47 protein-coding genes (2 of these 47 running past the window's edge) are annotated in these 57,671 nt (G+C 45.5%); 37 read left to right on the forward strand and 10 right to left on the reverse strand.

Translation table 11 applies throughout. The annotated features are described in order from the left end of the window. A protein-coding gene (locus ESB13_RS04205) for a beta-glucosidase family protein (RefSeq protein ID WP_129001770.1) crosses the window boundary here: on the forward strand, positions 1–1,802 show its 3' portion. The gene continues 394 nt to the left of window position 1, outside the view; 1,802 of the gene's 2,196 nt are visible here — the last part of the coding sequence; its start codon lies beyond the left edge, outside the window; its stop codon occupies positions 1,800–1,802. Positions 1,803–1,933: 131 nt separating this feature from the next. On the opposite strand, the gene ESB13_RS04210 is transcribed toward ESB13_RS04205, so the two are convergent. Further along, positions 1,934–3,133, reverse strand: coding sequence for a GTP-binding protein (locus ESB13_RS04210; protein ID WP_129001771.1), 1,200 nt, complete (start codon positions 3,131–3,133; stop codon positions 1,934–1,936). A 166-nt stretch (positions 3,134–3,299) separates the two neighbouring features. Beyond that, complete coding sequence (locus ESB13_RS04215) at positions 3,300–3,683, reverse strand: MerC domain-containing protein (protein WP_129001772.1); 384 nt, start codon at positions 3,681–3,683, stop codon at positions 3,300–3,302. Between the two features lie 160 nt (positions 3,684–3,843). Here ESB13_RS04215 and ESB13_RS04220 point away from each other — a divergent pair, with 160 nt between their 5' ends. The 8 genes from ESB13_RS04220 (at position 3,844) to ESB13_RS04255 (ending at position 11,216) form a co-directional block, all read left to right on the forward strand. Then, positions 3,844–4,461 (forward strand): ABC transporter ATP-binding protein, encoded by a 618-nt coding sequence (locus tag ESB13_RS04220; protein WP_129001773.1) that lies wholly within the window; start codon positions 3,844–3,846, stop codon positions 4,459–4,461. Further along, positions 4,458–5,648: an ABC transporter permease gene (locus tag ESB13_RS04225; RefSeq protein WP_129001774.1), complete on the forward strand. Its 1,191-nt coding sequence runs from the start codon at positions 4,458–4,460 to the stop codon at positions 5,646–5,648. Before ESB13_RS04220 ends, ESB13_RS04225 begins: the two co-directional genes overlap by 4 nt. Next, complete coding sequence (locus tag ESB13_RS04230; RefSeq protein ID WP_129001775.1) at positions 5,638–6,102, forward strand: DUF3299 domain-containing protein; 465 nt, start codon at positions 5,638–5,640, stop codon at positions 6,100–6,102. Before ESB13_RS04225 ends, ESB13_RS04230 begins: the two co-directional genes overlap by 11 nt. A gap of 206 nt (positions 6,103–6,308) precedes the next feature. Beyond that, entirely contained in the window at positions 6,309–7,505 is a 1,197-nt protein-coding gene (locus ESB13_RS04235) for a PQQ-dependent sugar dehydrogenase (RefSeq protein WP_129001776.1), read from the forward strand. A 27-nt stretch (positions 7,506–7,532) separates the two neighbouring features. Next, positions 7,533–7,943 (forward strand): c-type cytochrome, encoded by a 411-nt coding sequence (locus ESB13_RS04240; protein ID WP_129001777.1) that lies wholly within the window; start codon positions 7,533–7,535, stop codon positions 7,941–7,943. Between the two features lie 127 nt (positions 7,944–8,070). Beyond that, on the forward strand, positions 8,071–8,634 hold the full coding sequence (locus ESB13_RS04245; RefSeq protein WP_129001778.1) for a TetR/AcrR family transcriptional regulator: 564 nt from the start codon (positions 8,071–8,073) through the stop codon (positions 8,632–8,634). A gap of 52 nt (positions 8,635–8,686) precedes the next feature. Further along, a complete protein-coding gene (gene fabF / locus ESB13_RS04250; RefSeq protein ID WP_129001779.1) occupies positions 8,687–9,925 on the forward strand; it encodes a beta-ketoacyl-ACP synthase II in 1,239 nt (412 codons plus the stop codon). A 112-nt stretch (positions 9,926–10,037) separates the two neighbouring features. Further along, positions 10,038–11,216 carry a metallophosphoesterase gene (locus ESB13_RS04255; RefSeq protein ID WP_129001780.1) on the forward strand — a complete coding sequence of 393 codons (1,179 nt, stop codon included), beginning with the start codon at positions 10,038–10,040 and terminating at the stop codon, positions 11,214–11,216. 30 nt (positions 11,217–11,246) lie between these two features. Here the strand turns inward: ESB13_RS04255 and ESB13_RS04260 are convergent, their stop codons facing one another. After that, positions 11,247–12,038: a mechanosensitive ion channel family protein gene (locus tag ESB13_RS04260; RefSeq protein WP_220399544.1), complete on the reverse strand. Its 792-nt coding sequence runs from the start codon at positions 12,036–12,038 to the stop codon at positions 11,247–11,249. Between the two features lie 148 nt (positions 12,039–12,186). Here ESB13_RS04260 and gap point away from each other — a divergent pair, with 148 nt between their 5' ends. Beyond that, positions 12,187–13,185: a type I glyceraldehyde-3-phosphate dehydrogenase gene (gene gap, locus ESB13_RS04265; protein WP_129001781.1), complete on the forward strand. Its 999-nt coding sequence runs from the start codon at positions 12,187–12,189 to the stop codon at positions 13,183–13,185. Between the two features lie 191 nt (positions 13,186–13,376). Here gap and ESB13_RS04270 read toward each other — a convergent pair whose 3' ends face one another. Both ESB13_RS04270 and ESB13_RS04275 read right to left on the reverse strand, forming a co-directional pair. After that, a complete protein-coding gene (locus tag ESB13_RS04270) occupies positions 13,377–14,357 on the reverse strand; it encodes a GlxA family transcriptional regulator (RefSeq protein WP_129001782.1) in 981 nt (326 codons plus the stop codon). Positions 14,358–14,401: 44 nt separating this feature from the next. Then, positions 14,402–15,694 carry a Na+/H+ antiporter gene (locus ESB13_RS04275; RefSeq protein ID WP_129001783.1) on the reverse strand — a complete coding sequence of 431 codons (1,293 nt, stop codon included), beginning with the start codon at positions 15,692–15,694 and terminating at the stop codon, positions 14,402–14,404. Positions 15,695–15,874: 180 nt separating this feature from the next. Here ESB13_RS04275 and ESB13_RS04280 point away from each other — a divergent pair, with 180 nt between their 5' ends. Beyond that, entirely contained in the window at positions 15,875–16,567 is a 693-nt protein-coding gene (locus tag ESB13_RS04280; RefSeq protein ID WP_129001784.1) for a hypothetical protein, read from the forward strand. A 151-nt stretch (positions 16,568–16,718) separates the two neighbouring features. Here the strand turns inward: ESB13_RS04280 and ESB13_RS04285 are convergent, their stop codons facing one another. Beyond that, the gene (locus ESB13_RS04285; protein WP_129001785.1) at positions 16,719–17,282 is read right to left on the reverse strand and encodes a hypothetical protein; all 564 of its coding nucleotides are present in this window, start codon (positions 17,280–17,282) and stop codon (positions 16,719–16,721) included. Positions 17,283–17,548: 266 nt separating this feature from the next. Here ESB13_RS04285 and ESB13_RS04290 point away from each other — a divergent pair, with 266 nt between their 5' ends. Further along, a complete protein-coding gene (locus ESB13_RS04290) occupies positions 17,549–18,313 on the forward strand; it encodes a S1/P1 nuclease (RefSeq protein WP_129001786.1) in 765 nt (254 codons plus the stop codon). Positions 18,314–18,415: 102 nt separating this feature from the next. Here ESB13_RS04290 and ESB13_RS04295 read toward each other — a convergent pair whose 3' ends face one another. Together ESB13_RS04295 and ESB13_RS04300 are read right to left on the reverse strand one after the other, a co-directional pair. Then, a complete protein-coding gene (locus ESB13_RS04295) occupies positions 18,416–18,949 on the reverse strand; it encodes a YciE/YciF ferroxidase family protein (protein ID WP_129001787.1) in 534 nt (177 codons plus the stop codon). Between the two features lie 30 nt (positions 18,950–18,979). Then, positions 18,980–19,219 (reverse strand): hypothetical protein, encoded by a 240-nt coding sequence (locus ESB13_RS04300; protein ID WP_129001788.1) that lies wholly within the window; start codon positions 19,217–19,219, stop codon positions 18,980–18,982. A 274-nt stretch (positions 19,220–19,493) separates the two neighbouring features. On the opposite strand from ESB13_RS04300, the gene ESB13_RS04305 reads away from it, so the two are divergent. The 23 genes from ESB13_RS04305 to ESB13_RS04415 all read left to right on the forward strand — a co-directional run bounded on the left by ESB13_RS04305 (position 19,494) and on the right by ESB13_RS04415 (position 53,123). Further along, the gene (locus ESB13_RS04305) at positions 19,494–20,270 is read left to right on the forward strand and encodes an Fpg/Nei family DNA glycosylase (RefSeq protein ID WP_129001789.1); all 777 of its coding nucleotides are present in this window, start codon (positions 19,494–19,496) and stop codon (positions 20,268–20,270) included. 88 nt (positions 20,271–20,358) lie between these two features. Next, positions 20,359–20,967: an RNA polymerase sigma factor gene (locus tag ESB13_RS04310; RefSeq protein ID WP_129001790.1), complete on the forward strand. Its 609-nt coding sequence runs from the start codon at positions 20,359–20,361 to the stop codon at positions 20,965–20,967. A 20-nt stretch (positions 20,968–20,987) separates the two neighbouring features. Next, positions 20,988–22,076, forward strand: a complete 1,089-nt coding sequence (locus ESB13_RS04315; RefSeq protein WP_129001791.1) for a FecR family protein — start codon at positions 20,988–20,990, stop codon at positions 22,074–22,076. Positions 22,077–22,236: 160 nt separating this feature from the next. Further along, on the forward strand, positions 22,237–24,783 hold the full coding sequence (locus ESB13_RS04320; protein WP_129001792.1) for a SusC/RagA family TonB-linked outer membrane protein: 2,547 nt from the start codon (positions 22,237–22,239) through the stop codon (positions 24,781–24,783). 4 nt (positions 24,784–24,787) lie between these two features. Continuing rightward, positions 24,788–29,275 carry a TonB-dependent receptor plug domain-containing protein gene (locus tag ESB13_RS04325; protein ID WP_129001793.1) on the forward strand — a complete coding sequence of 1,496 codons (4,488 nt, stop codon included), beginning with the start codon at positions 24,788–24,790 and terminating at the stop codon, positions 29,273–29,275. A gap of 347 nt (positions 29,276–29,622) precedes the next feature. Then, a complete protein-coding gene (locus ESB13_RS04330) occupies positions 29,623–30,699 on the forward strand; it encodes a saccharopine dehydrogenase family protein (protein WP_129001794.1) in 1,077 nt (358 codons plus the stop codon). Between the two features lie 10 nt (positions 30,700–30,709). Next, positions 30,710–31,615 carry a DUF1338 domain-containing protein gene (locus tag ESB13_RS04335; RefSeq protein WP_129001795.1) on the forward strand — a complete coding sequence of 302 codons (906 nt, stop codon included), beginning with the start codon at positions 30,710–30,712 and terminating at the stop codon, positions 31,613–31,615. 10 nt (positions 31,616–31,625) lie between these two features. Beyond that, positions 31,626–33,158 carry an L-piperidine-6-carboxylate dehydrogenase gene (gene amaB / locus ESB13_RS04340; protein ID WP_129001796.1) on the forward strand — a complete coding sequence of 511 codons (1,533 nt, stop codon included), beginning with the start codon at positions 31,626–31,628 and terminating at the stop codon, positions 33,156–33,158. 127 nt (positions 33,159–33,285) lie between these two features. After that, entirely contained in the window at positions 33,286–33,933 is a 648-nt protein-coding gene (locus ESB13_RS04345) for an RNA polymerase sigma factor (RefSeq protein ID WP_164974089.1), read from the forward strand. A 13-nt stretch (positions 33,934–33,946) separates the two neighbouring features. Beyond that, positions 33,947–34,987 carry a FecR family protein gene (locus ESB13_RS04350; protein WP_129001798.1) on the forward strand — a complete coding sequence of 347 codons (1,041 nt, stop codon included), beginning with the start codon at positions 33,947–33,949 and terminating at the stop codon, positions 34,985–34,987. A gap of 91 nt (positions 34,988–35,078) precedes the next feature. Further along, positions 35,079–38,018 carry a TonB-dependent receptor domain-containing protein gene (locus ESB13_RS04355; protein ID WP_129001799.1) on the forward strand — a complete coding sequence of 980 codons (2,940 nt, stop codon included), beginning with the start codon at positions 35,079–35,081 and terminating at the stop codon, positions 38,016–38,018. Positions 38,019–38,040: 22 nt separating this feature from the next. Continuing rightward, positions 38,041–39,477: a RagB/SusD family nutrient uptake outer membrane protein gene (locus ESB13_RS04360; protein ID WP_129001800.1), complete on the forward strand. Its 1,437-nt coding sequence runs from the start codon at positions 38,041–38,043 to the stop codon at positions 39,475–39,477. A 21-nt stretch (positions 39,478–39,498) separates the two neighbouring features. Further along, complete coding sequence (locus ESB13_RS04365; protein WP_129001801.1) at positions 39,499–40,191, forward strand: HD domain-containing protein; 693 nt, start codon at positions 39,499–39,501, stop codon at positions 40,189–40,191. Between the two features lie 23 nt (positions 40,192–40,214). Then, positions 40,215–41,543, forward strand: a complete 1,329-nt coding sequence (locus ESB13_RS04370; protein ID WP_129001802.1) for an alkaline phosphatase family protein — start codon at positions 40,215–40,217, stop codon at positions 41,541–41,543. A gap of 372 nt (positions 41,544–41,915) precedes the next feature. Further along, positions 41,916–43,643: an O-antigen ligase family protein gene (locus ESB13_RS04375; protein WP_129001803.1), complete on the forward strand. Its 1,728-nt coding sequence runs from the start codon at positions 41,916–41,918 to the stop codon at positions 43,641–43,643. Positions 43,644–43,649: 6 nt separating this feature from the next. Beyond that, complete coding sequence (locus ESB13_RS04380) at positions 43,650–45,137, forward strand: hypothetical protein (protein WP_129001804.1); 1,488 nt, start codon at positions 43,650–43,652, stop codon at positions 45,135–45,137. A 29-nt stretch (positions 45,138–45,166) separates the two neighbouring features. Beyond that, positions 45,167–46,543, forward strand: a complete 1,377-nt coding sequence (locus tag ESB13_RS04385; protein WP_129001805.1) for a T9SS type A sorting domain-containing protein — start codon at positions 45,167–45,169, stop codon at positions 46,541–46,543. Between the two features lie 37 nt (positions 46,544–46,580). Continuing rightward, on the forward strand, positions 46,581–49,097 hold the full coding sequence (locus tag ESB13_RS04390) for a hypothetical protein (RefSeq protein ID WP_129001806.1): 2,517 nt from the start codon (positions 46,581–46,583) through the stop codon (positions 49,095–49,097). Between the two features lie 8 nt (positions 49,098–49,105). After that, positions 49,106–49,867, forward strand: a complete 762-nt coding sequence (locus tag ESB13_RS04395; RefSeq protein WP_129001807.1) for an immunity 49 family protein — start codon at positions 49,106–49,108, stop codon at positions 49,865–49,867. A gap of 124 nt (positions 49,868–49,991) precedes the next feature. Further along, on the forward strand, positions 49,992–50,726 hold the full coding sequence (locus ESB13_RS04400; RefSeq protein WP_129001808.1) for a hypothetical protein: 735 nt from the start codon (positions 49,992–49,994) through the stop codon (positions 50,724–50,726). A gap of 9 nt (positions 50,727–50,735) precedes the next feature. Next, entirely contained in the window at positions 50,736–51,497 is a 762-nt protein-coding gene (locus ESB13_RS04405; RefSeq protein WP_129001809.1) for an Imm49 family immunity protein, read from the forward strand. A gap of 347 nt (positions 51,498–51,844) precedes the next feature. Next, positions 51,845–52,354 (forward strand): hypothetical protein, encoded by a 510-nt coding sequence (locus tag ESB13_RS04410; RefSeq protein WP_129001810.1) that lies wholly within the window; start codon positions 51,845–51,847, stop codon positions 52,352–52,354. Continuing rightward, positions 52,341–53,123 (forward strand): immunity 49 family protein, encoded by a 783-nt coding sequence (locus ESB13_RS04415; RefSeq protein ID WP_129001811.1) that lies wholly within the window; start codon positions 52,341–52,343, stop codon positions 53,121–53,123. The genes ESB13_RS04410 and ESB13_RS04415 overlap by 14 nt, the downstream gene beginning before the upstream one ends. A gap of 78 nt (positions 53,124–53,201) precedes the next feature. Here the strand turns inward: ESB13_RS04415 and ESB13_RS04420 are convergent, their stop codons facing one another. Continuing rightward, positions 53,202–54,092 carry a right-handed parallel beta-helix repeat-containing protein gene (locus ESB13_RS04420; protein WP_129001812.1) on the reverse strand — a complete coding sequence of 297 codons (891 nt, stop codon included), beginning with the start codon at positions 54,090–54,092 and terminating at the stop codon, positions 53,202–53,204. A gap of 379 nt (positions 54,093–54,471) precedes the next feature. Further along, the gene (locus ESB13_RS04425; RefSeq protein ID WP_129001813.1) at positions 54,472–55,839 is read right to left on the reverse strand and encodes an aminopeptidase P family protein; all 1,368 of its coding nucleotides are present in this window, start codon (positions 55,837–55,839) and stop codon (positions 54,472–54,474) included. 180 nt (positions 55,840–56,019) lie between these two features. Between ESB13_RS04425 and ESB13_RS04430 the strand changes: the two genes are divergently transcribed. Beyond that, positions 56,020–57,120, forward strand: a complete 1,101-nt coding sequence (locus ESB13_RS04430) for a DNA alkylation repair protein (RefSeq protein ID WP_129001814.1) — start codon at positions 56,020–56,022, stop codon at positions 57,118–57,120. 35 nt (positions 57,121–57,155) lie between these two features. Continuing rightward, on the forward strand, positions 57,156–57,671 hold the beginning of the coding sequence (locus tag ESB13_RS04435; RefSeq protein ID WP_129001815.1) for a GAF domain-containing protein. It continues 1,824 nt past the right edge of the window; 516 of the gene's 2,340 nt are visible here — the first part of the coding sequence; the start codon lies at positions 57,156–57,158; its stop codon lies off the right edge, out of view.

Consider the following 57,671-nt stretch of genomic DNA (forward strand, 5'->3'; position numbering starts at 1 on the left):
ATAAAAACGTATTGCTGGGCCCCGGTGTTAATATTTACCGCATTCCTTTAAATGGAAGGAACTTCGAATACCTGGGAGAAGATCCTTTGCTGAGTTCCCGCATGGTAGTGCCTTATATCCAGGGCGTTCAGTCCATTGGTGTAGCCGCCTGCGTGAAACATTATGCATTGAACAACCAGGAAGAATGGCGCGGACATATCAACGTAAACGTAAGCGATCAGGCACTTCATGAGATCTATCTGCCTGCCTTCAAAGCCGCAGTCCGGGAAGGTAAAGTATGGTCGCTGATGGGAGCATACAATCAATACAAAGAAGAACATTGCTGCCACAACGGTATCCTGCTAAACAAGATCCTGAAAGAACAATGGAAGTTCGATGGCGTTGTCATCAGCGACTGGGGAGGTGTGCATAATACAGACCAGGCCGTGAAAAATGGCCTCGACCTCGAAATGGGCACCTATACCAACGGCCTGACAACAGAAGCAAATTTCCCGTACTCCGAATACTACCTGGCCCGTCCTTTCCTCACGGGGGTGCAGGATGGTAAATATGATATAGAACTGCTCAACGACAAAGCACGCCGCATCCTGCGTCTGATCTTCCGTACCACCATGAGTGCAGATAGACCTTATGGCAGTTTTGTAACGCCCGAACACAGTGAAGTTGCCCGTAACATCGCTCAGGAAGGTATCGTACTCCTAAAGAACAATACCAGGTTCTTCCCCGTACCGGTAGGTAAGTATAAAAAGATTGCTGTGATCGGGGAAAATGCAACGCGTAGCCTGGTAGTAGGCGGCGGATCATCTTCTCTGAAAGTAGCATATGAAATATCTCCCTTACAGGGACTGATAAATAAATATGGTAAACAACAAATAGACTATAGCCGGGGATACGCTTCAGGCCCCGCAGTATACGGCCGCGAAGAACCTTCAAAATTAAATCCGGATTCGCTGTTGGCCACTGCCATAGCGGTTGCCCGTAATGCCGATATCGTTCTCTTCATAGGCGGACTAAATAAAAATCATTTTCAGGACTGTGAAGGCGGAGACCGCCAGTCTTTTGGCTTGCCCTTTGGCCAGGATAAGCTCATTGATGCTTTGATAAAAGCAAATAAGAATACTGCTGTCATCCTGCTTAGCGGAAATGCAGTGGCAATGCCCTGGGAAGCCAGGGTCCCCGCCATCATACAGGGATGGTATCTGGGCTCCGAAGCCGGCAACGCATTGGCCGATGTTATTTCAGGCGAGGTAAACCCTTCAGGAAAATTACCCTTTTCATTCCCCAAAAGCCTGGAAGACAATGCGGCATATTCATTCGGCAAACTTTCCTATCCCGGAGACAGTATCAACCAATACTATAAAGAAGGTATCCTCGTTGGATACCGCTGGTTCGATACAAAAAAGATCACACCACAATACGCCTTTGGCTTCGGCTTGTCTTACACAACCTTTGAATTAGGTGATCTTGCTGCAAACAAGAACACATATACGAAGAGTGACAGCATCCTCGTAAAGTTCACCGTAAAGAATACCGGCAATGCAGCAGGAGCGGAGGTGGCACAATTATACGTGAGCGACCCGGTTTGTTCCGTCTTACGTCCTGCTAAAGAGCTGAAGGCTTTCGAAAAAGTATTCCTGGAACCCGGCGAAACTAAAACTGTCAGTTTGAAACTGACAGTCGCAGATCTGGCATTTTTTGATGAAAGAATAAATGACTGGAACGTAGAACCAGGCGAGTTCTCCTTGAAACTGGGCAACTCTTCAGGAAATATCTCGCAAAGCGTTACCATCAACGTAAAATAGCCCGTTCCTTTTCCGATACCCGTCTGCCGTCCGGTAACACGGAACGGCAGACGGGTATTTAACCAATAGCATAGCTTTCCACACATCCGCCACTGGCAGCAAAAAACCTCCCGGATTACATCGTCATTGTTCTACCAAACAGGAAAGCCATCCTTAAACCGGTGTCCTTTTTCCATTAATGCCACCTCGTCCGCATTACATAAACAGCCTTCCAGTTCAACAAGTAGCTTTGCTTTTTCAAGATCCTGGCCTATGATAACAAGTTCATTCATACGGTCTCCAAACCTCTTATCCCACTTGGCCTCTATAGTTTCCCGGTTCTCAACAAACCAACTGTAACGAGCCCTGTCCTGCGCAGGTATACTTACCCACCATACCCCTGCTTTTTCAGCACGTAAACTCCCGCCGGCCTGGCTGAAATTAAGAGCATCCGAAGGACGCGAAGCCAGCCAGAACATGCCTTTACTCCTGATAACATTGGTATGCCAGCCCGTATTAAGATAATGCCAGAACCTTTCAGGGTGAAACGGCCGCCGGCTGCGGAAAACAAAACTGCCGATACCATATTCCTCCGTCTCAGGAGTATGATAAGCTTTATTCAACTCCTCTATCCAGCCCGCACTTTGACTCGTGGTCTCAAAATCAAATAGGCCGGTATGAAGTATGTCATGCAGCGATACTTTGCCAAACGAGCTTTCTACTATTCTTGCCGCTGAATTTAACTTATGGATCATTGCCTTTAACATCCCCAGCTGATCCTGTTTCACCAGGTCGGTCTTGTTTAAAACGATAACATTGGCAAATTCTATCTGGTCTGTCAGTAAGTTCACTAGCGTACGGTAATCGCCCGGAATCGCTGTAACGCCGCGTTCCTGCAGGTTCTCGATGCTGCTGAAGTCTTTGATGAAATTGAAACAATCCACCACCGTCACCAGCGTATCTAACCTGCTGATCCTGGTCAGATCAATACCTTTGCCTTCATCCTGGTAAGTAAAGGTCTGTGCTATCGGTAACGGCTCACTGATCCCCGAACTTTCAATAAGCAGGTAATCAAACCTGTTCTCCAACGCAAGCTTCTCCACCTCTGCCAGCAGGTCTTCTCTTAACGTACAGCAGATGCACCCATTACTCATCTCCACCAGCTTTTCTTCAGTCCGGTGTAACGTGTTTTCATTTCGTACCAGTTGTGCATCGATGTTTACTTCACTCATATCGTTAACGATAACTGCTACGCGAAGCCCTTCTTTGTTATGTAATACATGGTTTAATAAGGTGGTTTTACCGGCCCCCAGAAAGCCGCTTAATACCGTTACAGGTAATTTGTTGATCATATAGGTGGTTATTGGTTTGAATGAGTAGGACGCGCAAAGCGGGTAGCTCCCGGCTGAAAAACGGGATCTGTAACAGGGTTCTTTTTCTTAGAACAGGCACACGGAGAGCTAAGCCCTGTACAGATAAACAGCAGGATGATAACAAGTAATAATGCGTTGCGTGAGCTTAACAGCATCGTTTGCATTTCCTGCGGTTACGAAGATGCGCTGCAACAAGAGCGATAGCCCCCGTTAACTTGAATGCCATTTCGGTAGCTTCCCGCTCTGCCAGGTTGCCGGCCGTTAATGCCGCTATCCCCGCAAGGAACAATAGGATGACCAGCTTACTCCTGTGAAAATGATAATACCCCCTGTAAATGGCCCAGCCGCCCAATAATGCTGAAATGGCGATGGTAACTATTTCTAAGGCCGTGTTCTCCAATAGCTCAATCCCCAGTAACGGCAAAGTGCCAAATAGTAAGGGCAATAAAATACAATGCACCGTACAGGCAAGAGAAGCGCCGATACTTATTTTATCCCATATCGGTTTATACACGTTTGCGTTCATCATACTATAGTTTAATCATTAGAAAATCAGGAAAGCATTAGAAGAGAGCCGGCAAAGTTGTTGTCTATTATTTGCAACGCAATTGCAAAACTATTACATTTGCAATATTGTTGCAAATGATAAGGGCATTTATTTTTTCATGCTCCCGTAAAAAAAGTTCATTATGCTAAGTACGCGTGCGTTATCTTATAGCTACGATGGGATACGGCATTTACATTATCCGGACCTGGATGCAGCGGCAGGTGAAACGCTGCTCGTCACGGGAATGTCGGGCTCTGGCAAGTCTACCTTGCTGCATTTGTTGGGCTCCCTGTTGTCTCCTTCGTCCGGAACGATATGGCTGAACGGAACCGAACTAACAGCACTGAAAGCCGCAAAAGCAGACCGGTTCAGAAAGGAAAACATTGGCATTGTTTTTCAGAAGGCTCATTTTATAAAAGCACTTTCTGTAAAAGATAACTTAAGGCTGGCCGCTCATGGCAGTAACGGGAACGATGCAAACCGGTTGATGCAGGAACTGGGAATAGCAGATCTGAAACATCGTGCACCAGCTACTTTAAGCCAGGGAGAACAGCAGCGCGCAGCCGTTGCACGTGCTTTGATAAACAGGCCTTCACTCTTGCTTGCCGATGAACCTACCAGCAACCTCGACGACCATAATGCTGCCCAGGTGATCCGCCTGCTGCAACAGCAGGCGCTGGCTGTTGCAGCAGCCCTCGTAATTGTAACACACGACTTTCGTTTAAAGCAGATCATTTCAAAATCCATTCATCTCTCATGATTCCCAGGCTCATCATACGAAACTTGCTTTATACGCCGCTTTCAACCCTCCTAAGCTTTGTGCTGTTATTATTTGGAGTAGGTATTATTTCAGTCCTGCTGAACTTAAATGAACAACTGGAACAAAAGTTCTCCGGCAGCCTGGCAAACATAGATATGGTCATAGGCGCCAAAGGAAGTCCCCTGCAACTGGTGTTATCAGCTGTCTATCACGCCGATGCCCCTACAGGTAACATCAAAGCTGCTGAAGTAGAAAAGGTGCTGAATAACCCTATGATTGAAAAAGCTGTTCCACTGGCATACGGCGATACGTATCAGGGTTTTAGTATTACGGGATCCGACAGTGGTTATATCAGCTTATACAATGGCAGGCTGAAGAAAGGCAGGCTATTCCGGCGAAAACTCGAAGCCGTACTGGGCAGTAATGTGGCGGCCGTCTCCGGCCTCGACGTCGATAGCACCTTCGCCGGAACGCATGGGCAAGGCGGTCACGTGCACGAAGATCAATTGTATACAGTAACCGGTATACTGCAGCCTACAGGAACTGTTTTAGACAATGTTGTAATTACAGATCTTGCTACCGTAAGAGCCATTCATGAACACGCCCACGAACACCATCGAGATCATCACGAAGAACAGGAAGAGGAAATCACAGCCGTACTGTTGAAATTCCGCAGCCCCATGGGCATTATGGTATTACCCAGGCTCATAAATGAAACCACTCAAATGCAGGCGGTATCTCCGTCACTCGAAATAAACCGGCTGATGAACCTGGTAGGAGTAGGGGTAGTAGTACTGCAATACGTGGCCGCGGCTATCATCGCAATGGCAGCATTGAGTGTATTTGTGGCCCTGCTAAACCGCCTGAAAGATCGCCGCTATGAAATAGCCATCATGCGAAGCCTGGGCTATAGCCGATGGCAGCTCTTTAGCATGCTGCTTGCGGAAGGATGGTTACTGGCGCTGGCAGGATTTGCAGGCGGACTGCTGTTAAGCAGGCTGGGCCTGTTGCTCCTGGATGCTTATACCGCCGGTGAATATCATTTCAATTGGCAGCTGTTCCGGTTCTCCACCGGCGAAGCCTCGCTGCTTCTGGCAGTGTCACTTGTTGGGATCATTGCCTCCCTCATTCCTGCGATAACTGCTTTCAGAATGGATCTCTCAAAAACATTGTCCCATGAATCATAGATCAATGAAACTACGCTTCTTATCTCTTACTGCCTGTATGTTACTCTCCTTCATCCAGGTGTCAGCCCCAGTTTACATCAACTGGAATGTATTGCAGGACGTTGAGTTCGAAGATAAATTTGTTAAAGAAGTGAATGGCCCGATGCTGTTTCCGAAATTTACGACAAGAATGAAAGCGTTAAACGGCAAACTCGTTACAGTACAGGGTTATGTGGTACCATTCGATCCTTCAGGCGCTAAAGTAGCGCTATCGGCAAATCCTTATGCCGCTTGTTTCTTTTGTGGTAAAGCAGGCCCCGCTTCCGTACTTACAGTTAACCTGAAAGAACCAAATAAAAAGTTTAAAACAGATCAATACCGGAGCTTCACAGGAAAACTGCGGTTGAACGACAGCGACATAAAAGAGTTCTACTATATCATAGACGACGCCGTAATGAGCGCCGTCCGCAAATAACACCGCTTCTTTTAAACGCCCCGTAATAACTCTGAAAGTTGGCAAATTGGTGAACAGCTGGTCCATTATATATTGCCCGTAACCGGGAACATTAAGCAGCTTCCCGGGGTAATCACCTGATTTTTTTACAAGTTCACAGATTTTCAGCAAAAACTGGTTCCAGTATTCCCAATTATTCAGAACTTAGGCTTATAACACACATATGTATGAGTAAGGCGAAATCCGTTCTTTTGAATGGAATCTTTTTCTGCCTGGCAGCTTCTGGTTTGAAAGCCCAGGAATCAGTAGAAACAAAGAGTCCTAATTCCGATTATAAACCCGCATTTCAGGGACAAACACGCATTAACGCGGTAAGCACAAAAACACCATATAAGTTTGAGGTACTGACGTCTTCATTACAAAGCCCCTGGGGAATCACCCAATTGCCGGATGGCCGCTTCCTTATTACCGAAAAACGCGGCAATATGAGAATTGTAACCGCAGCAGGTGTAATAGGCGAAGCTATAGCAGGTGTTCCACAGGTGAATAGCGGCGGCCAAGGCGGCCTCATGGGCATTTGCCTCGATCCTCATTTTGCAGAAAACAGAATGGTGTACTGGGCTTTCTCTGAAAAAACAGCCACAGGCAACCAAACTGCTGTGGCCAAAGGAAAGCTCTCTGCCGATGAAAAAAGCCTGGAAGGAGTAACTGTCATTTTCCGCGCAACGCCAGCCTTTGGCAGTGTATTGCATTATGGCGGCCGGGTGATGTTTTCAAAAGAAGGTTACCTGTTGGTAACAACAGGCGAACGCTCCGACCTGGTTAGCCGTCCGCAGGCGCAACAACTTAACTCCGCATTGGGTAAGGTTATCCGCATCACTGCCGATGGTAAGCCTGCCCCCGGCAACCCTTTCGCAAACAACCAAAACGCCAGGCCCGAAATATATTCCTATGGTCACCGTAATGTACAAGGTATTGCTATTCACCCCGCTACCGGCGATATATGGGAAACCGAATTTGGCCCGAGAGGCGGCGACGAACTGAACCGCATCGAAGCTGGGAAAGATTATGGATGGCCGGCAATAACCTATGGCATTGAATACCGCGGCACAAAAGTAGGAGAGGGCATTCAGCAAAAGCAAGGAATGGAGCAACCGGTTTATTATTGGGATCCGGTGATCTCTCCCAGTGGTATTACATTCTACAGTGGTAAAGACATGCCGGAATGGAACAACAACCTGTTTATAGCCTGCCTCAGCGGTATGCATATCTGCCGCCTGGTGATCGAAAACAATAAGGTGGTAGGTGAAGAAAGATTGCTCTCCGAAGAATACCAGCGCTTCAGGGATCTCAAACAGGGAGCAGACAACGCTTTGTATGCCATTACAGACCAGGGAAGGCTATACAGGATCTCTAAGAAATAAAACGCAGCAGTAAATAATAACATAGGTATGATGCGAAACAGAATTCTGATCCCGGCATTGTTAACAGGTATCTTTTGCTGCTTTACATTCTTTCAGCAGGATGGCCTGTCAGCCAGCATGCAAAGAGGTAAAACCGTCTATAGATCCACCTGCATATCGTGCCACATGCCGGAAGGACAAGGCCTGGAAGGACGGTTCCCGCCACTTGTTCAAACAGGAAGGTTATCCGATAAAAAAAGATTGATCAATATCATTTTTAACGGACTCAAAGGCCCGATCACCATTAAAGGCACTGAATACAACGAAGAAATGATGCCCTTAACGCTAAGCGATCAGGACGCTGCCGATGTCCTGAACTATATCCGGAATAGCTGGGGCAATAAAGCGCCTGCTATCAGTATCAATGACGTTAAAAAGCTGAAAAAGCTGCAACAATAGGGCACCCTGCCCGTTATAAGACAGCTTTGAAAGGAAACGATCAAAGCCGTCTTATGCTCGACAGACCGCTTTCAAAAAGAAAAGTGAAAATAGACAGACCTGTCTGTTTAATGCGTAGCTTTGCTTTATGAAGGACTCGGAAACCAGGACGCGTATCCTGCAAACGGCGAAACGTTTATTCTACGAACAGGGTTATAATAATACCGGCATCAACCAGGTTATTGATGAAGCAGGTATCGCCCGTGCCTCTCTCTATCATCATTTTTCCTCTAAACGCGACCTGCTGACGGCCTATCTCGAAGAAATGAGCGAACAGTTCGTCAAAGAACTGAATGTCCACTTATCGCCATTAAAAGAACCCCGTAAAAGATTACTCGGCTTTTTCGACTACTGGATCGAAAAGCAATACAACACTTCATTTGGAGGTTGTCACGTCGTGAAGATCAGCGCCGAAGCCATTAAAGCAGACCAGGTCCTTTTTCAGCAGGCCGCCACACATAAAGAAAACCTGAAGCAGTTTATTGCAACACAGGTAAACCTGCTGCCGGCCAGGGAATCACAATCCTTGACTAAAGAACTGCTGACAGAAACACTGTTCCTGCTGCTGGAAGGCGCCATCGTTAACGCTACCATCCAGCGAAACAACGAGCCGCTAAAACAAGCCCGTAAGATAGCTGCAAGATTGATTTAATTTTTTTGTCCAATAAATAGACAGACTTGTCTGTTCTGAAAATATAGGTAATATGAAAAGAGTAGTTATAACCGGCCTGGGCGCTTTAACGCCAATAGGGAATGACCTCAGCACTTTCTCCGCTGCATTGATGGCAGGCAAAAGCAGCGCTGCCACCATTACGCGTTTCGATGCATCCCTGTTCAGAACAAGGTTTGCCTGCGAACTGAAAGATTTTGATGTAACAGCTCATCTTAACAAAGCGGATATCAAACGCACCGACCCCTTTACGCAATATGCACTGGTAGCGGCCGCAGAAGCCATTAAAGATTCAGGCTTCAAAGCCATTTCAATGGACCCGTTCGATATAGGCGTTATCTGGGGTACAGGGCAAGGCGGCATGACAACCTTTGAAGAACAGGTTACCGAATATGCACAAGGCAACGGGCAGCCCCGTTTCAGCCCTTTCTTCGTTCCCCGCCTCATACCCAATATGGCATCAGGAATGATCTCCATCTGTCATGGTTTTATGGGTATCAACTACACCACCATATCGGCCTGCGCCACCTCCAATTCCGCCATTATGGATGCCTTTAATTATATCCGCTTGGGCAAGGCTACCATTATCGTAACCGGCGGATCCGAAGCGCCTGTCACGCCGGCATCTATAGGCGGCTTCTGCGCCATGAAAGCAATGTCCGCAAACAACGACAGCCCGGCAACCGCATCCCGTCCCTTCGACGCGGATAGAGATGGCTTTGTCATGGGAGAGGGAGCAGGCGCACTTGTATTGGAAGAATATGAACACGCGGTAAAAAGAGGAGCACATATCTATGCCGAAATAAAAGGCGCTTCCATGACCGCCGATGCTTATCATACTACCGCTACACATCCGGAAGGTATTGGCGCAGCCAAAGCAATGGAACTTGCTTTAAAAGAAGCGCAGCTGAACATAGATCAGGTCGACTATGTCAATATGCACGCCACCTCAACACCTGTTGGCGATCTTTCTGAGATCAGGGCATTACAAAGTGTAACCGGTAATAACAAAATGCCCCTGTTAAGTGCTACCAAATCAATGACCGGTCATTTACTGGGTGCAGCCGGCGCTATAGAAGCCATTGCCTGTATCATGGCTATAACACAACAACTGATACCGCCTACTATCAATACCCAACGGCTCGACCCCGCCATTCCCGCCGGCCTGCCGCTGGTCACAGGTGCAGCCCGGGAATATCCTGTTAAAGTTGCCATGAGCAACACCTTTGGTTTCGGAGGACATAACAGCATTGTAATCTTTGGTAAATTATGATAGTACGATGCCACGGCTAAACTTTTTTGTTAAAGCTTAAATTAACGATGAACGCCCTTGGCATTGTTTTTTATTCACCCGTATTTTAAATATTTACGCATTCTTTATATAAATGGCTAAACGACTCCCTTTGATCATCCTGCTCTGGTTGGGCGCTGATCTTTATTTCTACCAGGCGATACAAACTGTTACTAGTTCAGGTGCATTTGTATGGCTTTATTGGCTCATAGACCTGCTGCTGATAGGTGGCATCGTGAGCGTTATCTTCGTAAAACGTGGTTCGGAACTACAACAGACATTGATCACCTGGCTCATGGGATTAATGTTACTAGCCCTTATTCCACGTTTATTCTCGGTGCCTGTGCTGCTGGCCGAAGACATCATCAGGCTGTTCCGCAGCTTCCCGCCAAGAGCGGTTTGGGCCAGTGAGCTAACACTGGGTATCGCCGCAGTGCTGTTCCTGACAGTGTTATTTGGCATCACACGTGGAAGGCATTTCTACCGGGTAAGACGCGAAACCATTTCTTTCCCCGATCTGCCCGAAGCATTCGATGGGTTTACCATCACCCAGATAACGGATGTGCATTCAGGCAGCTTTACCAATGCAGCCGGTGTGCAGAAAGGTCTTGACCTCGTCAACGCACAGCATAGCGATGTTATTCTTTTCACCGGCGACCTTGTCAACCACCAGGCCTCTGAAATGGATAGATGGATTCCTGCTTTCTCCGGCCTGAAAGCGCCGATGGGTAAGTTCTCCGTACTCGGCAACCACGATTACGGTGATTATATTCAGTGGGAAACAACCGAAGCAAGAGACGCCAACCTGGCCCGCCTGAAACAAATTCATGGAGAGATTGGCTTCCGCCTGCTGCTCGATGAAGCTGTTATACTTCAGAAAGGCGGCCAGTCTATTGTGCTGCTGGGCGTAGAAAACTGGGGCAAAGGCGGCTTCCATAAATACGGCGATCTGAAAAAAGCAACTGCAGGTGTACCCGATGACGCTTTTAAGATCCTCATGTCACACGACCCTTCTCATTGGGAAGGGGTAACACTCGGACATCATCAGCACATTCACCTTACGCTTTCAGGACATACACATGGTATGCAGTTTGGCGTTGAGCTTTTCGGCTTTAAGTGGAGCCCTATCAAATATGTTTACAAACAATGGGCAGGCCTTTACCAGCAGGGAAGCCGCTTCTTATATGTCAACCGCGGCTTCGGCTTCCTGGGTCTCAAAGGCCGTATTGGCATGTGGCCCGAAGTAGCAGTGATAACATTGAAGCGTAAATAGGAGACCACTTTGATGGTAGCCGCTGTTTACTCACAACCCTGGCAGTTTTACTCCCTGCTGTTTAAGATGCTCGATGATCTCTTCCTGGAGCTTCAGGCGCACATCATGAAAGCCGTGTGCTTCTATCCAGGCATTGATGATCAGCTTATAACCATCCGGCTCAATAACCGAAACTCCAATCCTCGGAGCCGGATCTTTTTTAACGGCTTCTGTTCTGCCAAGCAGGCTCCTGATAATGCCTTCCGCTTGCTGGAAATCGACAGTAAAGGGAAACTTTAATTCTATATCCAGGCGGCGCTTGCCTTCTGCGCTAAGATTTATGATGAGCTCATTCGACAGTTTGCTGTTGGGTATGATTACTGTCCTGTTATCGTAAGTGGTTAGGGTTGTATAAAACACCCGGATATCTGTTACCGTACCTTCCTGCCCCTGCGCAATGATATTGTCGCCCACCGTATAAGGTTTCATGATCAGTATCAATAGGCCACTCGTGAAATTCTGGAGCGTGCCGCTTAAAGCCAGGCCGGCTGCAACACCTAATGCACCTACCAGGGTGGCAAAAATAGTTAACGGGTAACCAGCTACCTGTATCACGAGTAGAATCAGTAATATTTGCAAAACGCCAAAAACCAGGCTTCTTAAAAACGGCTGTAACGAAGGGTTAAGTGATTTGCGCTGCATACTGCCCGTCATCCTTTTCCGTATAATCCGTATCAGCCATTGACCGATCAGGAATACAACAATCGCCAGGATGAGTTTGGGACCGGTTATGATCAGCCAGTCGTAAAATTTATCCCAGAGCTTATCAACATCTATTTTCATAGGAATATTTTGACGTTTATAGGTAAAAAATTGTGCCAGTTAATACTATTAGCAGGGATTTATAGATTCTACAAATGGCAGCAATTGCCGGAATATTGTCATTTAAGACAACGGCAACGATAGGTAACTTTGATGAAAAATAAAGGTTATGATTAAAGTTGCTATTAACGGATTTGGCCGGATCGGACGTCTGGCTTTCCGTGAAATGATAGGAAATGATCAGTTGGAGATTGTTGCTATTAACGATTTAAGCGCCCCTTCCATGTTAGCCTACCTGCTGAAATATGACTCCATCCAGGGACAATTCAAAAGGGATATCAGCCATAACGATCAGGCACTGATTGTCGACGGAAAAGAAATTAAAGTACTCGCCGAACGCGATCCCCGTAAACTTCCCTGGGCACACTACCAGGTAGATCTTGTCCTGGAATGTACCGGCATTTTTGAATCAAGAGAAAAAGCTTCCGCACATCTGGAAGCAGGAGCAGGAAAGGTCATTATTTCCGCACCTTCAGACAAAGATGTAAAAACGATTGTTTATAATGTTAATCACCAGCTGCTCGATAGTACCGACAACCTCATCAGCTGTGCCTCCTGTACCACAAACTGTTTGGCGCCGATGGCTAAAGTGCTGAACGATAACTTCGGGATTGTGGCAGGCCAGATGACCACTATTCATGCTTACACCAACTCCCAGCCGTTAATGGATACCCCGGATCCTAAATTGGGCTATCGTAAGTCAAGAGCAGCGGCAGACAGCATTATTCCTTATACTACCGGCGCTGCAAAGGCTATCGGCCTGGTTGTTCCTGAATTAAACGGTAAACTCGACGGTTCATCACAACGGGTTCCAACGCATTCCGGATCACTTGTTGAATTGTTCACTATCCTTGAAAAAGAAGTAAGTGTAGAGGAGGTGCATGCAGCGATGCTGGCAGCTTCCAATGAATCATATGGTTATACCAGCGATCCTATTGTATCTGCCGATGTAATAGGTATGAACTACGGTTCACTTTTCGATGCTACGCAAACTAAAATAGTGACGGTAGGAGGTAAGCAGCTGGTAAAAACTGCATCCTGGTACGATAACGAAATGTCTTTTGTTTCCCAGATGGTACGCACCGCAGTTTACTTTGGCGCATTGTAAATGTCCGCCGGAGCAACATCCGCTACCGCATGTTTCATGTAGTGGATGACTGCTTTCCTTCATCGGACCGCATTATTTAAAACTGGTTGACAGGCAGCCTGCAGGGTAAGCGCTAAGGATCCGCTTCCATTGCAGGCTTTTTTTCTGCAATCACGACATGGGTTGCCACAACCAATATACTGGCTTAGCTTTTATACAAGGGCGGAAGCAAAGCTTCTCCGGTATTCGCTTGGTGTAATTTTTAAATGGCGCAGGAACAATCTTCTCAAATTATCAGCACTGCCAAGGCCGCAATCGCTGGCAATGTCATCCATTGTCAGATGGGTTTCTTCCAGCTGTTGCCTGGCCGTTTCCAGCCTTACTTTCTCTACATATTTTGCAGGCGTAACACCTGTTTCTTTCAGGAATACACGCGCAAAGTTCCGCGGGCTCATAGCCGCCTGCCCGGCTAATGCTTCTACGCCAAGATCTTTATCCAGATGCATCATGATCCATTCCTGGATCTCCTGGATGGGCTTATAGTCAACCGCCTGGTGCATCAGTATATTGCTGAATTGCGATTGATTGCCGGGGCGTTTAAGATATAATACCAGCAACCGGGCTATTGCAACGGCTACATCCCTGCCAAAATCTTCTTCTACCAGGGCCAGTGATAAGTCTATGCCGGTAGAGATGCCTGCCGAAGTATAAATATTACCATCCTTTACATAAATGGGATCTCTTTCTACTTTTACCTGTGGGTACAACTTTGCCATTTTATCATACACCTGCCAATGGGTAGTGGCCCTGCGTCCATTGAGCAAACCGGCTTCCGCCAGTATAAAAGCGCCGGCACATATGGAGCCGATACGCCGGATCTTGTTGGCGCGCTTCTTCAGCCATTCCAGCAGCTTAACAGGAATTTCAATCGTATAGGAACCTCGTCCCGCAATTAAAACAGTATCTACAGGGTAGTTGATGGATGACAGCCCACCCTCGCATACGATAGGAAGTCCTGAGGACGTCGTTACGATGGAAGCGCCGTCAACAGACAATACATGAGCTGCATACGACTGTTTTATAGAAGGCATATCACTGCTGATATAAGCCGCTGTTCGTGTAAACACTTCAAGCGGACCGGCTACGTCCAGTATAGACGTCATTGGCGGAACGATGATCACAATATGTTTCATACAGTGGCATTTAAACCTGGGATCTTACCCTTTGTTCACTTATCCTATACGCTGCTAAACGATTTAGTTTTGGGAACACGACCTCCATCTTTGGGCCTGGCAATTAAAGGCAGCAACAGGCCCTGGCCTACAATGGTGATCAGCACTACTACGGTGGTAATGTAGAGAATAGCGCTTTTCATGGGAAATACAGTTCCATCTTCCAGCCTGTTAGGTAAACCTATGGCAATGGCAAGGGAGATAATACCTCGCATGCCCGACCAGCTGATAACCATGCTATCCTGGAAACTAAGTAATATGGATTCCGGGATAGCTCTTCTCACAGGGGCATATTTTTGTTTTTCAAATGCTTTATGCAGCTTGCGCCTGTTGGCAAAAACACTGAGTGTGCGTAATAGTAAAGCCGTAATGGTTAAAAGAAGTCCGTACCCCGCATAAACCCAGAGCTGGCTGCTATCCAGTTCTCTTATCACAATAGGCAACTCCAGGCCAATCAAAATAAAGATCAGGCCATTCAACAGGAAGCTGATCGTATCCCAGACGGTTTCGGACTGCATTTTTATTTTATCGGGAAACCTTTCCGCGCTTAAACGGGAAAGATTGAAACCCAACGTTACTACAGCAATAACACCAGAGCTATGAAAATGCTCCGCTACAAGATAAGTGACAAACGGAGCAAGTAATATCAGGCTTAGAACGGCAATAGCATTACTGCGTATGGCGCGAAGTACGATAGCCAGTATCCTGGCTATCACAAGACCAATGAGAAAGCCGCCGGCCAACAGTATCAGGAAGGCCAGCGAGGCCTTCCACAACACAAATGCAGTACCCGATAGCGCTGCCAGGGCAAACCTGTAAGCCACCAGTGCCGATGCATCGTTAAGCAGGCTTTCACCTTCCAGTATCGTCGTCGTCGTCCTGGAAAGCTTCAGGCCTTTGGTAATACTAAGTGCAGCCACCGCATCCGTAGATGCCAGGATAGCACCAAGAATAAAAGCCAGCGGCCACGACATGCCCGGAATAAAGATATGTGCGATAACCGCAATGCCGGCTGTAGTAACAAATACCAGGCTGAAGGCTAATGACGAAATGATATATAGATTTTCCCTGAAATCTTTCGCAGGTATCTTAAATGCGGCGTCATACAGCAGCGGCGGCAGAAACAGCAGGAAAATGATCTCTGAATCTATCTGTATCTCCGGCATCGAAGGCAGGAAGCCAATTGCTATGCCTGCAATGATAAGCACGATGGGGGCCGCTACTTTTATCCTTTCCGCCAGCGTGCTCAAGATGATGATCACGCTTAATATCACCAGTATAACTGCATAATTCTCCATACATCAATAGCTCCTCAGCCGGTTTTATAATATATAATGTATAAAAACAGGAATATACGCAAAAACCAACATTTTCAGATCACGCTGCTTTCATCTTGTTGTTATAGAGTCATTTTTTCAATAACACATATGCATAAACCTTTGATTATTGTTTATATTAGCATCACCAACCCAACCTTTATGCTTTCAAATGAGATTACTCCTGCAAATGGCAGTCATAGAGATAATACACTTAGCACCTACCGGAAGTTCAACGACAAAGCATTGGCGGCAGAATTGATCGAAATGTTGAAAAACAAAGGCATCATTTACGAACTGGAAGACAGTACGCAATTTTTCGATCCCAGCTATGCCTATAATGAAGCCACCATGGAAATCAGGATACGATTGCAGCAGGAAGACTTTGACAAAGCCGATGAAATGCTGGCGGAGTATTACAAACCCATATTAGACAGCCTTGAAAAGGATTATCATCTTTATTCCTTTACCGACGAAGAATTGATGGATGTAGTCGCTAAACCCGATGAATGGGGCATAGTAGATCAGTTGCTTGCTCCCAGGATTCTGAAAGAAAGGGGAATAGAACTAACACAACAGGTCATTGGAATGTTGAAACGAAACCGGCTAAAAGACCTTGAAAAAACCGAAGAAGCTCCCAGGTACCTTATTCTGATCGGTTATACTTCATCCCTGTTGGGCGGATTATTAGGTATCATCATCGGCTGGCATCTTAGCTTCTTTAAGAAAACATTACCCGACGGAACCAGGCACTACGCCTATAGAACATCCGATCGCGATCATGGTACCCGTATGATCTTACTTTCTGCAATCGTGCTCATTAGTCTTACCATATGGCTTTACTGGGGAGAATAACTAAAGACTGTACCCCCGATAAAATGCCCCTTATTTCTGCGTCCGGCTCACCCGTTACACGTTTCAAACGCTGGAAACTCGTCATCCTTGCTTCATTGGTCAGCGCCAGGTTATCAAAAAGTAAAGAGGCGTATTATTACTATTCATAAGTTTATCTGTTTGCTTTCTTCTGATGAGATGGTGAATTGGTATACGGCATTTTAATTTCCAGGTCTGCCGGCTTATCTTTTGTCTGGTTTTTTTTACCAGCATAAGATACCATGATGGAAATTAATGCCCCTGCACCAAAATTGCAGATCACCGCATTTATAAAGATCAGGAATAGCAAGCTGGAAGGGCGTTGGGTTTCTGCATTCGCCGGTGCGTTATTTAATATGCTGTCCGGAACTCTTGTCGAAAACAAACCAGGAAAGAAAAAAAGCGTCATTACCAACGCACCTGTCACCGATAAAATAACGCCTGCAAGTGTGGTTAAATGACCTGCTATCAGCATCGAAACAGCCCTCCGTTTATCATAAGGACGATATAACAGCTTCATGTTGTAATAAAATATGACCAGGAAAAACAAGGCGTTGCCTATATACAGGTAATAACTGTTTTCATACTTGTTGTTTTCAAGATAAAAGAACATAGGTATGCTGTAAAGCGCAGCTGCCAATAAGCCAAAAAGGCTGTATTCTGTTAAATGTCTTTTATTAAAAGTTGGTGTGTACATAAACTGGCTTTTTACTAAGCAGTAAAAAATTATACCCTCTTCTGCAGTGCAATGGAATAGTTTTAACTACGAAGTGTAATTGGACATTTATTCCCCCCTTTTGGGTCTTAAATGCCATCTCCCTCACATTATCTGGTCTGGCAATCGGCAGGCAGAAACAGCAGGAAATTTAATTTTACACCTGCTATTAGAAGATTTTACCGGATTTCGCAGCGCCATCCTCATTTTCAACAAATCATATCGGTTCATGTCGCTAACTTTGCAGCATGAACCGATATGTAGTATCCCTGACAATCATTGCTTTTAGTATTATTCATCTTTCCTGGGGCGCCAAAGGCCATCGTACCGTAGCATTCATAGCAGAGAAGCATTTATCGCCGAAGGCTAAAGCCGCAGTAACAGCTTGTTTACAAGGCGAAGCCATAGAAAACGCCGCTACCTGGCCCGATGAAAACCGAACGAACGAAAATGCCCAGTGGCATTTCATCAACCTGCCATTGGGGTTGAACTACGAAAAGTTTGTTACCTATGTAAAAGGGCAGAACGGCACTATTTATACAGCCTACCTGGATGCCAAAGCAACCCTGGCCAATAACAATGCATCTGCAGCACAGAAGCACGACGCATTGAGATTTGTGATTCATCTTGTTGGCGACGCACACCAGCCCATGCATGTTTCCCGTAAAGAAGATAAGGGCGGCAATACAATCCAGGTGCGTTTTAACGGAGAAGGAACTAACCTCCATTCTCTTTGGGACAGCAGGCTCATTTCCTACGAAGGACTAACTGAGGCACAAATGGCCGATCATTACGATAACGCTTCCAAAAGGCAGGTCGCAAAATGGCAAAATGATGACATCATGCAATGGCTTTGGGAAAGCTACCAGCTGAGCAGTCATATTTATAAGAAAACGGCTTCCGGACAAGAGATCAGCAAAGACTACTATAAGAAAAATATCAAAATTATTCACAAGCGCATAGCTCAGGCTGGTATCAGGCTGGCAGGTGAACTGAACAAAATATTCAACTAAACAACAATAACTTGAAAAAGTCCTTTAACCGGTAAGATTAAAGGACTTTTTTATGCCCGGCCTGGTGCCTTTCTACCGGAAAATTCCTGATTCCACTAAGGTTTAAACTTGTGCTACAGGCTCTTTACTTGCTTCGTAATTAATATGTTCTTCAGCTATTCCTGTTAATATCAGATCGGTTTCTTTTTCTTCGGAAAGAATGTTTTCAAACACACTTGCAATTTCCGGTTCGCCGATGGTTCTCGCCAGTGTAGCAAGGCTGCCATAACAAGCTATTTCATAGTGTTCTACTTTTTGTGCCGCAATGATTAATGCAACATCTCGTTGTGCAGTTCCTTCTTCGGTTTCATCGATGACCTGCCACCCTTCATCAAACAATCCCTGCAAACCTGCACTGGGCTCCGGATTGGCAGACTGGTTAATTTTCCTGAAAACATCTTCCAGCAGCTTTCCATGATTTTGTGTTTGTTCAATATGTGTGCTGAAACAACGTTTCAGATCGGTATTGGTAGCATGGTCACGCATGGTTGCCAATACGTTTGCCAACTGCTGTTCCGACCAGTATATCTCCTGCAGCATCGTACGGAAGAATTCTTCCAGTCGTGAAAATGACGCGTTTTTCCCTACTGTTTCCATAGTAGTTTTTTTTAAGTGAAAATTGGTTAGTTAGTCATGCCCTTCCGTTTTCACGATCTTATTATAGATCCCAAAGAGTAAAAACGGAGCAGCCCATTGCCCTACAAATAAGCTTAGATGTTTCCTTCCCAAACATTTTAATGTTAGCGATACCCCCATCGCCGCAATTGATGCAGTGAGGAATAGCGCAGAGGGAAGTTTAGCAGTGTGTGCTTCAAGCTTTTTCGTAACCTCGCCTTCTTCCTGTTGTGTGTTTAGTAAGTCGGTCATATTTACCTCCTTTTTTGAACAGGCCCGCTAACTGATGTTATGGCCTGAATGATTAAAAATAGATATTCTGCTTATACGCCGGAGCCTGCAACCCTGGCTGCACTTCGGCAGCGATAGCTACATAAAAACTATTCCCTGCCCGAAGTGTGCCGGGATAACATTATCTATTTGTGGATAGAATTAATTATGCCCCGTTTTATGGTCAGTGCCATCTTATAATAAAATCATTCCGGCTCATTCCCGGCGTGGCATAGAATATGAAGCGTTTCTGGCTATGCCGGAATTACCAGATCTACAAGTATTCAGCAGCAATCTTACCAGGCTGCTTTCAGGGAAAACACTGCAACGCATAACAGTGAAGTTGAAACGCAGCGCCACACCGGCTGCTGCTTTTAAAAAGGCCCTCGAAAAGCAGGAACTGGAGCAGGTGTACCGCGAGGGTAAAGAGCTGCACTTCTCATTCCGCAATGGAGCGGTACTGGGTATGCACCTTATGTTGCGGGGGCAGCTGCATTTGTTCGGGGAAAAAACAAACGCCAAACATGCTATCGCCACCTTATTGTTTACCGATGGCGACGCCCTTGTTTTAAGCGACTACCAGGGGCTGGCAACTGCTGCTCTTAATCCACCCCACGCGGAGGCTCCTGATGCGCTTTCAGCAGATTTTACACGGGCCTATCTCCGGCAACAACTGTCAGGCTCCCGGGCAAAGATCAAACAGTTGTTGCTCAACCAGAAAGTTGTAAGGGGAATTGGCAACGCATATGCCGATGAAATACTGTGGAAAGCCCGTATTTCGCCATTTTCCATTGCAGGTAAAATTCCTCCTGCAGCAGTACAGAAGCTGGCCCGTGCCATTCCCAAGGTGCTGAAAACTGCTGAAAAGCAGATCCGGAAATCACACCCCGGTATTATAAGCGGAGAAGTAAGGGACTTCCTGCTGATTCACAACCAACACCAGACGCATAGCCCCGGCGGCGCTGCAATAGAACATAAAAGCAGCGGCGGCAGAAAAACGTATTATACCCGCGAACAGGAATTGTTTCTCTAAAAATAACAGCTGTTGATATGTTATTTTAATATCATTTAATTGTTATATTGCAGTATAACGAGAATTCCTGTATTCCAAAAATTGCCGTATGAATGTTTTGTTTTCCAACCCGGAAGATTACTGGGCTGTATTCCTCGACGGAGATAAACTGGCCCTGGATCATATCGTGAAAACCCATTACAACCTGCTTTATAATTATGGCCGTAAGTTTTCTACAGACGTCAACCTGGTAAAAGACTGTATACAGGAACTTTTCCTTTCCTTATGGAGAAACCGTGAAAATACAGGACAGCCTGCCTCCGTAAAACACTACCTGCTGAAAGCCATGCGGCGGCGTTTACAAACAGCATTAGCGAGGCTTTCAAAACAACAGGTCATCGATATCTCATTTATCCCGATAGAAGCCAGCGCCGGTACATCGCCGGAATCAGACAGGGTACAAAATGAGAACAAGACAGAATTGAATAGTAAAATAGTGAAAGCCTTCTCTTGCCTGCCGGCCCGCCAGCAGGAAATCATCTACCTCCGCTTCTGCCTCCAGGCAGATGCAGCCAATATTGCACAGATCATGGGACTCAGCCGGCAGTCGGTTTACAATCTCCTGAAACTGGCGCTCGATAGATTAAGAGAGGTGAGCGTCACCCTGTTTGAACAGGGCAGTACCCTGCGTATGCCCGGAACCATGATGGTCGTCTGATATACCACTTGCCATACACTATGCAACAAAACCCGGTTTACTCTGTTTACGATCTTATTGCCAACGGCTCCTTCAAAAAATGGATCCTGTACCAGGATGAAAAAGAAGGGCTTTACTGGCATAACTGGATTGCCGAAAATCCCGACAAACTGGAATGGGTGGCTGTGGCCAAATCGATGGTCCTGTTACTGAATAGCCATACACATGCTGTCGGCAGCGAAGAAGTTGATGCTGAGGCAGCCTCCATCATGCTCCGTCTCGACGAAGAAAAAGAAACCGAAGCGTTGTATGTTCCGTCCATTTGGTCAAGAGCAGGCACCTGGGTGGCAGCTGCTGTTTTATTATTGATGCTGACAGCAATGATCTACCTGCTAACACCATCTGTTGAGCCCTCAGATTACAAGAGCCTGCCTGTTTACAACAATAAGCTGGTATTTGAAAATTCGGGGGACAGCGTGTTACGTGTGGCCCTGCCGGATGGTTCCAGGGTACTCCTCGAAAAAAACGCACGCTTGCAGTATGCCGATGACGACAGCCTGAAACAACGGGTTGCCCTTCTTTCCGGCGATGCTTTCTTTGATATCGCACATAATCCTTCACATCCCTTTGTTGTTTATACCAGCAGCATCGTAACACATGTATTGGGTACCAGTTTCTGGGTGAAAGCCAGCCCGGGTATTACTACTTCCAGTGCAATCGTAAGAACAGGAAAAGTAGCTGTTTTCAGAAAAGAAGATTACCTGCACCGAAGTACTTCATCCGGCATCCTGCAGGGGGTAGTGCTGAGTGCCAACCAACAGGTAAGCTACGATATCGCGCATGACCGTGTATATAAGGCACTGGCAGCCGATCCGCATGCGGCATCACCCGATGCCGATACTATTCTTAACCTCGATGCACAACCGGCAGTGGCCGTATTTGAACAACTGGAGGCATTGTATGGCATCCCCATTATCGTTGACAAACAAACTTTGGCAGGTTGCGCCGTTACGGCCGTACTGGGCAACGAAAGCTTTTATGAGAAAATAACGACTATTTGTAAGATCCTCAATGCCAGCTATGAGATAATTGATGGCACAATTGTCATTAATTCGAAAGGGTGTAAATAACCTTCATTTAAAAACCATTACCGGTGGCGCAGCGTGGGAAACTTATCCCAATGGCCATATGCTTCCGCTTGTAAATTGATATGAAAAATATTTTCGCCCGCGTTTATGTAATTGCATCAGTGGGTGCATCCACTATACAATAACTTTTAAACCGAAGGCCTTGAAGTACTTGATATGCCTGTTTATGATAATTCCCAGCCTGGCAAATGCGCAGCGGCAGGAGGCTGTAGAACCCATTATTTCGCAAGACTACCAGTATATGGTCCGGCAGGAACGAAAGCCGTTAAACAAGCTGGATTCTTTTATCGCCCGCCACCGCATACCCTTGAAATTGTTGAACCGGGTATATGGTTACCAACAGGCTTCAAAGCTTAGGATCTCCGATACTGGCACTGTTGAAGCGATCTATACCCCCATTATGCAGATCGTTTTTAAGGGTTCTTTCCGTACTTTGACAGAACTGCGTACGCACAACAGGCTCCCGGCATTACAATCCAATTTCGTGCAGGGCAGGAATGTGAACGGCGCAACTGCCTGGCGCGGCCCCGAAACCAATGAAGCTTTCAGCTACGGCCCGGCGGCTTCCTCACTGGAGTTCGATGGATCAGCTTATCCTTTTGACAACAATGGCAGGCTTACTGAAAAAGGGCAGGGGAACGGAAAACCCGCTTTCATCTATGACAATGGAATATTCCGCCCCGCCGTACATTTTACACAGGAAGCTGCCATTAATGCATATGCCTCAAAAAACTATTACAAGGATCTTTATTTTAACCTTAGCCTGAAACGAACAACCGAAAACACGTTTATCCGCGACAATAAAAACTGGGGAACAACACTTCTGAATAATATAGGCTTTCCACTGGGACCCATTGCCATAAAAACAAGCTACACTTATTCCGGCAATAATTTCTCCAATAGTAACAGAACTGGCTTTTTAAACAGGGTTTACCAGAACAGCCTGTTAACACCTGTCTCCTTTAGCAACGAACAGGGTAACAGGCTTAGCCCAACACAGCAGCGAAGTTTTAGCAATAGCGCCGACAATGCATTGTTCCTGCTCAACAATGACAATGCCGCACGATGGCGCCAGCACGCAGGAAGTGTATCATTAGCTTATACCCAAGGAAATCTGGAGCTTAAAAACATGCTGTCTATCCTTTCTACACGCCAGCAAGACAAGGAAGTATTTCAACCCGGGGCATCAGCATGGCCCAATGGCATGTCGAGCGATAGGAATGCTACCTCATTGAATTATACATCCAGGTCGGAACTGCTTTTAAAATGGCTCGATCTTTATAAATTCAATAGTTCCGTTAGTGCAAGGCACCTTTTTACGCACGAACAAACCAGGATCAATTACCAGCCCGACGATCTGTCTTATAGATATACCCGCGATGCCAACGATATATTATTATCAGCATCGGCCTTCTATAATCCTGGCGCGCTCGACCTGGGTTTAAGCTTCGGCAATGGCTTCTATACTTCAAATACTGCCGCCGTCAATGCGGCATTCCTTCCTTTTTTTAATTTGAAATTTGGAGCCAGGAGAATAATGACAGATCTGGATATGACGCTGACAGGCGGTTTCCGGCGCTTTAATAGTGAACCGGCGCTGAATCAGTCGATGTCGGCCGCTAACCTGTTACTGTTACAAAGCAGCCAGGTGGCAGGATACCGGCCGGTTAAAGAAGCGCTCCGTTACGATGGCCTGGCACCAATAGAACACGGAGAATGGACGTCCAATATCGAGTTCACTTACAATTACAGGTATAACCTGCTGGCAAACTTTTATGTTAGGAATACGAGGGGAGATGTGTACCCCTTCCACAGTGGTAATAACCTGCTGCTGGATAACATAGCCGGTATCCGGAAAAAGGGAATGGAACTTACATTAACGATACGGGAAGCTGCCGAACAACACCAGGATATTAAACATTCACATATTATCAGTTTCGTTACCTACAGGAATAAAGTAAGCTATGTAAAAGACAGTTACAATGGGTTGCCTGTAGCCGGGTTCAGCAATATATACGCAGCGCTCCTAACAGGACAGCCGCTGGGAGCCATTGTTGGTAATGACTATATACGGGATGACGATGGCAGGCTCATCATTGGTAACGACGGCTTCCCGGTTGTACAAAACGCGACCAAAGTAATAGGTGACCCCAACCCCGATTTTATACTGAAGTCGATGCACGATTTCCGCTGGAATGCACTGCAATTATCGCTGGCGCTGGAATGGAAGAAAGGTGGCGTTGCCTGGAATGGTACGCAGGCTGCACTGGACTACTACGGCCGGTCTGCGGTTAGTGCCAGGGACAGAGGTATTACCGGTTATGTTTTCGATGGGGTGAACCCGGCAGGGAATAAAAATGATCTTCCTGTCAGCTTTTATGACCCCAATGCACCGTTGGAAAACAACCGCTGGGTACGCTATGGTGAGGCCGGCGTTGCAACAGACTATATACAAAGAACAGACTATCTGAGAATAAGGGATATCAGGCTCAGTTACACTGTAAAACTAAACAGGTTCAACGACCGGATGACCTTCTCGGTGTATCTGAATAACCTTGTTGTATGGACGCCTTATAAAGGAGCCGATCCTGCACAATTCCTGTACGACCAGCCCGGTGTATCCGGCATCGATTTCTTTAACCTGCCATCAGCCAAAACATGGGGCTGTAATATCCTATTCCAATTCTGAGTATATGAATTCTATCAAAACATTTGCGATAGCAGCAATACTACTGACAATTTCTGCAAGCCTGGCAGCTCAGGAGGAAAACTACAGTGAGCTGAAAGAAAAGATCTATATACATACCAACCACGTGTTCTTTAAACCCGGAGAACAGCTTTTTTTCAAGCTATACGTGGTCAACGGCCAAACCCAGCTGCCTTCAGATCTGAGCCAGGTTGTTTATACCGATATTATAACGCCTTCCGGAAGTGTGTTAACAACCATAACCAGCCAGTTGAAAGATGGTTATGCAGAAGGTTCTCACAGGTTTTACGAAAGTGAAAAAGGAGGGATCTATAAAATAAGAGCATATACCCGCCTGATGCGGAACGAAAAGGAAGCTACCTGGGCAACAAAAGAGATCACTGTTCAAAAGATCATCGCCCCAAGGGTATTGATGAAACTTGAATTCAGGAAGAAAGCATATGGAGCGGGAGAGGAGGCTGTAGCGGATTTCTCTATGCGCAGCCTTGACGATATGCCTGTAAGAGATCATCCGCTAACCTATAAAGTTAGCCTGGCAGGAAGGGAGTTAAGAACAGATAATACAGGAACAGACAGTACAGGGAAAGCCGTTATAAAATTTCGCTTGCCTGGCGAACTGAATACCAGGGACGGTTTACTGAATGTTGTTGTGAATTATGATTCTTACGTTGAATCTATTGCCCGGAGCATTCCCATTGTATTGAATAAAATAGACCTGCAGTTGCTTCCTGAGGGCGGGTCATTGCTGGAGAACATGCCCGGCAAGGTGGCATTTAAAGCAGTGAATGAATTTGGTAAACCAGCCGATGTAAGCGGGTATATAAAGAACAGCGCCGGAGACACTGTCACCAGTTTTGAAAGTTACCATCATGGCATGGGTTGCTTTACAATCACCCCAGGGGATAATGAAAGCTACACTGCCGTAATTACCAGTCCCGCAGGCATCAATGATTGTTATCCATTACCAAAGGCTACCCCAAAGGGTGTAGCGATGCTGTTCCGCCAGGACAGCCTGGTAAGAATAAAGCTTTCTTCGCTGCAACAACAAACTGTGCTTTTAAAAGTTTATAGCCACGATAAGGCTGTATATGAACAGCAGCTGCATTTACAAACCGGTGAACAGTGGATAAATGTCAACCCTGTACAGTTTCCCATGGGCATAGCCCGTTTTACTGTAACCGATATGATGTCACGGACACTTGCAGAAAGACTGGTATTCCTGCACCGTACAAAAACATTGCAGGTAAGTATCAGTACCAATAAGAAAGTATATATGCCAAGGGAAACGGTAAAACTGAGCGTAAAAACAACAGATGAAACCGGCGCCCCCCTGCCAGCCAACCTGTCCCTTTCTGTAGTAGATGATAAGCTTTGGACACTTGCCGACGACAAACAGGATAATATCAGTTCATGGCTGCTGATGAGCTCAGAATTGAAAGGAAAAATAGAAGAGCCTGCCTTTTATTTCAACAAAGAGGAACCTAAGGCAGACACAGCACTTGACCTGGTGATGTTAACGAATGGCTACCGCTACTTCGAATATATCGATTCGGTAGCAATAGATGGTAAACTAAGGTATAAGCAGGAGTTGTCTGGAATGTTGACAGGAGTGGTACGCAATAAACATGGTAAGCCGGTTAAAGCAAAAGTTTACCTGCTGGGCTCCCCTGGTTATATGGGAGAAGGTAGCGGAATTGCTGCCTGGCAGACAGATGAAGACGGCATGTTCTTTTTCACAGGGTTAAAACCAGGGTTCTTCTATCAGTTGATGGCAAGGTCCGATGCCAAAAGAGAACAGGTCTCTATAAAGCTCCTCAAACAGGGAACAAACGTTGACCCGTTTCAGACGAAGGACAGCCTCGCCGGCAATGACAAAATGGATCCGAAGGTGATTGCTCCCGGGCAGGAGCTGGCAAAACGGCCCGCTGTGAGAGAAGATAGTATATCAAGCGGCAGTAGTAAACTTGAGGACGTAGTGGTAGTAGGATATGGCATGACAAAACTGAAGAGCATAACAGGAAGCGTTACCAGCGTTAACATGGGCGAGTTGTTATATTCAGATCTTAATACCGCATTACAGGGCAGATTGCCAGGAATCGCCATTACCCGGAATGCCAATCCATCAGAATATCCAACCATCAGCTTAAGAGGCAGCAGGTCTTTCAGCTATGGCAATGCGCCGTTGATTATTGTAAATGGAATGCCTGTGGAGAAACTGGATATGACTATCAATCCAGCTGAAATAGCCAACATAACGGTAATGAAAGATGCCGGCGCTACTGCCTTATATGGCAGCCAGGCCGCTAATGGCGTTATTATTATAACCACACTGGATCAACGGAATAATTACGGGCATGTCAGGCTAAAACTTGAATTCCCGCACTATGCTTCGCTGCCGGTCCCGCGTTCGGAAGTTTCTTTAAGCTACAATGTTCGCTTTTATGCCCCCAGGTACTCCTCCGTAAATACCAGTTTCCGCGACGACTTCAGGGAAACGATTTACTGGAACCCGGTAGTACAAACAGACAAAAAAGGCGAGGCATCGCTGAGTTTTTGTAATAGCGATGCTACTACTACCTTCAGGATCATCGCCGAAGGTATTGGCTACAATGGCAAACCCGGCCAGCAACAGCAAACCTATTCAGCGCGGCCCGCATTAAGTGTTGATGCCAAAATACCTCCTTATCTCACCGTTGGTGATACGGCACTGATTCCCGTAAATCTTAAGAACAATACCGACACTGCCAGCAAAATAGTAGTATCAGCCATTATGCCCCGGGGAATGCACCTGCTTTACAGACCCGATACGCTGCTGTTAAAACCCGACAGTTCCATGCAGGTGCTGGTGCCGGCAACTGCTGCCAGGTCTTTGGATGATAATATGATGTTTGAAGTGTGCACCGGGCAAATTAGCGAAACCATATCCCTGCCTGTAACAGTGGGTGAAAAAGGATTTCCGGTAAACCTCTCCCTTTCAGGCAATGAGGCGGCTGAACGGAATTTTATCGTTGGCCCCATCGTAAAGCATAGCCTGAAAGCCAGCTTTCAGTCGTTTACCGGTATGGAAGAGCAGCTGTTGCACGACATGAGATCCATGCTGCGGGAGCCTTACGGGTGCTTTGAACAAGTATCTTCTACAACCTATCCCAATATACTGATACTAAAATATCTGCGTGAAGCCAAAAAAACGAATAGGGCCGTAGAAAGAATAGCGTTGAGTTATATCCATGAAGGTTATCGTAAACTGGTGGGTTACGAAACTTCGGAATATGGCTTTGAATGGTTTGGACGTACACCCGCACAGGAAGTGCTTACCGCATATGGCCTGATGGAGTTTACCGATATGAAGCCTTTCGCCGATGTAAACGAAAAGATGCTGGAACGTACAAAACAGTTTTTGTTGAACAGGCGCGATTGTACCGGTGGCTTCATGATCAAAGGTGAAAGGTATAGAGAGAAAGATAAACCAGACACCCTGGCTAATAGCTACATCGTATATGCCTTTACCGAGGCAGGCATGGGCAAGGAAGTGATTCCCGAATATGAAGCCTCGGTTAAGGCGGCCTTCGCAACCAAAGATCCCTACCAGCTGGCGTTGATGGCAATTGCTGCCGCTAATATGCAAAAGAACACCGATTACGACTCCCTGATGCAGTTGTTGAACACTACTACCGTGAAAGCCAGGGAAAGCATTGTCCATTCCTATGGAGCTTCGTTGCAGGTAGAAGCCATGGCGCTGCATGCATTGGCATTGTCGAAGCACCCGCATCCCAACAAACCTATGATGGCGCGCCTGCTAAGTAATATCCATTCAGAAAGAAGCTATTATGGTTATGGATCAACCCAGGCAACGGTTCTCGCCCTGAAAGCCATGATGGCGTTCCGTTTACTGAAAGATTCTTCCGACAATAAAACGCAGATCACAGCACGGCTGAATGATACGCTTATAAACGGCACCACCCGCCTGGACTCACTGATCAAAACCGGTGAGAACCACTTATCAGTAAGTTACTCCGGCAACCTGCAGGTTAACCCATACAATTTTGAAGTAAGCTACTACACCAATACGCCTCCGGCCAGTGATAGCTGCGCAGTAGAGTTATCAGCTGCGCTCGCCGGCAATAAAGTACGCGTCGGAGAAACAATTCGTTTAAATATAACAGTAGAGAACCTCCGGGATAAAGAGCAGCCTATGACCATTGCAAAATTGGGTATACCGGCAGGACTCTCGCTTCAGCCATGGCAACTGAAACAGTTGACAGAACAAAACAAGGTCGCTTATTACGAAATATTCGATAACTACCTGGTGTTCTATTGGCGCGATCTGGCAGCAAAAGAAATAAAGAAAATGGGTCTCGACCTGAAGGCCGATATTCCCGGCAGCTATAAAGGCAGGGCCAATAACAGCTATTTATATTATACGCCTGAATATAAACATTGGCAGGAAGGACTTGAAGTAAAAGTTCTTCCTTAGTGACCACAACGTTCAACCCTTAACCCATGGTCATCAACTAACCATTATTGTGAAAATAGGCCAGGGCTGGTCATCATTTTGGCCAGCCTTTTTATTAGGCCATATGGCTTCCCCTGGAAATAGTATAATGTTTTTAAGGTGTATCACGCATTTTTGACGGGCTGTTCGCAATTGCGTTTAAGTTGTTATATTTGTTTAAGTCCGTATTTTATTTTGAATCACTTCATCAACATACACTGCTCGTACATGGCCTTCCTCAGAAGTGCCTGTGCCAACATTCCATAAGGAGTGTTGCTTCTTGTATTTATCAACACAATCTTATTTATTTACCAAAACTAGTTTCACTAATGAAAATGGTGGCTATTATTGGCTTGGGTAAAGTGGGCGCACTTGTAGGCACTTTACTGGCCGAAGAATTTACCGTTCATGGATTTGATCGTCAATCCCCCGCAGAAGCCGTTGGCTTTCCTGTTATGACAGGAGATGTAACCAATGAAACGGCTTTGCTGGATTTCCTTTCGGGCAAGGATGCTGTAGTGTCCTGCCTTCCTTACCACCTTAACATTGGTGTGGCCAGGGTAGCGCACGCTCTCGGCATTCATTACTTCGATCTTACGGAAGATGTCCCTACTACAACAGCAGTACGCCACATGGCAGAAACTTCTAAAGGAGCAATGGTGCCGCAATGCGGCCTGGCTCCCGGTTTTATTGGAATAGTGGGAGCAGCACTTTGTAAGCGCTTCACCAAACTACGGGATATAGAACTAAGGGTGGGCGCATTGCCACGTTACCCCAACGGCCAGCTAGGCTATTCTTTCACCTGGTCGCCGGCAGGTGTTATCAACGAGTACATCAACGATGCCGAAGTGATCCATAATGGCGTACGCAAGTTCGTTCCTTCCCTCGAAGGCATAGAAATGATAAATATAGAAGGGCAGGAATTTGAAGCATTCTCCACATCGGGAGGACTCGGCACTTTATGCGAAACACTCGAGGGAAAGGTCGACACCCTCAATTATAAAACCATGCGCTATCCCGGTCACGCCAGGCTAATGCGTTTCCTGCTTTATGAACTGATACTCAAAGAAAAAAAACAACTTGTTGAAGAAATCCTCACAGAAGCCAAACCGCCGGTGAAAGAAGATGTTGTTTATGTGTATGCTGTGGTAGAAGGATGGAAAGAAGACCGTCTGGCCAGGGAAGAATTTTACCAGGCTTATCACCCGCTATCCATCCTTGGAAGGGAATGGAGGGCCATATCCTGGACAACAGCAGCTTCTATTGCTGCCGTCGTGGAAATGGTAGCAAAGGGAATACTCCCACAGAAGGGATTTGTTAAACAGGAAGATATTAGCTTCGACGATTTCCGGAACACAAGATGGGGAAGGTTATACGCCACTGCAGAAACTAGGTCCATCGTATAAAAGAAATGCTATGAACAAGATCCAAACCTGGCAAGAAGTGCTCGATGGCCTTACGCACCGCTATAAGGAAAGAGTTCCGGATGTAAAAGGCATTCTCGAGGCCATGAAACAGGAAGAACTTCTGCAAAACGAAGATGAAATAGAAAACGATCATATTGCGTTCCGCACAATGGGTGTAGCCCATCTGGGTGTGGCTTCTCTTGAAAAGATCTTCCTTCATTACGGCTATGTAAAACGGGACTATTATTTCTTTCCTGAGAAGAAATTAAATGCCTGGTGGTATGCGCCACCGGCCGAATTCCTGCCACGGATATTTATATCGGAGCTAAGGGTGGAAGACCTCTCCGACAAAGCCAGAACTATCATTCATTCTTATACCAATACGGTAACAGCCGATCCTGTAGACAGTCTTGACCTTGACAATCCAGCCGAAACCATTCGTTTCCTGCATAGCCCGTTATGGCATACGCCCTCACTTGACGATTATAAACAACTGGCAGCTGAAAGCGAATATGCAGCCTGGGTGATCTTTAACAGGTACTACCTTAACCATTATACTTTATCGGTTCATCAGCTGAAAAAAGGGTATAACACAGTTGCCGGCTTTAACGATTTCCTGGAGAAGCACGGTTTCCGGCTTAATAATTCAGGAGGAAAAATAAAGCAAAGCCCAGATGGACTGCTTATTCAAAGCAGTACTGTCGCGGGCCAGGTAGAAGCAGAATTTGCCCGGGGAGAAAAAATGCTGATCCCCGGCTCCTATGTCGAATTTGCTGAAAGAAGGGTACTGCCCGCTTTTCAGCACCTTCAACCGAATGAAATAACACGAAGCCACAGGAGAGAAGGTTTCGAGGCCGGTAATGCAGATAAGATCTTTGAAAGTACTTATACGGCACAGGCTAAACAATTACTTTAACGCACTTGATATGAAAGATATTCTAAAACAACTTGATATTGCCGGCGAAAACAAAGGCACCAGCACAGGAACTGAATGGCTTCCGGGTTCAGGCGATCTGTTACAAATTAAATCGCCTGTCGACGGATCACCCATTGCAACCGTACAGCAAACTGATGATAAAAACTATGAAGCCGTTATGGCAAAAGCGGCAGAAGCCTTTGCCTCGTGGCGTCTATGGCCCGCACCTAAAAGAGGCGAAGTGGTGCGCCAGGTAGGAGAGGCCTTGCGCAATCACAAGGAAGCGCTTGGCAAACTGGTATCGTACGAAATGGGTAAAAGCCTGCAGGAAGGATATGGAGAAGTACAGGAAATGATCGATATCTGCGACTTTGCAGTAGGATTGTCCCGCCAGCTCTATGGATTAACCATTCACAGCGAAAGAGCAGGTCACCGGATGTACGAACAGTGGCATCCGCTGGGTACAGTAGGTATTATTTCCGCTTTTAACTTCCCTGTAGCGGTATGGAGCTGGAATGCTATGCTGGCTTGGGTTTGCGGCGATGTATGCATCTGGAAGCCATCCGAAAAAACGCCACTGAGCGCCGTGGCTTGTCAGCATATTATCAGTAAGGTATTCCAAAAAAACCAGGTTCCTGAGGGCGTATGCAGCCTGGTAACAGGTGCCAGAGCGCTGGGAGAAAAGCTCGCAGCCGACCACCGTATTCCATTACTTTCCGCCACAGGCTCAACCAGAATGGGAAAAGCAGTTGCTGCCACCGTTGGAGCCAGGTTGGGTAAAACACTGCTGGAGCTTGGAGGCAACAACGCCATCATCATTACACCCGAAGCCGATCTTAATATTGCTATTATTGGAGCTGTATTTGGTGCAGTAGGAACCGCTGGTCAGCGCTGCACCACAACCCGGAGACTCATTATACACGCATCCGTTTATGAAACGGTTAAGAATAAACTTGCCGCAGCCTATGCACAGTTGCGGATAGGCAACCCGCTCGATGAACACAACCACGTAGGGCCCCTTATCGATAAAGCAGCAGTACAACAATACTTGTCTGCAATAGAAAAGTGCAAAACTGAAGGCGGAAACTTCGTCGTAGAAGGCGGAGTGCTGGAAGGAGCAGGTTACGAAAGCGGCTGTTATGTTAAACCATGTATTGCAGAAGCACAGCCGCACTATGAGATCGTACAGCAGGAAACATTTGCGCCCATATTATATTTATTGAAGTATAATACACTGGAAGAAGCTATCGCCATTCAGAATGGCGTGCCGCAGGGACTATCATCTTCTATAATGACGCTTAACCTCCGGGAAGCCGAAACATTTTTATCTGCAGCAGGATCCGACTGTGGCATTGCCAATGTCAATATAGGCACATCCGGCGCAGAAATAGGTGGCGCTTTCGGAGGCGAAAAAGAAACCGGGGGCGGCAGGGAAAGCGGTTCCGATGCATGGCGTAATTACATGCGCAGGCAAACCAATACTATTAACTATAGCACCGCATTACCGCTGGCCCAGGGCATTAAGTTTGAATTAGGTGAGTAAATAAGGTACCAGTCATAACATGGCCCGGTATATAATAAATGGTCAGGATGTTACCGGCATCCTGGCCATTTGTGTTTTTATATGGCGCTGGATACTTTAATATTACGGTAATATTAGCCTGATACCTTTGGCCTATATATCCGAGCGCGTGTATCAGCATTTACCCGATAATATTCTATTACAGCATGTCAGGCAAAAAGACCTGACAGCTTTTAATGAGCTGTATTACAGGCTCGCTCCATCTTTGCTGGAAACAGCTTTCCAAAAAACGAACGACCGGCCGCAATCACAGGATATGGTGCAGGAGTTGTTTATATGGCTTTGGGAACAGGCGGCAACGCTTGGTGAATACAGCCTGGAGGGGTTTGATGTAAGAGGCTATTTATTTACGGCACTTCGTAATAAGATCTATAATCACTATCACCGCCGCGTTAATACCGTTGCGGTGATATGCGAACTGCAACGCACTGTCGTATACGCAGAAAATAATATCTCCCGGCAGACAGATTTTAACGATCTGGATCAAACGGTAGAATCTGAATTATCACTCTTGCCCGCCGAAATGCAAAAGATCTTCCGGCTTCGCAAACAAGAGGGCTTAAGCATAAAAGAAATAGCGCTGCAACTTGTATTGTCTGAACAAACCGTCAAGAACCAGCTATACATGGCTACAAGACGTCTGCGCCTTTCCCTGCAGAAAGTACTCAATATTACCGTAATATTAATTCAATATTGGCTATGGTACTTTTGTTTCCTTCCCTTGTTGATAGTATAAAGGTCTGGTTATAATGACGGAACAGCATCTGAAGTACTTATTGGAACGTTACATGAATGGTACGTGTACACCGGAGGAGTTAGCGCAGTTAACACAATGGTACGACTCGTTATACCAGCAACATACCGGCTTTTTTCTAAAAGGAGAAGATAAGAAAAAGCAACTTTCCAGGCTACTGCTTGCTATTCATCAGGAAATAGATCTTTCAGAAACACACCAGCCCGTAATCATACGAAGCAGTAAAAGAACCTTTGGAATACGTGTCGGAATTGCGGCGGCAGCAGTTGTACTGCTTGCAGTATCCGCTATCTGGTGGTTCAGTTTTTCGGTTCGGCCTCAACACTCCGTCGCACTAACGGATACTTATAAAACAGATACTGCACCAGCCGTACAGTTAAACTGGGCAGCACATGAAAATACCGGCAATAAGCGTAAAACCCTTCCCTTGCCGGATGGTACGGTCGCAGTGCTTTTACCCGGCTCCAGTATGAAATACAGCCCGGATTACAACACCGGCGATAAAAGAGATGTACAGGTAACAGGAGAGGTGCATTTCAATGTGGCAAAGCTAAAGGATAAACCTTTTACTGTTTATTCCGGCAGGTTTGCAACTACAGCGCTGGGTACCTCCTTCAGCGTTTATGAATATAAAACAGGGGCACGCATAGCGCTCTTCTCTGGAAAGGTTGTAGTAAAAAGTGCAGGAAAAAATATAAAAGGTTGGATAAACGATATTTTCCTGCAACCCGGACAGGCAATGCAATACAACGCAGGAAGCGGAAATGTTGCCGTAAAAAAGATAGAAGAAGCCGCCAGGCAGGCAGCAGTGAGCCTCGCATTTGAAGACACTCCCCTCACAGAAGTGTTGGAGAAACTAAGCAGTCTATATCGTGTAACGATAACATACAATAAGGAAGACCTTACTGCCATGCGCTTCTCAGGAACGATACAATCTACCGATTCACTAAAAGTATTGTTACAGGCGATAGCGCAGATGAATGGCTTAACCATTACACCCCGGGCTGATGCCTACATAGTAAAGGCATCGGAATAAATTGAACATTTAAAACCTTTAACCAGTATCACATACACTTTAAAGTGTGTGCAGGCAATCTATTGCATCCAATTTAACAAAACAAAACAACATGAAACGCATGACCGAAACAATGAGCAAACGGTTAAAAACCTTTCTGCTGCAAGCCGTGCTATTGCTGCTGTGCCGTATGGCATCGGCACAGCAGGGCGGAGGAACGGAAGTAACGGGCACCGTTCTTTCAGAAAAGAGTGAATTTCTATCAGGTGTAACTGTTGAGGCCAGAACAACAGGCGATGAAAACGCAATAACAGTAATGACCGACCACAAAGGGGTATTCATATTCCGTCACCTCGTTGCAGGAAAAAAATATGACTTCACTTTCCTTTCAGTAGGATACGAAAAGAATATCTATAAAGGTTACCTCGTTAAAGGAGGAGACCAGAAAAATACTTTACTGGTAAAACTGAAGGAAAACAACAACCAACTCGATGAAGTAGTGGTAACCGGGCAGGGTTTAAGTGTTAGTAAAAGAAGGATCTCTACTAATGTGACCACCGTTACAGGCAAACAACTGAGAGATGTACCGGCAACAAGGCTCGATCAGCTGTTGCAGTCGCAGGTGCCCAACGCCCAGTTCAGGCTTGCAGGCGGCCAGGCCGGCGCTACCTCTATTATTCAGACAAGGGGGTTCAACTCCGCGTTTGCGAACGCAACACCCATCATCTATGTAGATGGCGTGCGTGTCGATAACCTGAATACAGCTCCTACTATTGGCATGAACCTTTCCGGCGGCATTTCACAGGGCGCTTCTACCAGCGCTATCGCCGACATTCCATTGGAGAACATCGACAGGATCGAATTTGTAAACGGTGGCGCTGCTACTACCTTGTATGGCTCCGATGCAGCCAACGGCGTATTACAGATCTTTACAAAAAAACGTGGCGGCGGTAAAGCGAATTTCTATGCAGGCGTCGACTTGGGACTCGAAAAAGCAACCAACGACTACCTCCACTTCAAAAGAACAAAAGACCTCCTTTTCAAAGACGGCTTCTATAACAAATACAGCATAGGCGCCGACGGCGGCACAGAGGATATGGGCTACAGCATGGGGGCTTCTTACTCCAAATCAAACGGAACACTCATCCACAACCAGAACCAGATTGAAAAGATCGATTTCAAAACCGGTCTCTATGCCAGAATAGCAAAGGGCCTTACTTATGAAGGAACTTTCTCTTATAACAACCAAAGTCTTAACAGGGTACGTAACGGTAACTCCGGCGGTTACTCCGGGTTATGGTTTGCAGAAGACGGCGCCTCCAAGATCACTGGCCCCGGCTTCAACCCCAGGTTGGATGATCTTAGCGAAGCAGATTTCGCACGCGTTAGATCATTCGTCGATTCAGCAGAAATGTTACAGAACAACACTTCTAAAGTAAATAGGTTCCAGACTTCTCAGGTGCTGAAACTGCAGCCTTTAAAGAACCTGCAGGTCAAAGGTACTTTCGGTATCGACTACAGAACGCAAACCGAGTTCTCTGCCGTTTCACTGGCCTACAACAGGCATATCCGCTCCAACAGCACAGGATCGCTTTCTAAATACGACCGTAACTACCTGGGCATTACCATGGAATTGACAGGCCAGTACGAAGCAAAGGTGAATGACTTCTCTTTCCTGACAACAGCGGGAGGACAACTGTTCCGTAACGAAGACCACCAGATTGGCTATATAGGCCAGGATATCTGGGACGGTGCACAAACAATTGACCAGGCTGCAACTAAAACCAGCGCAGAATTCTTTTCAAGGGTAGCCAACTATGGTTTGTTCATCCAGGAGAACATTGGCTTCAAAAACAGGTATTTCGTTGACCTGGGCGTACGTGGCGATGGTAACTCCGCTTTCGGTAGCGCTATAGGCGTACAGTATTATCCTAAAGCAGGTGTATCTTATATCCTGAGTGCAGAACCTTTCTTCACCAACTGGAACCAGAAAATCTTCACTACCGTTAAGATCAGGGCAAACTATGGTGTAGCCGGTACTTTCCCCACACCGTTTGCCAACGACCGTACCGTATACTTCTACGGGTTTAACGGCAACAAATCAGCTACAATGGGCCTGCCAGGCAACAATGAGCTGCGCCCCGAAAAATCTTATTCCAAAGAAGCAGGTATTGACCTGGGTCTCCTGAAAGACAGGTTAACACTTACTGTAACCTATTTCAACAACCGTACGAAAGATGCTTTGTTCCGCGTTCCACCTGCAGCCTCTACCGGAAGGGAAAACATGTTGAGGAACCTGGGCATTATCAGCAACAAAGGCTGGGAATTCTCCGCAGCAGCAGCAGTGGTGCAGCAACAAGACTGGGAAATAAAGATAAGAGCCTCTGCCAACACGGTAGACAACGTAGTGGTAAGCACTGGCGGCGCCCCTTTCTTCAACTTAAGTGGTATGACTTCCCGCACTGTTCAAACCGTGGTACGTGAAGGTTACCCGGTGGGTTATATCAGTGGCAACTACGGCACCTTCAATGCAGATGGAACCATGGCAGGCACTACACCTCAAACCTTCCTGGGTTCTACTATTCCTACGCTTACTGGTAGCATGGGTTTGAATGCAAGATATAAAAGACTTTCCCTGTTTGCGAATGCCGACTATCAGCAGGGTGGCTACCTCGACAACTGGGATAAACAGTTCCGTATTAACTACGGCGCTTCTACCGACGGCGTACCTTCAGCGGAGATCGCAAAGAACGGCACCACCAACTGGCTGAACTATTCACAGTTGTTTGTTCAGAAAAGCGACTTCATTAAAGTGCGTACACTGGGTATCCTGTACGACATGGATAAGTCTGTTATAGGCAACCATATCACCAGGCTTACATTAGGCCTCACAGCGGTAAACCCGTTCAATTTTGTGGCTTCGGAATCAGATCCTGAAGCAGTAATGCCAGGTGGCGCGCAAGGACAGGGTACTGCCACAACCGGTGGTCTTAACTATGCATCTTATTCAGCGCCCCGCCAGTTCATTTTCTCTGCAAAAATTAATTTCTAAAACAGACCTCATCTATATCGTTATGAAACGTTATACCTTATTTTCCTGCCTGTTTGTACTGTTGGGCTTCTCCGCCTGCCAGTTGAAAGAGGTAGTGAACCCCAATATCACAGAAGATACATTTATCGGTTCCGACCAGTCGGCAAGTATCTGGCTGAATGGTACCTACAGGCAACTGGCACTCGTGCTGAACGAAGTAGTAGTAGATGCCGAGATCACTTCCGATAACTATTACAACAATAGCTCTCTTTCAAACAAAGTATTCGATATCCCCACCATCCTCTATTCCGATCTCGACGTTGACAACATGCAGCGGGCAATCGGCAAATTAAGAGAGATGGGTAGCTACGGGATAGAAAAGATCTTTCCATCCGACAGGTTGGGAACCCCATCGGTGAAGGCCGAAATGTATTTCCTGCGTGGTTATGCCTATTTACTGGGCGCAGAAACCATGAATGGACTTCCTATGACCGCCAACGGCAGAGTGGGCGAAACTACCGAACTGCTCGACAGCGCTATTAACGACTTTAAACAGGCCGTAGCTTTACATGCCAATGCTACACTCAGGAATAGCTATAACCTGGCGCTGGCAAGGGCATACTACCAGAAAGGCGATAAAACAAATGCAGTAGCTTATGCTGCCATCGTTAAAAACGCCAATCCCTTGCAACTACTGCAGGCAGTATATGATGGCCAGAATGGTGTTTCCAATACCATGCAAACCTATACATACAGCAGCTCAACAAATACATTTGCGCCGTTGCCAAGGCTCGATTTCCTGGATCCCAAATTGTACCATACCGGCAACATTACAACCGATCAAAAGCCCATCTCTATCTTAAAAGGAGAAGAAGCCTACCTCATCATGGCCGAAGCCGCTTTAGGTAACCAGCAACTGGCAGAAGCTAAAACAACGCTGAAGTCTTTGCTCACCGACGTGGTTGCGAAAAGACCAACCGTTACCATCTTTGATACACTTGAAAAAAGAAAGGGCAACAGAAGCGACTACGCTCAGTCTGCTGCCGTAAAAGTAAAAGCCGATGCCGGCGCCACTGCAGTAAGCGGACGTATACTCGACCGCAGCGCGGCTGCCGGTGGTATTAAGGTGTATACCATTTCAGGCACTTCTGTAACCGCCGCAGATATCGATGCTGCAGGTACCATAGATGAACTGTTGTATATTCTTTGCCTGATGCGCCAGGAGATCTTTATATCGGAAGGAAGAAGAATGACCGACCTGGGTATCAGGTTCCCTGTTTCACAGGTCGAACAACTGAATAACCCCAATGTAACAAATGCACAAACCATAGCAACCATTCCTGCTTATATCCCTGCAGCTACGGGCATGGACAACTTTAGCTACGATAAAACAGCCGGCATTGTTACCATCAAATATGACATGAACAAGATCCTGGTTCAGAACAAAAACAGCAAAGGTGTACTGCCATTGCTGAAATAAAAGACCCAATCCAACTTTGTTATGAAACGTCTTTGTATTTTTATCATCATGATGATGGCCTTTTTTCACCAGTCCCAGGCTGCAGGCGCCAATCCTGAAGCTGCTTCCGTAAAGGAAGCATTCCAGGCCATCATTACAAAATATAGCAATAAGGCCACAGCCGAACAGCTTTGGCGCGAAGTAGACAGCAACTATACAGGCGCAGACAGGCACTACCATAATCTCAAACATCTCGACAACTTCTATTCACAGTTATTGAAATGCAAAGCAGAGATCTCCGGCTGGGAAACGCTGGTGGTTGCCATGGTGTATCACGATGTAATATATCATACACCCGATCATCGTGATGAAGAAAGAAGCGCCGAACTGGCTGTTAAACGTTTGCAGGAATGTAATTTTCCTGCAAACGCCATCAAAAAATGCGAAGCTTTGATCCTGGCCACCAAAAGCCATGCATGGAGCTCCGATAATGATACCAACCTGTTCAATGATGCCGATATGTCGATCGTTGGATTGTCGCCGGCCATTTACGACGAATACGTCAAAAACGTTGGACTGGAATATGGCGTTACGCCCCAGTTTCAGCAGGGACGTAAAAAGGTATTACAGTACTTCCTGTCTATGGATCGCATTTTTAAAACCAACTTCTTCTACAAGTTGTACGAGAAACAAGCCCGGGAGAACATTGCCCGCGAAATAAGTACACTTCCTTAATCAGTCAACTTAACTAGTATAATATGAAACGCTCAATAGCTTGTGGCTTGCTGCTTGCCCTGTTATGCGGTAAAAGCGCCGCAGTTCAGGCTCAGAAAGCCAAATATGTGGTAATGATCAGTGTCGATGGCTTTCGCCCCGATTTCTATACCGATGCATCCTGGCCCACACCCAATATGCAGCAGATGAAAGAAGAAGGGGTATATGCGTCGGGCGTACGTGGCGTATTCCCCACAGTTACCTATCCTTCACATACCACTCTTATCACAGGCGTAACGCCGGGTAAACATGGCATCTGCTATAACACTGCCTTCAGCCCCGATTTCAGCAATGGCTGGAATACAGACGCAAGTCTTATTAAAGCAGAAACACTATGGGATGCAGTGAAAAAAGCCGGTCTTACCTCGGCCTCCGTATCCTGGCCGGTGTCGGTAGGCGCCCCCATAACCTATAACATTCCTGAAACATGGTCGGCCACCAACCCCGCCGACAGGAGGGAGGCGTCAAGCGAAAAAGCCACACCTAAAGGATTGTTTGAAGAAGTTACCCAAAATGCAACCGGTAAACTGCAGGCCAACGATTACAACCTAAGCGCATTGAGTATGGATGAAAACGTAAGCCGCATGGCTGCTTATCTTATCCGTACATACAAGCCCAACCTGGTAACGCTGCACTTACCTTGTACCGACGGTGCACAGCATGCAGAAGGCAGGAACGGAAAAGGAGTGCGCAGGGCAGTTGCTTCCGCAGATCATGCCATAAGCAACATCCTCGATGCGCTGGAGAAAGCCGGTATTAAAGACAGCACCGCTATCATCATCACCGGCGACCATGGGTTCGTCGATACGCATACCAGCCTGGCGCCAAATATCTGGCTGAAACAAAATGGCTTGTTTAACAAAGCAGTGTTCTTCACTACCGGCGGTTCTACTTTCCTGCACCTTATGGATCCCAAAGATGAAAAAACGCTGCAACAAGTAACGAACATGCTTGCCGCTTTACCGGAGTCATACAAAAAACTGTTCAAGGTCATCGACAAACAGCAGTTGAATCAGGCAGGTGCCGACGCTACTGCTGCACTGGCCCTGACAGCCATCCAGGGCTTCTCCTTCACAAACGCTTCCGACGGAGAGATCATGAAACCCGCAAAAGGTGGAACGCATGGTTACTATCCCGACTTCTACGAAATTCAAACCGGCTTCATCGGTTACGGCGCCGGCTTCAAAAAAGGAGGTGTACTCCCTGTCATAGGGCTCGAAGATATTGCGCCTACTGTAGCAAGCCTACTGGGCATTGAATTAAAGTCAGCAGACGGCGTAACCTACCCGGGCTTCTTTGACCTGAAGAAATAATATTATAACATTCAACTCTGGTAAGCATACATCAATACAAAAGATCCGGCGAATAGCTCGATAAAACTCTTTCACAAACCTTGATTCAAAGAGGCCGTTTAAATAACGGCCTCTTTGAATTATAATGCAATTGCCTGGTTCAAAATTATTTTTTAATACTATATGGAATATTTGTAATTATTCTCTAATTTCACAACCGATTTCACCCTTAAACCTAAATACATTCTTATTGATACACCCACGCAATCTTATCTCTTCTTACAAACCTTAACTGCATTTTAAAATTTTAGTCAGCGTCTTTTTTGTTCAGTGTAATACTGAACGAGTGTCAGTATTCTCCCAGGAAAAGTTTTTTAACAAAAAAACTAATACATGAATAACAGGAAGTCGATTCACCTGTTGATTCTGGGAGCATTATGCGTTACCCTGATCAATACCCGCATGTTTGTTCAGCCAACATTGGTTGCATTCTTTTTCTTTTCGATAATCACTTGCGTAACGGCAATAACGGTTGGTGCCGGGTTATTGCTAAAAAAACACACCTCATTTTCCTATCCTGTCCACCTGGCCCTGTTGCATGCAATGGGTGTCTATATTGCTTTACATGGTTTGATTACACACTCCTGGAACATTATCAGCAACTATTGGCTGGCTGCTATTCTTTACTACACCTGTGTACATATCATTTATGAAAAACGTAATACAGGCCAGGAAGCAAATTCTATTCTTATTAAGGGCATAGTTTGGATCGGTTTTGCCGAAGGTTTGATTGTGTTGATGCAAGCCATCCGCATTATTCCATCCTGGAGTTCCGCTCTCATTGCTACAGGCACATGGTCTAATCCGAATGTTACAGCTATATACCTTGCCATCAGTCTGCATTTTTTCTTTTATGCCATATCTCTTGCATCAAAAAAGAGAGCGTTGGTGGTGATGACAGTGGTGGTTATGATAGCACTATTACTACTTCGTTGCAGGACCGCATTCCTGGTCGCCTTATCGGCTATAGGCATGCATTATTGGCCCGCGCTGCAACATTGGCGCTCATCTGTAAAGTCTGTATTAACTAAAGTTGCCGTGTCTTTGTTGGTACTCGCGGCATTCGTTTTTATGATTGCGGTTTTCGTAAACATGAAAGATGGCTCAGCATCAGGACGAATGCTGATATACAAAAACAGCTTGGCGATGGTATTGAATCAGCCATGGAAAGGTTCAGGATTTGGACTGTTCGAAAAAGCATACAACTTGTATGTTGTGGAGCACGGTTTTCGATCCGGTGGCTATATAAACATCGCATATAACGATTTTATTGAAATATGGGCCGAGGGAGGACTTGTGGCGTTAATACTTTGGTCGGCCTTTCTTATCACTTACAGCTTATGGGCGTTTCGCCGGAAATACTCCTTGTTCCCGGTGATGGCTTTGGTAATTATCCAATCGGTGAATTTTGCTTTCCAGGCCGCACCGGTATTCGCCTTATTGCTTATGTCGATGGCCTGCCCCTTGCCTGTAAATGCCAGGCATAAGCAGGTAAGCAAAACTTCTGTTCCTGGTGAAACTCAATTTCTGTTTCCGAAAAATATTGTCATACTGGGAATGCTCTTGGCTTTGATGATAGGCATAAGCCAGATAAAAGTAACGAAGGCATTGCATCAGCTCAATGAAATCACCGCCTCAAAAGGCACTACCTACATAAGCAAATTGAAACAACTGGAAACAACCTTGAATGATCAAACATGTTTTCATGAAAAATTTGGCGACGCATGGCTGGCTAAAGGTAATCCCCAAAAAGCCAACGAAGAATACCGGAAGGCACTCGAAACTTCTGCACGCCCTCCGGTATTGGTGAAATATGGTTATTCCTTCCAGGTACAGAATAACTACGATAGCAGCCTTTATTATTATCGCATTGCCCAGAAAATAGAGCCATTCAAGTTTATTACCCGGCTTATCATTCTCAGAATGTACGAACAAAAAAGAGATACGCTCAATATTAAAGCAGAAGCAGAAGATATTCTGAATATGCCTGTAAAAATAGAAAGCGATAGGGTAGATCACATTAAACAATATGCACAAAACATCCTTTCTAAAATAAAATAGATAGCTATGAAAATCGGATCTTTTTTAGCACCATACCTGGCTTTACTGCTTGGATCCCAATCTTTGCATGCCCAAAACAGGCCGGAGACGCCACTCAGGAATTACAGTACAGCTGTTATAGCAAGGGTTGCCGAGGTCTCCGCCCTAACAGGCTTACCTGTAGAGCGTCAAAAGCTGCTGGCAGATTACTATAACAGGCGGGATAGCCTTATGGCGTCGCTCGCCTCAACAGCAGGAACAAGTGCTGATCGATTCAGGTCTTTGGCTGATAGTATGACGCGTGAATTGGACGACTTACTCAGGGGAAATGAACGTGTAAGGTATTACGAAGCCATACACAACGATTACTTCAATTGGGAAGCAGTAGAAACCGCTGCGTGGCTGAGAAAAAAATATCATATAAGCCCCCATCTTCAAACTGTCATATATGCTTTCATCAAAGAAAAAAATGAGGGATTGAATAAAGTATTTTCCGCTAAAGCAACAAACGATATATCCCCGGTCACACACTCTCTGCTAAATCATTACGACTCTCTGTCTGCAATCTATAAAACAGCCGCTGTTGGTCAACTATGGCTGGAACAGAAGTTGAAAGAACTGGATGCGATAAGCCCTCTTGGTGAAAAAGAAAAACAGTTAATAGAGGATCAATTCCTGGCATTATGTCTTAAAAAAGGAGGCGGTTATGACAGGAATTTCAAAGCCGCGCTGCAATTCGCTTCTGGTAAAAAAGAGTACTTCAATCTCCTGTATCGCGACAGTATCAGGCAGCTTGCAGAGGTAAGGGGTGAAAAAGAATTGCAGGATATGTCTTACAAATATGGGTTGCCCGAATTGCTGGTGCGTAAAATCAGGCCGCTTGTATTGGAGAAATGCAGGAAAGATCAGGAATACCAATCGCGTATGCCTTATGGCCGCCAAAGAGATAGCCTCGAGAAAGATAATTCGGAACGAAGCTGGGCAGCCATCAAACAGGTGCTCATAAGAGCAGGATACTTTCGCTTAGGCGATAGCAGGTACACCGCCGCTATGCGCTATCAAAAAGCGCTGGCCTTGACGAATGAACAAATGGACTCGCTGGCAGCATTTAATTATCAGCTGGATATCAGTACATATATCTACAGTTTAATAGATCCATGGATAAAACTGGATGCATCGGTAATGGTCGGCATGAAGCTCGAAAAATTACTCAGGCCGGGACAATATGATACGCTGCTTAAAATAGAAAGTCATCCACACGCCTTAACGGCAACACAGAAAGACTGGTCAAACCTGAAGAAATACAATATGGTAACAGAACAGGATAGCGCTGCTGTATTTACTACCGTGTTCTTTTATCACCTCAGCCAGACGGTTGTACAACGACGCTATCTGCACAATCCTACACTTGCAAGGCAAATTGGCCAGAGATTGATAGATAGTAAACCGGCAATACTACGCAAACTGGATGCTGCAATCAAAATGAACGAATACAACAATGTTTCAATGAACTAACGCAATCATCTATACATAAAACAGAACTTATGAAAAGAATTATTTTTCTTATGGCATTGCTATGCCCGTATGTAAAAAACTACGCTCAGGATAAAACAGAAGATCATTATGCTATAGGCATGAGCTACCTGAATGGAATAAACCTTTCCTATGACCTTGGCAAGGCAAAGGAGCATCTCATGCTGGCCGCGCAATATGCCGATCCAAGAGCGATGTTACAACTGGCAGCTATTTACGAAAAAAATGCAGATAGCGCAGTCTATTGGTATAATAAGGCTATTGCAGCAAAGGCCGCAAATGCCCACTTCCTGCTAGGCAGATACTATCAATTGGGTACAGGTATAAAACAGAATTTTAGCAAAGCTGCTTCATATTATAAACAGGGCGTCCAGGTAGGAGAGAAATATGCAAGAAATGCATTGGCATACTTATACTTTAAAGGACTTGGTGTGTCGCAAGACTATGCAGCCGCTTTCCAGTTGTTCCTTGTGTCAGCCCGTGACAGCTTGCCAAACTCAATGTACTTCCTGGGTGTATGTTATCGCAATGGCTACGGCGTTCCTTCCGATCAATCAAAAGCACACTACTGGCTGGGCAGGGCCGCAGCGGAAGGTGAAAATGCAGCCATACACGAGTTGATGGAAGAGAAAACACCCGAGAACAAAAGCGTTATTTCATTGGAATGGGAAGAAAAACTAAAAGCACTCCGCCTTACAACAGAGAAATACAAAGCCGACAATGATAATAACTACGAAGGTAATTATGAAGGCTCAGTCGTCTACTTTGATTGGAGTGGCAAATATGTGACCGAAATACAGCCTTTAGAATTGCATCTTACCAAAACAGCTGGCTGCTACAATGGATTATGGAAAGAAGGCGAAAGTAAAGCAGCTTCAATAACAATGTCAGCATCCAATAACAAATTCGTTTTTGCGGAAGGTGCATCTTACGTACGTAAAGACCATTATAGCGCCAGAAAGGAAGAAGTATGGCAGTTTAATAACGCCAGTTTTGAATTGACCTTTCTTAACGATAGCGTACAATTAATGGGGAGCGTTAAATTTTATAGCCCGGTAAGAAAGGAGCCTGGCAAACCTTTGCAGGTAATACTCAGGCGAAAGCTCGATTTCACGCATAAGGCAGAAAAACAGGAGGTGAATATGACACTCTTTCCCAACCCTGCCCAAGCCTATACCAGCCTCAAATTTAGTCTGGCAAACACAGCCACCGTGGCCGTTCAGGTCTATAGCCAGGCAGGCACACTACTCTACAGTGAATTGCCCCGGGTAATTCCTGCAGGAACCTATACAACTGATCTCCCCACAAAAAAAATAAAGCCCGGCACTTATATCGTTAAGCTGCTCGTAGATCAAACCGTTTTCTCAAAACTACTGATGAAGCTCTGATTTAACAGTATTCTTCAACCAAACTAAATCAATCCTGATGAAAAGGATAATACTTTTTATATTCCTATACTTAGGACTGCTCCCTTATATAAATGAATCCGGACTTCAATTATCAGGTCCGGCATCTGCTCACTCGCAAGACGTTCAGGGGAAGCTGATAGCATTCCTGAGTGCACAACATCCCACATACCGGATCAATCCCGTTAGCCATAGCTGTGGCTGTGGTGTATCTGTTTTCAATCCGGATAACAATGAAACTACTTACATATATGCTAGCCCAAGTTGGATCGCTGCACATCCCGAATTTACTTCATTCGCCTATGGAGGCCCAACTACACCGGAGCCGGGAACGATTGATGATCATAACGAGTTCGTTTATTCAGAAGGCTTCATCAATTTCCTTTTGGATGTTGCTGCATTTGAGCAGAGGATGGAAGCTTATTCACAATTAACGAGTCAATATTGGAATGAATCGAGTGTGGGATACGAACCGCTTCCCTCTGTAGGAGACCCAACATCGTGCAAAATTGAACCTCAATTCGGCCCGGCTGTCATGGAAGCCAATGTGCCGCCCAACAATATAGCAAATGCCTCGGCAATTGCCTGCAATAATGCCTTTCTGCTTAGAAATAGGCGAATCATACACTTCACGCCCGAACAGCGGGCACGGATTACCAAATTCCATTTCGATGGAAGTACGCTTGTTGCGATAGAAGATCAGTCAGGCGAGCTATATTATCACGCAGTTGATGCTGAATACTATTATATAATAGAGACCTGTAACGGAAACGAGCCCAAAAATTCGGCAACCGCCGTTTCAAAAGTGTATACAGGCTATAAGTTTATCAATTTTCATAGATTGAAACGAGATGCCGGAAACTACCTCACTTATACCTATCTGGATCAGAATTCCCAGGTCTGGATAAATGTTCCTTACGCAGACCCCGACTACTGCATAGAGGCCCCAGCTGCCACAGTGGAAATGCCAACAGCAGGAAAGATAGTTATGGGGGCTAACCGAAATGGAGTGATGTACTGCGAAACATTAACCGCAGAAGACGCTACACTCACAACCGTCGTCAGGAGAAATAATCCATACAGACTCCATTCCGTTAATCTCGATCACTTTGTAAATGTTCCCTCGTGGGTCGAAAACTTCTTTTTCAAGCTGGGTATTTACCCCTCAGACTGCACTGTTAATTATGTAAACCAACGTTTAGATGAATTGCATGCCAGTTCAGTATATACCTCGGAGGCTAATGAAGATGTTAAAAAAAGAATGGAGTATGAAACATTAGGATATGATCTTGCTTTTGGAATGCTCTATTGTGCTTCGGATGAAGCTGCCGCAAAAGACAAATCCGCGTTTGTTCAGTTTGGCCTGGGAATACTACATGAAGCCATCGCTACGGTTGATATCAAAGAAATTGTTACCGGGGTTGCACAACTGGCTAAGGGCGTAATTATGGCTGTCCCCCAGAATCTGAGAGCGGTAATAGACGCTTCAAAAGATATTATTATAGAGCAGGCCGCAATGGGTAATATTAACTATGAACTGATAGCAAGAAAATTGATTGAGGCCAACAATAATCAACTTGCCGGCATATATAACAAAACCGTTACAATCGCCAATTACTTTAAAGAAACCTACTTCACCAAATGTGATGCCGATCCTGTTTACGGCAATATTTGTCCCTACAGGCATGGACAGGTAACCATGATGGCCCTTCCCATTGTGTTAACCGCCGGCGAATGGGTAATAGTAAAGGCCACCTCTCTCATCAATAAATACGTTATTAAAACGCAACGTGCCATTCAGTTGCTCGATGAGGCCGCAAATGCCTCCCGCCAGATCACACAGGAAGCCTATACACTTTTGGATGACGCAGAGGCCGCCGTCTCGGCCGAAAAAACAGTAATAAGGGAAAACGGGGCAGTACAAACAACGATAAAACAGGAAGGAGAAGTAGGACACGAAAGCCTGGTTATCACTCAGGCCGCCAATTACATCGACGATGCGCTGCTTTCCGGGCTTTCTGCAGAATTGCCAACAACCTCTGGTTACATCTCCAAATCCAAATTCACCAGTAATGCCCATAAAATAGATCCACAGGTTGATCCAATTCTTAAAGGCCATGCTGATGACATTATAGCCAATGGCGATCTTACCGGAGCCAAAACGGAAACATTACAAAACTATCTTTTCGAAAACAAAATGGGCCTCACGCGTCTCGATGGAAAAGTTGGAAGTAATAACGGTTTTGATGGACTATTTATTAAAGGGTCGGCCACAAATCCTGAGAAGATTTTCATTACAGAATGCAAGCAGCAGTGGAACGCTGGTGTAACGCTCGCTCCCGAAAATGCAAATACAGGCCTTTTTGCTCAAATGAGCGATGATTGGATACAGAACGTAGTCGAAAGACTCCGTAATGCAGGTAAAATAGAACAAGCTAACTTGATTGAAGGAAACCATGCAATTATAGAAAAAATAGTTATCACAGTTAATAAAAGTACTGGGGATATCAATCTGTTGAAGCTCGGGAATTATTAAATTTGAATATGGAAATATCTAACAAAACAAAAGAGGAACGTTTGTTGTTGACTTGCAAAAGTTATATTGACAACATGCCAAATTTGATCCAATCTTTGGATGCGGGGAGAACTAATGAACGATTCTTTTCAATGACTTCCTGGAGCATATTTCAATCTTTTGCGTTGAAATCCTTTTTCCTTGATAAGGATATAGATTTTGCAAAATTGTGCTTCTATAAATGTGGTTTACTAGATGAATTGCGAATTACCAAATATGACGATCATATTCTTAATGTAGGTATCGTCCATATAACCTACACATTGTTAAGTGACAATATTGATCTGATCAATAGATATTCGTATCTTAAGCATGCTACCTTTGAAGAAACAATTAACAAAGGCACCTCAACCCCTATGTATATCCTTCAGTGCATTATAAGAGATGATTGGGCAGAGTTTGACCGTTCCATGCATATTATGAAAAATAAGACGGTTCCTAAACTTAAAATGGATTTAGATGCTGCCTATTTTGAGGCCTTTGCAGAGAAAGACAAGAGCAAAATGGAACAAATTCTGGCCGAGTTGGTAAGTCCTGTAGTTCATAAAAAAAGAAATAGCCAACAAACATTTTGCGATTTCATCTCCCAACCCGCACTTGGCTACGCCAAACTAGCATGGCTAAAAGGTATTGAAGTGGAGGTAAACAGCCCTTATGTTCCTAAAGAGCTTTTGCCGGTAAAACCCCTGGAATCTTACCGTGAACTGGATCTCTTTACAGATTTTCAATAGCACATTTCACTTTGCACAAGCGGACGCCAATCACATGGCGCCCGCTTTTTTTCTCCCATATGCGCAGTGTGCAACCTAATAGATCCTGGTAAACAAACCAGAAGCAACGCAACGTGCCATTCAATTGCTCGATGAGGCCGCAAATGCGGCCCGCCAGATCACACAGGAAGCCTATACACTTTTGGATGACGCAGAGGCCGCCGTCTCGGCCGAAAAAACAGTAATAAGGGAAAACGGGGCAGTACAAACAACGATAAAACAGGAAGGAGAAGTAGGACACGAAAGCCTGGTTATCACTCAGGCCGCCAATTACATCGACGATGCGCTGCTTTCCGGGCTTTCTGCAGAATTGCCAACAACCTCTGGTTACATCTCCAAATCCAAATTCACCAGTAATGCCCATAAAATAGATCCACAGGTTGATCCAATTCTTAAAGGCCATGCTGATGACATTATAGCCAATGGCGATCTTACCGGAGCCAAAACGGAAACATTACAAAACTATCTTTTCGAAAATAAAATGGGCCTCACGCGTCTCGATGGAAAAGTTGGAAGTAATAACGGTTTCGATGGACTGTTCGTTAAGGGAGCAACTAACAATCCGGAAAAGATTTTTATTACCGAATGTAAGCAGCAATGGAGTGGCGGTGTTTCCCTTGCTCCTGAAAACCTGAATACAGGGCTTTTAGCTCAAATGAGCGATAACTGGGTTCAAAGTGTTGTGACAAGACTTAGATCCGCAGGTAAAACAGACGTAGCTGATATGCTAATCGCGCATCCCACACTTGTTGAAAAAATAGTGTTAACTGTCAATAAAAGCACAGGAGACATTAATTTATTAAAACTGGGAAACTATTAAATTTGGGATATGGAATTACATCAAAGGACAAAAGAAGAAAGGCTGCTAGCTGCCTCTAATAGTCAAATAGCCAATTTGCCTCGGTTAAGAGAATCATTACTGACGGGGAAAACAAACGAAAGATTCTTTTCTATGACAGCTTGGTATCAGCTTGAGACTTTTGCCTTAAAAGCTCTATTTATAGATAAAGATATAACATTTGCAAGGTTATGTTTCTATAAATGCGGCTTACTGGACGAGTTACTTATAAACAAATATGATGAAAAGATTCTGAATGCCGGCATAGTACATTTGACGTTTGCCTTATTAAGTGACGATAAGGAGCTTATTCGCAGGTATGCTAATTTGACTGATAGCACTTATTTGCAAAAGGTAATGCAGGGCTTATCAACCCCCATGTATATTCTTCAATGTATCATGAAGGACGATTGGGCAGAGTTTGAGCATACCATGCAGATTATGAAAACCAAAACGGCTCCTAAACTTAAAATGGATTTAGATGCTGCCTATTTTGAGGCCTTTGCAGAAAAAGACAAGAACAAAATGGAACAAATTTTGGCCGAGTTGGTCAGCCCTAAGGTACATAAAAGAAGAAACAGCCAGCAGGTGTATGGAGAGTTCATCTCCCAACCCGCACTCGGCTACGCCAAACTGGCATGGCTAAAAGGCATTGAAGTGGAGGTAAACAGCCCTTATGTTCCTAAAGAGCTTTTACCGGTAAAGCCACTGGAATCTTACCGTGAACTGGATCTCTTTACAGATTTTCAATAGCATATTTCACTTTGCACAAGCGGACGCCAATCACATGGCGCCCGCTTTTTTTCTCCCATATGCGCAGTGTGCAACCTAATAGATCCCTGGTAAACAATCCAGAAGCAACCAACGTGCCATTCAATTGCTCGATGAGGCCGCAAATGCGGCCCGCCAGATCACGCAGGAAGCCTATACACTTTTGGATGACGCAGAGGCGGCCGTCTCAGCTGAAAAAGCAGTAATAAGGAAAGCGGAGCAGTACAACAACCATAAAACAGGAAGGAGAAGTAGTATACCAAAGCCTGGTTATCACTCAGGCCGCCAATTACATCGACGATGCGCTGCTTTCCGGGCTTTCTGCAGAATTGCCAACAACCTCTGGTTACATCTCCAAATCCAAATTCACCAGTAATGCCCATAAAATAGATCCACAGGTTGATCCAATTCTTAAAGGCCATGCTGATGACATTATAGCCAATGGCGATCTTACCGGAGCCCAAACGGAAACATTACAAAACTATCTTTTCGAAAACAAAATGGGCCTCACGCGTCTCGATGGAAAAGTTGGAAGTAATAACGGTTTCGATGGACTATTTATTAAAGGGTCGGCCCCAAATCCTGAGAAGATTTTCATTACAGAATGCAAGCAGCAGTGGAGTGGCGGCATAACACCTGCTCCCAGGAATATTAATACGGGTTTACCAGCACAAATGAGTGATGATTGGATCAGAGACGTTGCAACAAGACTTAGAGACGCAGGAAAGGTAGCGCAAGCAGATTTAGTGGAGGCGAACCTTCTATCGATAGAAAAGGTCGTAGTAACCGTAAACAAAAATACAGGGGATGTGAATTTATTGAAGCTTGGAAACTACTAAATTTGAATATGCAATTACCAGAAAAAAAAAAGAAGAGCGTTTGTTAGCTGCTTACAATAGTTATATAGATAGCATTTCAAAGTTTAAAGATTCTTTGTTGGCGGGAAGAACAAATGAAAGATTTTTCTCATTGACAGCTTGGGGAATATTTCAAACTTTTGCTTTAAAATCTTTTTTTCTCGACAGGAACCTATGTTTGACTAAATTGTGTTTTTATAAATGTGGGTTATTAGATGAATTATTAACCAATAAGTATGATGAAAAAATTTTAGATTATGGAATAGTTCATATAACCTTTGCATTATTAAGTGATAACAATGATCTGATTAATAGATACGCTCGATTAAAACACAGTATATTTGACGAGACAATAAAGCTAGGCTCTTCCACTCCTATGTATATTCTACAATGTATTATCAAGGAAGATTGGATCGAATTTGAACGGGCTATGCAGATTATGAAAAATAAGACGGTTCCTAAACTTAAGATGGATTTAGATGCTGCCTATTTTGAGGCCTTTGCAGAGAAAGACAAGAACAAAATGGAACAAATTTTGTCCGAGTTGCTCAGTCCTAAAATGCATAAAAAAAGAAATAGCCAGCAGGTGTATGGAGATTTCATCTCCCAACCCGCACTCGGCTACGCCAAACTGGCATGGCTAAAAGGCATTGAAGTCGAGGTAAACAGCCCTTATGTTCCTAAAGAGCTTTTACCGGTAAAACCCCTGGAATCTTACCGTGAATTGGATCTCTTTACAGATTTTCAATAGCACATTTCACTTTGCACAAGCGGACGCCAATCATCTGGCGCCCGCTTGTTTTTCCTCCCATATGGCGCAGTGTGCAACCTAATAGATCCTGGTAAACAACCCGGAACCATTACCGGAACCACCACTGCCGGTAGTAGTAATATGACCGGTATTACCATTACCATCATAACCCCATGCTTTATTATTATTCGCTGTACAATTGGTAACAGTGTGCGGAACATTCTGACCGGCGCTTCCGAGTTTGAAGCCGTTGCCGTCACCATTGCTGCCATACCCGTTATTGGCAGCAGTACAATTGGTGATTTTTACAGACTCAGGCTGACCGTAAAGATCCCATCCATCATCGGAGTTATGGGTAGCCGTACAATGATCGAACAGGTTGCCTGCACCTGCTGAAAGCTTACAGGCAAAACCATCGGCATTCTCCCCGCCGTTCTGGCTATCATAATTGTCGTAGGAATTGCAATAGCTAACATTGTTATGGTGTGAACCATTGTAAATCTGCAGACCGGAATCATGATTACCAGAGGTTGTTACATTATAAACATAGTTGTAACCGCCTGTCTGAAATACAAGACCGCAATCAGGGCCGTTTTTAATGACCATATTGGTAATGTTCCAGTAACTGCCGTTACATTTCACCCCCCATCCCGATGAAATACCGGAACAGTCAAGTGTCCCGCCGGTAAAATTGATCTTGGCGCTGGCGGTACCACTCCTGAGTAATTGTAACGTACTGGTTAATTTAATGGTGCCGCTGATAGTGATGATATCACCCGGGTTGGCAGCGGCAATAGCAGCCTTTAAAGCCGATTCCGTGGTCACCGTCGTGTTAACAGCTGCAACCACAACAGCGCTGGTAGTAACGGCTTGTAAAGAAGGATCATCAACGGAAGGTACTGGATCATTGTTTTTGGCACAACCTGCAAACGCAGTAGCAACGAAAGCAATCCGAAGAAAACTTTTCATACTTTGGCAATTTAAATATTTAAAGAAAAAACATAACAATAGCCGGAACAGCCATTCAATAAAATAAGTTTAAAGTTTTTCCTAAATATCTATGCAATCGTTGCCGGTGTCTTAAAGTTCCTGTTTGTAACGCTAAGTGTATTACGTGTATTATTGACACAAATATCTTCCCCTCCGCGGCAGGTTAACCCTCCCGCAATTCCCCAAAAAAATTAGCAAAGCCATTTCTTTTTGCTAAAAAAAAGGCCATTCCCCCTTAAAGCATCCTCAAAGCATCACTAAAGCTTCCTTAAAGCTTCCTAAGAGCATCCTGGAAAACACCTCGGAACCGTCCTTTTTTTTAGCAAAACCCCAAAACAACTGTAAGGAGCTCTATTAATTAGAATCCCGGTTTCCTTATCAATCCCTCTCCCAGCAACCGGCTCCCGGCACTGGTGACGAGATAATCATCTTCTATCCTGATGCCCCCAAAATCGAAATAATCCTTGGCCTTGGCGTAGTTGATGAAACTGGTGTGTTTACCTTCCGCCTCCCATGCCTGTATAAGCTCAGGCACAAAATATAAACCCGGCTCCACGGTAACTACAAAGCCTGGCTCCAATGCCCTGCCCAGCCGCAGCGACTTTAATCCAAACTGGGTGCTCTTTTTCAAAGTATCGGTATACCCCACATAAGCTTCACCGAGGTTTTCCATGTCATGAACATCCATACCAAGCATATGTCCAAGACCACACTGGAAGAACAACGCATGGGCTCCCTGGGCTACAGCTTCTTTTACATCGCCTTTCATCAGTCCTAATGCCTGCAGGCCTTTTACCAGCTGCTCACACGCCTCAAAATGAACGTCCCGGAACAACACGCCGGGCTTCATAAACGCAACAGCCGCCTCGTATGCCGCTAACACAATCTTATAAACCTCTTTCTGTTTCGGCGTAAAGCTGCCGCTTACAGGAAAGGTACGCGTAAGGTCGCCGGCATAATGCATAGCCGTTTCCGCACCGCAATCACACAATACCATCTGGCCGTTACGCAAAACGGTTGGGCCGGCATGGTTATGCAGGTATTGACCATTTACAGTTAAGATGGTAGGAAAGGAAAGCTGCCCGCCCTCGCTCACCGCCAGCCCCTGTAACTGGCCTGCGATCGCATATTCGGTAATCCCCTCTGCCGCCAGCTCCATTGCTTTCAACTGCATGCGATTGGTGGTATTTACACCTTTTTCGATCTCCGCTATTTCTGCATCGGATTTAATGGAGCGCTGCGCTACAATTGCCTTTATTAACGGCACAGAGGCATTTTCCTGTAGCAGAACAGCAGGTGTACTGAGCCATTCCTCCAGCTTCAAAATGGTCTCAGGACGGTAAGGCGGCAGATAATGCACCTGCTGGCTCCGCTGCCGGGCGCGTTCCAGTAACGAAGGCAATGCCGATACCGGCTTAACGTCACTAATGCCACATGCAGCCGCCGGTTCGGCCAGCGGAGCCACATAACCCGTCCATACCATTTCTTCTATGGTAAGATCGTTGCCAAACAGCGTTTCCGTATTGTTGTCTATATCCAGTAAAAAAAACAGGTTCGGGCGGTCAATGCCCGTGAAATACAGGAAACTGCTATCCTGTCTGAAATGATAAATATTATCCTTGTAATTCATGCTGCTGTCCTCATTACCTGTCAGCAACACCAATCCACTGCCAACAGCTTTCATGAGCTGTTGCCTTCTTTCAATATAAACCGGGCGTTCAAACATATGTTTCGTTTTTCCTTTCTGAAAAACGCAAAGTTCCATAAATATGCGTATCGATGATTGACAATTCTTAACCTTCTTGCCCCTTATAATGCCTCCGGACTAATGCCCCGGCTTATTGCGCAACGCTAAAAGATAAATAAGGACGCTTATCCGTAAATTGCATTTCCCAATAATGCGATCATGAGTTTGCTTAAAGACCTGTACTCAAAAACATTTTATAACCGCCTTTGCAACAGCCTCGAAAAAGCCATCCCGGGCTTCAACAGGAAAATATTCATCAAAGCCATTTATACACCGGCCTTTGAAGATATGGAGTTGAAAGAAAGGATGCGGCATACCACGCTTACGCTCCATTCTTTTTTGCCGGCTGATTTTGAAAATGCCGTAGCGCTGCTCAAAACCAGCATAGAACAGCTTCGTGCCGATGACTTCCCCAATGGAGGCCTCGAATTTATCTTCTTCCCCGATTATATTGAGTTATACGGACTGAATGACTACAAAACATCCGTTAAGGCAATGGAATTCATTACACAGTTTATTACATGTGAATTCGCTATCCGCCCTTTCCTTGTCAAATATAACGGCAAATTGATGCAGCAAATGCTGAAATGGTCGCTTCATTCAAACGCAGCAGTACGCAGACTGGCTACAGAAGGATGCCGCCCACGGCTTCCCTGGGCAACGGCCGTACCCGGATTGAAAAAAGATCCTTCGCCCATATTGCCCATCCTGGAGAACCTTAAAACCGATCCCTCAGAATCAGTACGGCGCAGTGTGGCCAATAATCTGAACGACATCTCCAAAGACCACCCGGGGCTGGTCATTGGAATTGCAGCCAAATGGAAAGGTATCAGCAAAGAAGTTGACGCCATCATCAAACATGGCTGCCGTACCCTGCTCAAACAGGGACATACCGGTATCCTGAAGCACTATGGTCTTGAAAGCAGGAAACTCACGCTTTCCAATTTTGTCATTCACACGCCCGAGGTAAAAATAGGAGAGAGCGTATCCTTTTCGTTTACCATCGCCAATAAAAACAGCGAAGCGCAAATGGTTCGCTTGGAGTATGGCGTATACTACAGAAAAGCAAACGGGAAGGCTACCAGGAAGGTATTTAAAGTAAGTGAACGGGTTTATGCACCCAAAGAAAAATGTACGATACAACGCCGTCAGAAATTTGTACTTATTACCACCCGCACATTCTATACAGGACAGCACCAGCTTTCGATCATCGTTAACGGAGAAGAAAAAGGAATTGAAGTTTTTGAGCTAAAAGATTAATATTTTTACAATATAATCGGAGGTAAAACAGGATAATGGAGCTGAAGTTTCACGCAGATACACCGTTTGAGATGCAATTGAGCTTTTCCGCTGTATTGGAACATTGGGAAAAAGTTGCAGCGAATAGCCCGGAAGAAAATGCCTATGCCGTAAACCTGCTCAGGCAGGCGGCAGCATTCCCGGAACTCAGGAATGGCATCACCACCGCAGCACAGCTCCAACAACATGCCGGCCTGCTCAGGCAGCTGCTTGCCCCGTTTTTTCCTGAAGGACTTACACTAAACGAAATCAAAGCTGTTAGCATTCCCTACCAGAATGTCATCTTCAATCATACCGAACGATTCGCAAATATCCTGAAAGCCGCCGGGCCTGAGTTTAGTATCGGCTTCGCCGATTTCAGCGAACACCAGTTTTATGTAAGCAGCTGCTGCCTTGTTTTGAACGAGTTTTACGGTACACAGCTCGACTTTGGCAAACCACTCTTTTATGAGATCCCCAACGAAGAAAATATTGTCAAATACTACCGGATCCTTTATAATGCCGATTTCCTG

This window comes from Filimonas effusa, from assembly GCF_004118675.1.
Lineage (GTDB): Bacteria > Bacteroidota > Bacteroidia > Chitinophagales > Chitinophagaceae > Filimonas > Filimonas effusa.

Coding starts and splice junctions, on each gene's coding strand:
- ESB13_RS04420 (WP_129001812.1), bottom strand. CDS start 54,092: ATGAAAAGTTTTCTTCGGATTGCTTTCGTTGCTACTGCGTTTGCAGGT.
- ESB13_RS04230 (WP_129001775.1), top strand. CDS start 5,638: ATGAATCATAGATCAATGAAACTACGCTTCTTATCTCTTACTGCCTGT.
- ESB13_RS04370 (WP_129001802.1), top strand. CDS start 40,215: ATGAAACGCTCAATAGCTTGTGGCTTGCTGCTTGCCCTGTTATGCGGT.
- ESB13_RS04225 (WP_129001774.1), top strand. CDS start 4,458: ATGATTCCCAGGCTCATCATACGAAACTTGCTTTATACGCCGCTTTCA.
- ESB13_RS04270 (WP_129001782.1), bottom strand. CDS start 14,357: ATGAAACATATTGTGATCATCGTTCCGCCAATGACGTCTATACTGGAC.
- ESB13_RS04275 (WP_129001783.1), bottom strand. CDS start 15,694: ATGGAGAATTATGCAGTTATACTGGTGATATTAAGCGTGATCATCATC.
- ESB13_RS04365 (WP_129001801.1), top strand. CDS start 39,499: ATGAAACGTCTTTGTATTTTTATCATCATGATGATGGCCTTTTTTCAC.
- fabF (WP_129001779.1), top strand. CDS start 8,687: ATGAAAAGAGTAGTTATAACCGGCCTGGGCGCTTTAACGCCAATAGGG.
- ESB13_RS04300 (WP_129001788.1), bottom strand. CDS start 19,219: ATGACCGACTTACTAAACACACAACAGGAAGAAGGCGAGGTTACGAAA.
- ESB13_RS04330 (WP_129001794.1), top strand. CDS start 29,623: ATGAAAATGGTGGCTATTATTGGCTTGGGTAAAGTGGGCGCACTTGTA.
- ESB13_RS04260 (WP_220399544.1), bottom strand. CDS start 12,038: ATGAAAATAGATGTTGATAAGCTCTGGGATAAATTTTACGACTGGCTG.
- ESB13_RS04285 (WP_129001785.1), bottom strand. CDS start 17,282: ATGTACACACCAACTTTTAATAAAAGACATTTAACAGAATACAGCCTT.
- ESB13_RS04305 (WP_129001789.1), top strand. CDS start 19,494: ATGCCGGAATTACCAGATCTACAAGTATTCAGCAGCAATCTTACCAGG.
- gap (WP_129001781.1), top strand. CDS start 12,187: ATGATTAAAGTTGCTATTAACGGATTTGGCCGGATCGGACGTCTGGCT.
- ESB13_RS04360 (WP_129001800.1), top strand. CDS start 38,041: ATGAAACGTTATACCTTATTTTCCTGCCTGTTTGTACTGTTGGGCTTC.
- ESB13_RS04350 (WP_129001798.1), top strand. CDS start 33,947: ATGACGGAACAGCATCTGAAGTACTTATTGGAACGTTACATGAATGGT.
- ESB13_RS04390 (WP_129001806.1), top strand. CDS start 46,581: ATGAAAAGGATAATACTTTTTATATTCCTATACTTAGGACTGCTCCCT.
- ESB13_RS04220 (WP_129001773.1), top strand. CDS start 3,844: ATGCTAAGTACGCGTGCGTTATCTTATAGCTACGATGGGATACGGCAT.
- ESB13_RS04210 (WP_129001771.1), bottom strand. CDS start 3,133: ATGATCAACAAATTACCTGTAACGGTATTAAGCGGCTTTCTGGGGGCC.
- ESB13_RS04375 (WP_129001803.1), top strand. CDS start 41,916: ATGAATAACAGGAAGTCGATTCACCTGTTGATTCTGGGAGCATTATGC.
- ESB13_RS04255 (WP_129001780.1), top strand. CDS start 10,038: ATGGCTAAACGACTCCCTTTGATCATCCTGCTCTGGTTGGGCGCTGAT.
- ESB13_RS04245 (WP_129001778.1), top strand. CDS start 8,071: ATGAAGGACTCGGAAACCAGGACGCGTATCCTGCAAACGGCGAAACGT.
- ESB13_RS04310 (WP_129001790.1), top strand. CDS start 20,359: ATGAATGTTTTGTTTTCCAACCCGGAAGATTACTGGGCTGTATTCCTC.
- ESB13_RS04430 (WP_129001814.1), top strand. CDS start 56,020: ATGAGTTTGCTTAAAGACCTGTACTCAAAAACATTTTATAACCGCCTT.
- ESB13_RS04325 (WP_129001793.1), top strand. CDS start 24,788: ATGAATTCTATCAAAACATTTGCGATAGCAGCAATACTACTGACAATT.
- ESB13_RS04335 (WP_129001795.1), top strand. CDS start 30,710: ATGAACAAGATCCAAACCTGGCAAGAAGTGCTCGATGGCCTTACGCAC.
- ESB13_RS04295 (WP_129001787.1), bottom strand. CDS start 18,949: ATGGAAACAGTAGGGAAAAACGCGTCATTTTCACGACTGGAAGAATTC.
- ESB13_RS04395 (WP_129001807.1), top strand. CDS start 49,106: ATGGAAATATCTAACAAAACAAAAGAGGAACGTTTGTTGTTGACTTGC.
- ESB13_RS04405 (WP_129001809.1), top strand. CDS start 50,736: ATGGAATTACATCAAAGGACAAAAGAAGAAAGGCTGCTAGCTGCCTCT.
- ESB13_RS04355 (WP_129001799.1), top strand. CDS start 35,079: ATGAAACGCATGACCGAAACAATGAGCAAACGGTTAAAAACCTTTCTG.
- ESB13_RS04290 (WP_129001786.1), top strand. CDS start 17,549: ATGAACCGATATGTAGTATCCCTGACAATCATTGCTTTTAGTATTATT.
- ESB13_RS04215 (WP_129001772.1), bottom strand. CDS start 3,683: ATGATGAACGCAAACGTGTATAAACCGATATGGGATAAAATAAGTATC.
- ESB13_RS04235 (WP_129001776.1), top strand. CDS start 6,309: ATGAGTAAGGCGAAATCCGTTCTTTTGAATGGAATCTTTTTCTGCCTG.
- ESB13_RS04425 (WP_129001813.1), bottom strand. CDS start 55,839: ATGTTTGAACGCCCGGTTTATATTGAAAGAAGGCAACAGCTCATGAAA.
- ESB13_RS04380 (WP_129001804.1), top strand. CDS start 43,650: ATGAAAATCGGATCTTTTTTAGCACCATACCTGGCTTTACTGCTTGGA.
- ESB13_RS04240 (WP_129001777.1), top strand. CDS start 7,533: ATGATGCGAAACAGAATTCTGATCCCGGCATTGTTAACAGGTATCTTT.
- ESB13_RS04385 (WP_129001805.1), top strand. CDS start 45,167: ATGAAAAGAATTATTTTTCTTATGGCATTGCTATGCCCGTATGTAAAA.
- amaB (WP_129001796.1), top strand. CDS start 31,626: ATGAAAGATATTCTAAAACAACTTGATATTGCCGGCGAAAACAAAGGC.
- ESB13_RS04315 (WP_129001791.1), top strand. CDS start 20,988: ATGCAACAAAACCCGGTTTACTCTGTTTACGATCTTATTGCCAACGGC.
- ESB13_RS04280 (WP_129001784.1), top strand. CDS start 15,875: ATGCTTTCAAATGAGATTACTCCTGCAAATGGCAGTCATAGAGATAAT.